The following is a 55,967-nucleotide window of genomic DNA, read 5'->3' on the forward strand; positions in this document are numbered from 1 at the left end:
CCCGGTGGCTTTTGTCGAGGCGCAGTTCGGTTTCGCCGAGGTAGAGGGTTGTGCCGGTGGTGTCGCGGCGGATCAGGCGGTTCCCGCCGGCGTCGTTGAGGAACGTCGTTTCCGTGTTGTCGGCCTCGGTGATTTTGGAGAGGTCGTTCTCGGGCCCCCAGTCAAGGGTTTGAGTCTTGGTCCCGGTGGTGCGGGTTTTGGTGTTGCCTGCTTCGTCGTAGGTGTAGCCGGTGGTGGGCGAGGAAGCACTCGGCGGGGTGGTGGAGGTGGATGACAGCAAGTGGGGGCGGGCGGTGGTGCCCTGCTTCAGGTCGTACGTGTACGAGCTAGTGGCCGCTCCGCCGACCGCGAGGTGATTGGTCGCGGTCTTGCGGTTGCCCGCGCTGTCGTAGGTGAAGGACTGCCAGTAGGGCGCGATCCCGCCGACGTTGCCGGCGTTGGGTGCAGCGGCGCAGTCGGAGGCGGCGGTCCAGGCGCGGCTCAGGCGTCGTGGCCGTCGTAGCTGAAGCACTGCCTGTCGCCGGGAGTGGTCGCGCGGTCCTCGATCTCAACGGGGTTGCCCGCGAGGTCGTAGCGGTAGCGGGTGTCCGCGTCACTGGCGGCGTTTGTCTCGGAGAGGACGGCCTGGCGAGACAGCCGCTTGGTGCCATCCTCGTACGACCTGTTGATCTCGGTCCACTTACCGGTCGATGAGACACCGAGCGTGGTGCGGATATGTTCTCCGGCGGGCAGGTATGCGGTGCTCCGTACGATGCCCGTCAGCCCTTGCAAAGTTTCGGGCATGCGCTGGGCGTTGTAGCCGTAGGTGAGGACCTCCTGGGCAAGTCCTCCCATCGCGGGGATGGTGCGTTTCTGTCTCGCAGGCCGGGGCGTGTTGCTGGTCGAGACACTCCGCGAGGCCGGCTTCGAACACCGCGATATCAATCGAAGAGTGGACCGGCACGGAGTGGCAGTCGGCGTTGTCGAGAACCTGGCCGCTGCCCAGGCCCTTCTGTACCCGCCACCGCCCGAGCGGGCGAAGCATGCCGAGTGGGGCAGTCCTGCGATGGGCAAGGGCCGAGGCCAACACCGAAAGCCGACCTGGCGAAGGAGCGGGACCAGCAGGCGGCCCGGCGCCCGACGGTGGTCACGGCGCATCAGGGTCGCTCGGCGAAGACCCCGCTGCGGAGGCAGGCAGGCAGGCAGGCAGCAGCCGGGCGTAAGCGGTCGTGATCGCCAACTGGGCCAGCCGGGCGGTACCTTCGGCAGCTCGGTGTCGAGTACGGATAAGGGGAGGGGCAGCATGTCGAGGGGCAAGCAGATGTTGCGCGAGCTCGGCCACGCGGTACGAGAGGGGGCCAGGGAGGGGGCAGAGGAGAGCGCACGCGCCTATTACTTCAGTGTGTACGATCGCGGCTTCAACGAGGCGGCCCAGACCTGCCTGGGTGTCCTATCCGATGCCACGGAAGAGTTGTTGGCGAGGATGAAGTCCGGAAACCTGTCCAAGCAAGAACAGACGCTGTACGCGCGGCTGACTGAACTGACGGCTGAAATGGACGAACGTCTCCGGAACGCCTGCCAAGAAGAGCCGACAGGAGACGCTCTGCCGCAGCCGTCCGGCGCCCGACCCAGCCAGCCAACAGAACTGTCCTGAGGCTCACTTCTGAGGTTCGGCCCCGTACGTCACGACGTCCGGTACACCGAGAGCATGCCGGTGATGCAGCCCTTGTTCCATGCGTCGCGCTCGTCCCCGTCCAGGCCGTCAGGGAGCGCGTCTGCGCACTCCCGCTGTCCCACGGAGACGGGGTACCGGGTGTCGGTGCTGTCGGGGCGGGGGAGGCGGGCCATAGCCGCGCACGCCCGGCGCGGCTCCTGCTACTGGCATCGGCGCCGCTGGCCTTGTCTTCCGCTGGGTCGAACGGCCCCTGTAACGGCGGCCCTCCCAGCACTTCCGGGCCGGGGCATCGTGGCACGAGTGTGGGCTCCGCCGATAGATTGCGGTACCCCTTCCGCCGGGAGGGCAGCGCTGGGGAACTGCTCATCAGTGCGGATGGCTACGAGGCGATCCGGGGGTGTGAGGGAATTGCACACGCCCCCGGACGGTTTGAATTCCCCAGTCGGACTTCTGGATCTCGTATCCGTACTCCTTGTCGGTGCTGGTCGAGAAGTACAGTTTTGGGGGATCGCCGCTGTCGGCTACACCGAGCGAACCTGCTTCGCCCCCTTCCGCGAAGGAATCTGTCGAGTCATAGATGAGCTCGACGATTGATCCCTTTTCCTTCACTGACCACGTGCCCTGGCCGGAGACCGTTTCGCCCTTGGGCGGCGGGTCAATGAAGCTGAACACGACAGCATCGCGCGGAATACCTGACAGTTCGAAGCGGCCGTCGTCCCCGAACTCGACTCGTCCACCATCTGCTCCCGTCCAGACGCCGGGTATCTGTGCTGATTCGACTCGTTCGGACTCGCTAACGCATCCGGTGGTGGCGAATATGAAGGCCGCTGCCAGAACGAATGGCACGGCACTTCTTGCGCTCACGAATTTCACTCAGCCCGTCCTACTTGTAGATGGTTTCGGTCCATCGGATGTCGACTCGGTACCCGGCAGTGAGTCCGAAAAAATGCTCCGGCACGTCATTGAATACTTCCTGCCACTTGCCGTGCCCCGGCGCGAAGGATTCATTGTTTATGTCCGTCCGAGCGTGATATTTGACCGTCAGTGTGTTTCCCTTGCTCTTGGTGATCTCGTATCTCACGTCGTACGACCCCAGAACACCCTGGGCTTCGCGGTCGTCCTTTCCGATGACAAGTCCACCGAGGTCGGAGAGGTACACATTGGCCATCTGCGCCAAGTTGAGATCTTCGCCGTCGCGGTTCTTTGTGACGTTTTACCGTTTCGTCTCCTTTCTTTTTTCTGTTGACTCTGAACTGGGCGGCCACTGATCCCCTGACGTCCTCCATGCCGGAACTCTTGATCAGTGCCTTGGTTATCTCGTCGTCGCCGTCGTAGGACCTGTCAGGGACGGTGGTGTTGCCCTCGGAACTGCCCCACAGCCAGCGGAACGCCAGGGTCCAGGGGCCGTCGCCGCCGTGTTTGTTGTTCGCGAGCTTTCCGGACTTCGTGGAGATGTTTTTGTACATTTCATCCAGCATTGTCAGGAGCGGATACTGCTCGCCGGCGAACAGGGGCGGGATGGGGTCGGGTCCCAGGAGGAGTGGGCGCGGCTGCAGAACGGGAGAGCCCAAGGAGGACGTGACGCCCAGCGGGTTGTTCCCTGCGGAGCCAGTGGCGCCGCCGATCGAAAGCGGAGGTGCGACAGTGGATTCCGACTCGATGACGTCGGGAGAGCAGTCCGCCTTCTGGCAGGTGAACGAGGCCATGCCGGACGGGTCGGACAGGGTGGCTGGGTTATTCTCCGCGTAGCTGTAGCCGTTGAGCGATTGGTGCTTCGCCGGCTCCAGAAGTGGATCGACGCTGATGAACCGGCCGAGTGTCGAATCGTATTCACGAGCGTCGACGTGCGTCAGTCCAGTGGCTTTGTCGTGCGTCTTGCCCAGGAAGCCTCGATCGTTGCCCCATTCGCCGATGGTGCCTGCGCGTTCACCTCCGAACACGGTCATATATCGCTTGGTGACTGCCTGGGTGTCGGATGCGATGGCGAGGCTGGAGGTGCCGTGATGGTCTCCCGCCAGGTACTGGAGCTTGTTGGTGCCCGACTGGTTGGAGCGAACGGCTACGGTCAAGTCCTTTGTGCCGTAGAAGCGTTGAGCCCAGAACTTTCCGTCGGCTTTGAGGTGCAGTTCCGTTCCTCCGGCGTAGAGGACCCGTTCGCCGTTCCTCTCGTTACGGATGAGCAGGCTGCCGTCCGCGTCGTACAGATAGTCTGTCCCCTTGGCTCCTTCGGTGATTTTGCCTAGTTTTCCTTCCGTGTTCCAGTCCAGGGTCTGGGCTCCGGCGCCGCCTGGGCGCTTGACCGTGTTACCTGCCTCGTCGGCGGCGTAGGCGCGGTCCGGCGTGACGCAGTCGTTGTCGTCGCTGGTCCCGGTCAGCACGTGCGGCTGGGCGGACATATAGCAGTAGGTGGTTGTCGCGTCGCTGCCGGATTTGTGCTGGGTCTCCGTCTTCCGCTGGCCAGCGGTGTCGTAGGTGTAACCAGTCCAATAGGGCGCGGGTCCGGAGAGGCTGTTTGCGCTGCGTTCGTCGGCGCACTTCTGGGAGTTGGGAGTCCATGCTTCGGTGAGACGGCGGAAGCCGTCGTATGTGAAGCACTGTGTCTCGGCCTTGCCGCTGCCGCCGAGCAGGGTCGGGTCGGCGATGGCTGTGACGTTGCTGGCCTGGTCGAACGTGTAGTTGAGATCCTGCAGCATGTACGGGTGCGTTTGGTCGGTGACGTGGCTACGGGTCAGGCGACCGGTGCCTTCCTCATAGGTATGGGTGAGGAATGCCTTCTTATCTGCCTCGGTATTGGCACGGCCGAGGACCAATTGCTGTGGTTGTCCGAGAGCCGAGTAGTCGGTGGTCAGGAGGTACCCGGTGCTGCCCATGATCGATTTGACCTGGCCGAGCGAGGTGTAGCCGTAGTCGACGGTCTCGGACTCCAGGCCACCAAGGGCGGGTTCGGTGGAGTTGAGTTTGGTGCCGTCGCTGTTGAATGCTGTTGCGAATTCGATCGTGGCAGGGGCGCCGGCTTTCACGAGCGGGTCGTTGGCGGGCAGTGTGAGCCGTGTGCCTGTTGCTCGGTCGAGGCTGTCGAAGGCTGTGGCCTCACGTGTGTACGCCTGTCCCGACTTGCCGCCGACGTAGCGGGTGGATGCTTGCGGTTTCCCCTTGACCAAGCCGTCGTACGTGTGGGCAGTGAGCTGGTTGGCGTCGGTTTTGCTGCCTGCCCAGGTGCCGGTGATGCGGCCGATCTCGTCGTATGAGGTAAGTACCGATTCGCCACGGGAATCGGTGACCTTGACCACCTGGTCGAGTGTGTTGTAGACGGTCGTGGCTTCGCCCTTGTCAGGGTCCGTCGCCGGGGTTCTACGACCGAACAGATCGTACTCGTAGGTCCACTTGGCGCCGTCCGGGCCGGTGAGCGAGGCCTCTTTGCCGTCCAGGGTGTAGCTGGTCCGGGCGGAGCATCGCGTATCCCCGCCGACCTGATCGCCATCAACCTCGCCCGCGGCGGAACCGACTTCGCCACGCTGACTCTTCAACTGCGTGAGAAGTGGCTCGCCCACCCAACGGGGTGTCGCGATTCCACTGCGCCATCGGTCGAGGACTGCGTCCATCCGTCCGGGACACCCTCGCCCCACTGGTACCTGACTGCGACCTGGGGCTACGGCCGCCCGGTGAACCCTCGCAGCGCAGTCCGTCGCCTTGCCGACGGACTCGCGGAGCAGCCCCCGGTCCTCAATCTCGCCTTGCTCTCGCCTGCGTCCCGCAAGGTCGTTGTCGCTGCTGTCATCGACGGGGAGACGGCGTTCGGGAACATCCGCGCGGTGCAGGTCACGGCAGCGCCCGGCAGCAGCGCTGCCCTCGCAGGTACTTGCTGGGCCTTTACTGGACGGTTGCTCACATCGGCTCCAGCGCTGCGCCCGCTGACATCCCTCTCAAGCGAGACCCCCATCACCCGCTCCGCAACGGGCATGTCCCGGCCTGGTCCGACCGCGAGCGCGACCCGGTGGCGACGATTCCTCGTCGACAGCCCATCAGACATTCGTCCGGGCGAGCGTCATTTGAGCGTCGAGATGCTGAGCGCTCCGGCGTCGCTGCCACCGAGCCTCCACCTCAGTCGCCGAAAACCGCAGCTCAGCCGGGACAGGGTTACCTCCACCGATTTCCACTGTTGTTTGTCTGCAAACAGGTGGAATGAGCTACCAACACCGAGAAACCAGAGGTCAGGCGCCCTTCCCCACCGGCTCCAGAATCGCCACGCACTCCACATGATGCGTCATCGGGAAGATGTACAACTTGCCCCCTCAGGGGGAACAAGCAGGTCAGAAGGCATCTTCAGAGCTTTCCAGCGAGGACTGAGGGCTCCGATGCGTCAAACGTGCGTCATAGCCCGAAGCGTGCGGCCAGTGGGCGGGCGGCCCCCAAGGCGCCGGTGGGAAGGCCAGACCCGTATCCACCCTGCCGCCCTGAACGCGAGCTGCCCCCATCGCTCAGCAAGCACCAAGCCAGGGGGGCAGAAGTCAGGAATCGAAGGCTGGGAGAGCCGGGCCGAAAAGGGGCAGGAGCCGGTCCACTCTCTCCGCATCTTCACTCCGGTGTTGTCTCAGCGCCGCGTTCCCGCATGCCGTCGGTGAGCATGATCAGCCGGTCGCCCTTGCCTGGATCCAGGCGCTGGACGGTGTAGGTGTGCGGCCGGGCCTGTTCCTCCAGGTCCGCGCCCTCCCTTCGTGCGCGGCGCGGAGCCCCCACCCAGAAGGGTGGCCAGCAGTGCGGCCGCCACGTCGTGGCACATGGCATCGGTGACCGACAACCGCACGACGTCGCGGTCGATGACGTAGTCGAAGGTGTCACCGCCGACATGGGCCACCGGTTCGAGGGCACCTGCGACGGCGAACTGGGCCGCTTCGACGGCCAGTGACGCCGAGAGCAGCCGGTGCTGGATCTCCGCCGCCAGGCTCAGCGGAGAGGCACGCCGGCCCCACTGGTACAGGTCGGCGAAGGGCCTGTTCGCGATGACGATGCTCCAGCAGCCCGATTGCGTCACCCCGATTGGTCACGGGGGCGACAACGCGGGTCCGCACACCGCCGGTGTCGCGTTCCACGTACGGTCGTTGCGTCCGGATCACCTGGTCGTACGGGGTGCCGGAAAGCGCGATGCGCTGAGCGGGCGTGTCGATATCGACACCGCCGACTCCCAGGCGTACTACCGAACTGGCAGTGCTGATACGTCCCGGCTTTGTCAGGGCCGGTACAGCGACGTCAGGCTGGTCACCTGGCCCGCGCCGTCGAAGACCAGGTCGTACCCGATACCGCTGTAGAGCATGGGGTCCAACTGGTTGATCAGGGTGACGAGCTGGACCGGGGAGTACGGGAGCAGCTCGGCGCGGCTGGTGCCGGCGGCTTCGCCGCGAACCGGGGCCGCCAGCAGTACCTGGCCGTTCTTGGCCATGGGCACCGTGGTGAAGGAACCCGTGCTCGGCATGATCTCCCAGGTGTCGAACTGGGTGTTGATCTTCTTCTGGGCGGGCCGCACGGACAGCCAGGTGCGTCCGTTGCTGATCCAGGCCCTGTTGATGGTCACGAACTGCTCGGTGCCGGCGAAGGGGACCGTGCCGGCCGTCGCCACGGTGCCCTTGGAGTCTGTCGGAGTGGCCGTCTTGCGGGCCGGCGCGGAAGACGGGGCGGGATCGGCGGACTTCCTGTCGGCGTCTGTCCGGGTGCCCGTCTTGTCGGCCCGCGCGGAAGGAGATGCCTTCTTGCCGCTCGTGGCGGGATCCGCGGACTTCTTGCCCCCATCGGGCAGGGCGTCGTCCGTCATTTCGGCCGCCGCGGAAGATGAGGCCGGCTTGGCGACGGCGGATTCCATGTGATCCGCGGGCTTCTGGCCGCACCCGGTCAGGGCGAGGGAACTGAGGGCGACAGCAGTGAGCCAGCCCTTGGGGGCGTTACGACGGGAGAGATTCATTGTCAAATGCTCCTATTGACCAGGGTATTGGGTTACACACTCTCTACGCCCCACACCGCCCCCCGGGTTGCACCCGGATCAGACTATTTCTCTTCGAACTTCACGACCGTGCCACCCTCGAAATGACAAAGATCCCGACCGATCAATAGATCGGCGGGAATCTCGTCAACCGCTCCCGAGCGAGCGTAATGGACCTCGTCGATGGCCGGGAATCCGTTCTGCGAGGTCAGAAGCTCACTCGCCGGTCAGCCAGTAGGCTTCCCGAAGCGACTGAATCCCGCCTTCACCGTCATAATCGATGGCGAACACCCACTGCGGCCCAGCACGCAGCCGTTCGACCAGTTCACTTACCCGCATGTCCCCCGCCTTGCCTCCGGCCACAAGCTTGACCTCGACCGGAGTTTCCGGTTTCAGCGTCACACTGTGCACTACTCCGGTGCGAATGACCGCACCCTTTCCGTCACGAACCTGCGCCACGGTAACCTGAACCGTATTACCCTCCAGCACCACCGCGTCGTACACGAAACCGAGTTCGCTGGCGTATTCCTCCCCCGGTGCCGGCGTCGGGGTCACGAACAGAGAGGCGCTCGGTGCTGCGGTCGGCAGCGCCGCGGACGGTGCCGCCTCCGGTCCGAGCCGGACCACCGACATGACCCCCACGGTCAGCGCCGCCGCCATCACCACGCCGCCCGACGTCAGAGCCACTTGCCTGCGGCGCCGATGCCGGTCCCCGCGCGCCCGGATCTGCTCGGCGGCCAGCGGTACGACGAACCGCTGCCCCGAGGCGGCAAGATCGGCGAGCCGATCCTCCAGGCCGGTTTCATCAGCCATGCTCCACCTCCGGTGCGGTCCCCGGCAGATCCCGGCGTACCCGGCTCACGGCTTGTACAGCGACTCCAGCTTGGTGACCTGGCCCTCTCCGTCGAAGCTCAGGTCGAACCCGGCACCTTCGCGGGTCCTTGGGTCCAGCTGCGTCAGCAGGGTGACGAACTCGGCCTGCGAGGTCGACACGGGCTCACCGCGCCCAATCCCCGAGGCCTCGTCGCCGCGAACCGGGACGGTCAGCAGCACCCGGGTGTCCTCCGCCATGGGCACCGTGGCGAAGACCCCCGTTCCGGGGACGATCTCCCAGGTGTCGAACTGGGTGTTCACCTTCTTCTCGGCGGGCCGCACCGACAGCTTGGTCAGTCCGCCCTCGGTCCAGGCCTTGTCGATCGTCACGAACTGCTTGGTACCGGCGAAGGGGCTCTTGTCGGCCGGCGCCAGCGTGTCCTCGACGGGCGTCTCGTCGGCCGCCGCTGGCTCCGCGCCTCTGTCGGCCGGTGCGATGGCCGTCTCCTCGACGGCGGAGGGAGCTGCGGGGTCCTCGGTCTTCTCGCCGCAGCCGGTCAGGACAAGGGCGCCGAAGGCGACAACGGTGAGCAGGCACAAGGTGGCCCGGCGGCGTGAGGCGTGCATGGTCAACGTTCTCCTGGAAACCGGTGCGGTCGGGTTACACGGTCTCTACGCCCCACACCGCCCGTCGGGTTGCATCCGGCCAGAACAATTCTTCAACCGGCGCTGAATGCCGCCCGACCGGGCCCGGACCTCACTCCACGGTCAGCCAGTACGCTTCCCGCAGCGACTGAATCCGGCCCTCACCGTCGTAGTCGAGGGCGAACACCCACCGCGGTCCGGCCCGCAGCTGGTCCACGACATCTTCCAGCCGCATGTCTCCAGGCTTCCCACCGGCCAGGTGCTCCACCTCGACCGGGGTCACCGCCGCCAGGGTCACCTTGTGCACCACGCCGGTGGGTACGGCCGTCCCCTTCTCGTCACGAAGCTGCTGGACGGTGACCCGAACCCTGTCCCCGTCCAGCACCACCGCGTCGTACACGTAGCCGAACTCGCTGGCGTACTCCTCACCGGGTGCCGGCGTCGGGGCCACGAACTGGGGAGCGTTCGCCGACGGCTTCGGCTTTGCAGCGGTCGGCGCCGACTCCGGCCCGGACCGGACCATCGACAGACCCCCCACGACCACAACAGCGGCCAGCAGCACACCGCCCGACGCCTTAGCCACCCGCTTACGCCGCCAACGCAGATCCCCGCGCGCCCGGATCTGCTCGGCGGCCAGCGGCACGGCAAACCGCCGGCCCTCGCTGGCAAGGTCGGCGAACCGCTCTTCCAAGCCGATCTCGTCAAGCACGCTCCACCTCCGAAACCCGGACCGCCCGCGGATCCAGCTGAGTATCGGCCAGAATCTTCGCCAGCGCAGCCCGTCCCCGGCTCAGCTGCGCCTTGACCGTACCTACGGGAGAGTTGGTCTCTTCGGCGACTTGTTTCACTTCCAGATCACACAGGTGATGGAGCACGATGACCCGCCGCTGCGCCGCGGGGATCTGCTTCAACGCCTCGACCAGCAGCACGTGGTGATCGTCTGGCGGCGGCACGTTCGGGGGCGGCCCCTGCCGCTTCGCGAAGGTGAGGGAGGTACGCACCCGCCGCCACCGGCTGACCGCCAGCCGGTAGGCCACGGTACGCACCCACGCCTCGGGCGCACCGTCCTTGTCCAGCACGGCCCGGCGCTCCCAGGCCCGCACGAAGGCTTCCTGGACCACGTCTTGCGCCTCGGCACGATCACCGATCATGGCGTACAGCTGACCGATGAGCCGACCCACGCTCGCGGCGTAAAGGGCGTCAAACGCCTGCTCGTCCATCCCCACCTGGTCTTTGGAGGCCGTACGCATGTTCAATCGTGCGAACACTGCCACCCGGCACTCATGTGACGCAAGGAGCGGGTGTGAAGGCTACGCAGATCAGACGTGACTTGGAAACCGTCCTTACCGAACTTGATCGCTGACTTTGCGCTGGTCAGGCACGGTGTCGGGCGTTCCGCGGGAGGATTGGCGCGTCATGTTCGCCCCGGTCGTGGAGGTGCTGGGTGCCGTCGGTGATGGAGTTGCTGGAGGAGCGGGAGCTGGGTGCCCGGCGGCTGGTGGAGTCGCTGCGGGAGGAAGCGGATCGGGTGCTGGCCGCGCTGGGGGACGCGGAGCTGGCGTGGGAACGCTTCATGATCACGCGGGAGACGCTGGACGAGACTCTCCCCACCCGGTGAGCCGGAGGCGCCGGAGTCTTCCGACGCGGGGAGCGCGGCGCCGTGGCCGGTGGCCGGCCCGGTGGTGGCTGGATCGGTGGTCCCGGTGCGGCGTGGGGAACTGGGGGTCCCGTCACGGTCGGTGGACTGCGAGCAGATCATGTCGGTCCTGTCCGACCGTGAACGCACGGGCGGGGACGAGGCGTTGGCGTGCAAGGAGATCGCTGGTGTGTTTGACGGCCCGCAGCACCAGGTTCAGCACGGTGGCCGCCCATGTGACCAGCGGCCCGGTTTAACCGCCGTCGGGCCAGATCTGCTTCAAGCGGGAGAAGCGGGCCCGCAGCTCGGGCAACAGGATCCGGACGGCATCCCTCTCACCCGTGCTCGCCGGGCTGACCAGCACGTCCGGGACCAGGCCGATAGAGTCGGTGACCAGGTGCCGTGACGCCCGTTGATCAGTTTCCCGCCGTCGAATCCCCTGCTCGCGGCCGGCACGTTCGCGGCCGCTTCCACCGACCGCGCGTCGATGATCGCCGCGCTCGGCCCGGCGTTCCGTCCGGCGTGAGCCCGGGTCCTGTCGCGCAGCCGGTCGTGGAACTCCTTGACCAACTGATTCTCGCGCCGGCGAGAGAAGAACGCGTACACCCGCTTCCAGCAAGGGAAGTCCACCGGCATCGAGCGCCACTTGATGCCACCGTCGACCAGGTCGCAAATCGCGTCGATCGTCACGTGCGTCGAATATGCGTCAAGATATCGCCTGTAACGCCCACACCGCGCATACGGCACACCACCTAAAACCGCAGGTCAGGCGTCCTTCTTCACCGGCTCCAGGATCACCACGCACTCCACGTGGTGCGTCATCGGGAACAAGTCGAACGCCCGCAGCGTCCGCGGCTTGTAGCCCGCCGTGCGGAAGTACGCCAGGTCGCGGGCCAGTGCCGCCGGGTCGCAGGCCACGTACGCGATGCGGCGGGCGCCCAGGGTCGCGAGGTGGGTGACGACCTGTTTGCCCGCGCCCGCGCGAGGGGGGTCCAGGACGATCAGGTCCGTCTCGGTGATCTGGGTGCGGGGCAGGACCGTGTCGACCTTGCCGTGTTCGATGCGGACCCGGGGGAGGTCCTGGAGGTTGTACTGGGCGTCCTCCGCCGCGCGTCGGCCCGATTCGATGCCCAGCACCGCGCCCGTCTCGCCGACCCGCTGGGCGATCGCACCCGCGAAGAGGCCCACCCCGCAGTAGAGGTCCAGGGCCGTCTCGCCCTTGCGGGGCATCAGGCCCTGCATCACGGCCTCCACCAGGACCTCGGGGGCCTTCGGGTGGACCTGCCAGAAGCCGCCCATGCCGATGCGCCAGGTGCGGTCGTCGGCGCGTTCGCGGACGAAGGCGCGGCCGTGGACCCGGTGCACTCCCCCGTCGTGCTCCTCCACGCGCAGGACGGACACCGGCTTGTCCAGCTCGACCAGCGGGAGCCGGCCGCCCTTGACGGGCGCGAGGATCACCTGGCGGTCGCCGGAGCCGGACGCCGCGATCGCCTCGACCGAGGCCATCTGCGGCCATTCGCGCTTCTCGACGCCCAGTTCGCTGACGCCCTCGGAGGCGATCATGCAGTGGTCGACGGGCTGTACCTCGTGCGAGCGGTGCTTGCGCAGTCCGGCCCGGCCGTCGGCGTCGACGGCGTACTGCACGCGCGTACGCCACTGGGGCACCTCACCGGCGGGCAGCTTGTCGCCGGGTGCCGGCATGACCGTGCCGTCCCAGCCCGCCTCCTCCGGGGTGAGCCCGGCCAGCCGCTGGAGCTGCTCGGCGATGACCTCGCCCTTGAGGCGCCGCTGCGCGCCCGGCTTGGCGTGCTGCCAGTCGCAGCCGCCGCACATGCCGGGGCCCGCGTACGGGCACGGGGCCTGGACGCGGTCCTTGGAGGCGTCCAGGATCTCCACCGCGTCGGCGCGCAGATAGCGCGAGCTCTCGTCGCCGTCCGTCACGCGGGCGACGACCTTCTCGCCGGGCAGCGTGTGCCGTACGAAGAGCACCCGGCCGTCGTCGGTGCGGGCGACGCAGTGGCCGCCGTGCGCGACGGGGCCGACCTCGACCTCGTACTCCTCCCCGACCAGCGAAGCCTGTTCCGGAGTGTGCTCAGAAGGCTGCGGTTTTGTCTGCATGACGGGGTGGGCTCCAAAGCAAGGGGATACACGGACGGCAGCCAGCCAGTCTAGGGCTTCTCGGTCGGCTCCTTCTTCGTCCGGGTGTCCACCGGCCCCCGCCGCACCGCGCCCGGCGCGTTCCACTCCGCGCGCCGCCGCGCCCTCTTCTTGGCGACCTCGGAGGATTCCAGCTGGTACGGCACCGAGGTCACCATCACGCCCGGTGTGAAGAGCAGCCGCCCCTTGAGCCGCAGCGCGCTCTGGTTGTGCAGCACCTGCTCGAACCAGCGGCCGACCACGTACTCGGGGATGAAGATGCTGATCACGTCCCGCGGATTCTCGGTGCGCAGGCCCCGTACGTACTCGATGACGGGCCGGGTGATCTCCCGGTACGGGGAGTCGAGGATCTTCAGCGGCACGTTGATGCCGCGCCGCTCCCACTCCTCCCTGAGCTGCTTCGTCTCGACGGGGTCGACATTGATGCTGAGCGCCTCCAGGCGGTCCGACCGCGTCAGTTTGGCGAACGCGAGGGCGCGCAGCGTCGGCTTGTGGAGCTTGGAGACCAGCACGATGGTGTGCACGCGGGAGGGCCGTACGCCGTCGTCGCCGGGGCTCTCCGCCGCCGCGATCTCCCGCGCCACATGGTCGTAGTGCCTGCGGATCGCGGTCATCGTCCCGTAGAAGATCACCATGCCGAGCAGCGCGACCCACGCCCCGTGCGTGAACTTGGTGGCCAGGACGATGATCAGGACGAGCCCGGTGAAGAAGGCGCCGAAAGCGTTGATCGCTCGGGAGCGGATCATGTGGCGGCGCTTGGCCTTGTCGCGCTCCGTGCGCAGATGGCGGTTCCAGTGCCGGACCATACCCGTCTGGCTCAGGGTGAAGGAGACGAAGACGCCGACGATGTAGAGCTGGATCAGCTTGGTCGAGTCCGCCCCGTACATCCAGACCAGCAGGATGGCGGCGCCGGCCAGCAGCACGATGCCGTTGGAGAAGGCGAGGCGGTCGCCGCGGGTGTGGAGCTGGCGCGGCAGGTAGCGGTCCTGCGCGAGGATCGAGCCGAGGAGCGGGAAGCCGTTGTACGCGGTGTTGGCGGCCAGGAAGAGCACGAGCGCGGTGGCCGCCGCGAGCAGCACGAAGAAGAAGGTGTCCGGGCCGAAGACGGCGGCGGCGACCTGGGAGATGACCGGATTCTGGACGTAGCCGTCGCCGACCGGCACTCCGCCGCGGAGCAGGTCCCTCCCCGGGAACTCGGCCATCTTCACATCGGTGGCCATGGCCAGGACGATGATGCCGCAGAACATGGTGACGGCCAGCGTGCCCATCAGCGCGAGGGTCGTCGCGGCGTTCTTGCTCTTGGGCTTACGGAAGGCGGGGACGCCGTTGCTGATGGCCTCGACGCCGGTGAGGGCCGCACAGCCGGAGGAGAACGCGCGCAGCAGCAGGAAGACCAGCGCGAACCCGGCGAGTCCGCTCTCCTCCGCCTTGATCTCGAAGTGGGCCGTGGGCGCTTCCATGGTGTCGTTGAGCACGAGGCCGCGGTAGGCGCCCCACACGATCATGATGAAGACGCCGGTGACGAAGACATACGTGGGAATGGCGAAGAGCTTGCCCGATTCCCTGACGCCGCGCAGATTCATCAGCGTCAGGAGGACGATTATCCCCACCGCGCACGTGACCTTGTTCTCGATGACGAAGGGGATCGCCGAGCCGAGATTCTCCACGCCGGAGGAGATGGAGACGGCCACGGTCAGTACGTAGTCGACGAGCAGCGCGCTCGCGACCGTCAGACCGGCCTTGGGGCCGAGGTTGGTGTTGGCGACCTCGTAGTCGCCGCCGCCGCTCGGGTAGGCGTGCACGTTCTGCCGGTAGGAGGCGACGACGGTGAACATCAGGACCACGACGGCCAATGCGATCCACGGGCTGAAGTGGTACGCCGACGCGCCCGCGATGGAGAGCACCAGGAGGACTTCCCCCGGCGCGTAGGCCACCGAGGAAAGCGGGTCGGAGGCGAAGACAGGTAGCGCGATGCGTTTGGGGAGGAGCGTTTCTCCCAACCTGTCGCTACGCAGCGCCCTTCCGATCAGGATCCGTTTGGGCACGTCGGTCAGTTTCGGCACGTTGAGGATCGTAAGCCGTCCGACGTGGGGCGTAGCAAGCACCACCCCACCTCGGCCGGGCAGGGCCCCGGCGCGCCTCGCCGGGTCACGGTCGGCGAGGCCGGGGCTCCGTTACGACGTCAGACGCGTTCCGGAGCGCGCCCCTCCGCGGGCCCTTGAGTCGGCCCCTCCGCAGGCCCTTCCGCAGGCCCGTCCGCCGACGCCCCCGGAGAGCCGCCCCGGCCACCAGAACCGGCGCCCCAGGTCCAGCGCGAGCGCGGGCACCAGCACCGTACGGACCAGGAAGGTGTCCAGCAGGACGCCGATCCCGACGATCACGGCCAGCTGCGCCACCGTCACCAGCGGCAGCACCTCGAAGACGGCGAAGGTCGCCGCGAGCACGACGCCCGCCGACGTGATGACGCCACCGGTGCCGGTCAGGCCCTCCAGGACCCCGCGCGTGGCCGGCGCGCAGCGCCTCCTCACGGACCCGGTGCATGAGGAAGATGTTGTAGTCGATCCCGAGGGCGACCAGGACCACCACCAGCACCACCGGGATGACGGTCCGCAGATCGCGGTCGGCGGCCCGCTGGGTGTCCAGCGTGCGCGGTGGCGCCGCCGACCAGCGCGCCGGCCCGGTCGATGGTCTGTACGGCGTCCCGGAGCCGGTCGACGGTGTCCTTGGCCGCCGCGCTGTCCGGGGCGTCGGTGAGCACCACCGAGAGCGCCGCGAGCCGCCCGTCGGGCGTACGGCCGCCGTCCTCCACCCGCGCGACGCCCTTCACGCCCCGTACGGCCGGGAGCGGGAACTCCCGGCCGTACGACTTCGGTTGGCCCCGCGCGGGGCTACTCGATCTCGCGCATCATCTTCTCCATGGACGCGATCGAGCCCCGGGCCTGCGTCAGCTCGTCGAGCGTGCGGCGGTGCAGCTCGACGTTGTCCTCCAACAACTGCGCGTACTTCACGGCGAGTTGCTTGTACTGCTCCTCGCGCGCCGCGAGCATCCGCGCGCGCCAGGTCGCCGCGATCTGCCACACGACCACGATGAGGAACAGGAACACACCGCCGGCGCCGACGGCCCCGGCCAGGTCCGTCCAGCCCGAATCATTCATTTCGCGGACTCCTTCACGGTCGTTCTCTCTTCCTCGGGAAGCGTCAGCGCCGCCGTCGCGACGGTCTGGGGCGTCAGGGCGAAACAGAAGGGCGTCAGCTCGAAGTACTTCATCGACTTGCCGCTCTCGGACAGCTCCAGCGTCCCGACGACAAGCCCGGCCGCCTCCAGCCGCTGGAGATGCATATGCAGCAGCGGGCGGCCGATGCCGAGTTCGCGGGCGAGCCTGCTGACGTAGTTACGGCCCTCCAGGAGCGCGCCGACGATCCGCATACGGTGCGGATTACCCAGCGCGGCGAGCACTTTCAGCAACTCGTCGCCGGTCGGGACCTCTTGCATCGCAGCGCCCTTCCTCAGCACCTGTCAGAGAAGGCTGACAGTAGCCGTCGGACCTGTCAAAGAAACCTGACACATATCAGGGTGGGCTGAGGGGAACTCAGGGTCGTCTCAGGGTGTCCCCCTACGCCTCCCCGGCACGGGTGACGGCAGGTCGGGCCAGGACGCATAAGCTCATCCACGGGCGGCGCCCCGTACGGTTGTCCCGTCCGTGGCCCGGCGCACGGAGAAGGAAGAGTGAACCAGGTGTTTACGCAGGTCAGCTCGGCGAACAGGACTGCGGGGTAAAGAGGACGTGCACATCGTCATCATGGGCTGCGGCCGAGTGGGAGCCGCACTCGCCACCAGCCTGGAGAGGCAGGGGCACACGGTCGCCGTCATCGACCAGGACCCCACGGCGTTCCGCCGGCTCGGCTCCGGCTTCGGCGGGCGGCGCGTCAACGGAGTCGGCTTCGACCAGGACACCCTGCGCGACGCGGGCATCGAGGACGCGGGCGCGTTCGCCGCGGTCAGCAGCGGCGACAACTCGAACATCATCGCCGCCCGGGTGGCCCGCGAGATGTTCGGCATCGAGAACGTGGCCGCGCGCATCTACGACCCCCGGCGCGCCGAGGTCTACCAACGGCTCGGCATCCCCACGGTGGCGACCGTCCGCTGGACCGCCGACCAGATGCTCCGGCGGCTGCTGCCGTCCGGCGCGGAGCCACTGTGGCGCGACCCGAGCGGCGGCGTCCAGCTGGCCGAGGTCCACGCGTCGGCCGCCTGGATCGGCCACAAGATCAGCACTCTCCAGGAGGAGACGGGCGTCCGCGTCGCGTTCCTCACCCGGCTCGGCGAGGCCATACTGCCCACGTCGCAGACGGTGCTCCAGGAGGGCGATCTCGTCCACGTGATGATGCGTACGGACGACATCCAGAAGGTCGAGGCGGCTTTCGCCGAGGGTCCTGAGGAGGGCGGTCACTGATGCGCGTCGCGATTGCCGGAGCCGGCGCGGTGGGTCGTTCCATCGCGGGCGAACTGCTGGAGAACGGCCACGAGGTCCTGCTGATCGACAAGGCGCCCACCGCCATCTCGGTCGAGCGGGTGCCGATGGCGGAGTGGCTGCTGGCCGACGCGTGCGAGATCACCTCGCTGGACGAGGCGGCGCTCCAGCGCTGCAACGTCGTGATCGCGGCGACCGGCGACGACAAGGTGAACCTGGTCGTCTCGCTGCTGGCCAAGACGGAGTACGGCGTACCGAGGGTGGTCGCCCGGGTCAACAACCCGAAGAACGAGTGGCTGTTCAACGAGTCGTGGGGTGTCGATGTCGCGGTCTCGACGCCGCGTCTGATGTCGGCGCTGGTGGAGGAGGCGGTGAGCGTCGGCGACCTCGTACGGCTGCTGCGCTTCAGCCACGGCGACGCGAACCTGGTGGAGCTGACGCTGCCGCCGGAGTCGGCGGTGACGGGGACGCAGGTGGGGGACGTGACCTGGCCGGAGGACACGTCGCTGGTGACGATCATCCGGGGCTCACGGGTGCTGACGCCGCACGCGGAGGAGACGCTGGAGGCGGGGGACGAGCTGCTGTTCGTGGCGGCGCAGGCACGCGAGGAACAACTGGAGGACTTGCTGTCGGTGCGTCGCGAGGACGCGTAGCTCTTTGCGGGGTCGCCTCCGGCGCGGTTCGGGTTGCGGTCCGTTGCCGGGGGCGGGGTGCGGGGCCTCCGGAGGGATATGTCCGGACGGCGTGATTTACGGCGCGTGCCACGCTCGTTGGACCCGAGGAGACGTTCTTGTTCACGCACCACAAATCAGCCTGAGTGTCCGAACACACCCCTCCTGCGACCCCGCCCCCCTCACGCCGTCCGGGCATGACCCCGGAGCGGCACCCGGACACCGGCCGCAACCCAGCTACCGCTGCTGCTCCCGAGAGGCTTCCTCCGCCTCCATCTCAGCGAAGACGTCAATCGGTGCCGGGGCCTTCGCCAGGAATACCCATGTCAGATAGACCGCCAGCAGGAACGGCGGGATCTTCAGGGACACCAGTACCCAGCCCAGCTGCGTCGTGTCCGCCCACCAGTACAGCGGGAAGAGGATCGCGCACTTCGCGAGGAGGATGAACCCCCACGCGTAACTCGCCTTCGTGTACGCCGACTTGCGCCCCGGGTTCCGCGTACGCCAGGACAGGTTCTCCTTGAAGACCGGCCCCAGGATCAGCCCGATCAGCGGCACACCCGCGACGCTGGTACCGATGTACGCGACGGCCAGCCCCAGCGTGTACAGCATGCCGGGCAGATAGAAGTCCTTCGCGTTGCCGGTCATCATCGCGAAGACCACGCCGAAGGCGACCCCGAAGACGCCGCTGAAGGCGTGCTTCACGGTGTCGCGGCGGATCAGCCGGACCGCGACCAGGAGCAGCGAGACCGCGAGCGCGGCGATGGCCGAGACGTGCAGGTCCTTGTTGATCGTGAAGATCGTGACGAAGAGCAGTCCGGGGACGACCGTCTCCACCATTCCGCGTACGCCGCCGAACGCCTCGAAGAGCGCGGCCTCGGTCACCGCCCTGGCCTCTGCGTCGGTCTGCGGGTCTGCGCCTTCGGGCGCACGGGAAGACACGTTGGGGTCTGTCGTCGCGGGCTTGTCGATTGACGTCACCGGCTACTCCTGTCCGAGCGGTCGGAGTTCGTATTTGGGGTTGAACAGCACCCTACGGCCGTGGCTCATGGAGATCCGGCCTGATGCGATGAGCTTGCGGCCCGGTTCTATGCCCGCGATGGAGCGCCGTCCCAGCCACACCACGTCCAGCGGCGCGGTGCCGTCGAACAGCTCCGCCTCCAGCGCGGGCACGCCGGCCCGCGGACGCAGGGTGACCGTCCGCAACGTACCAGTCACCTTGACGATCTGGCGGTCGCCACAGTCACTGATCCGTGTGCAGCCCGAGGCCTGCGCGTCCTCCCGCAGCTCCTCGGACTCCAGATCCTCCTGGGAGCTGGAGAGCCGGTCGAGCATCCGGCGGAAGCGGCCGGTCGGCTTCTCAGCACTCATGGCTGAAGCGTACCGGGGTCCGCGGTCCCCGGATCATCGGTCGAACCGGTAGCCCATGCCGGGCTCGGTGACGAAGTGCCTGGGGTGCGAGGGGTCCGCCTCCAGCTTGCGGCGGAGCTGGGCCATGTAGACGCGCAGATAGTTGGTCTCCGTGCCGTAGGAGGGCCCCCAGACCTCCTGGAGGAGCTGTTTCTGGCTGACGAGGCGGCCGGTGTTGCGTACGAGGACCTCCAGCAGGTGCCACTCGGTCGGGGTGAGCCGTACGTCGCGGCCCTCCCTGTTCACCTTCTTGGCCACGAGGTCGACGGTGAAGCCCTCCGTCTCGACCATCGCGACGCTGTCGTCGTCGCCGGAGCCGACGGGCTCGGCGCGGCGGACGGCGGCGCGCAGCCGGGCGAGGAGTTCGTCCATGCCGAAGGGCTTGGTGACGTAGTCGTCGGCGCCGGCGTCCAGCGCCTCGACCTTCTCGTCGGAGGTCTGGCGCGCGGAGAGCACCAGGATCGGTACGCGGGTCCAGCCGCGCAGGCCCCTGATGACCTCGACGCCGTCCATGTCGGGCAGTCCGAGGTCGAGCACGACGACGTCGGGGTGGCGGGCGGCGGCGAGTTCCAGGGCGCTCGCGCCGTCGGCGGCGGCGTCGACCTCGTACTTGCGGGCCTTCAGGTTGATCACGAGCGCGCGCACGATCTGCGGCTCGTCGTCGACCACGAGCACCCTCACGGGCCCTCGGGAGTCTCCCGTGGCGGGAGCCATGGTGGCCTGCCTTTCTGCTGTGCCGCCGGTCATGAGACGACGTGGGCGGGTAGTTCGGGGCCGGTGGGCGCTAGGCCCGGTACGGCCGTGAGATCGAGGACCATGGTGAGTCCGCCGCCGGGGGTGTCCTCGGCGGTGAGGGTGCCGTCCATGGCGTCCACGAAGCCGCGGGCGACAGCGAGACCGAGGCCGACGCCCGCTCCGCGCGGGGCGTCCCCGTGCCGCTGGAAGGGCTCGAAGATGCGTTCCTTGGCCTCGTCGGGGACGCCGGGGCCGCGGTCCACGACGCGCACCTGTACGCGGGCGCCGAGCGAGCTGGCCGCGACGGTGACGCGGGTGCCGTCGGGGCTGTACTTGACGGCGTTCTCGACGATGTTGGCCACCGCGCGCTCCAGCAGGCCGGGGTCGACGGCGACCATCGGCAGGGACTCCGGGATGTCCAGGACGACGCTGCCCTCGGGTACGCCGCCGAGGGCCATGGGGACGACCTCGTCGAGGTCGATCACGCGGATGAGCGGGGTGACGGTGCCGGTCTGGAGCCGCGACATGTCGAGGAGGTTGCCCACGAGGTGGTCGAGGCGGTCCGCGCCGTTCTCGATGCCTTCGAGGAGTTCGGCGTGGTCCTCGTCGGACCATTCGACGTCGTCGGAGCGGAGCGAGGTGACGGCGGCCTTGATGGCGGCGAGCGGGGTGCGCAGGTCGTGGCTGACGGCGGCGAGCAGGGCCGTGCGTATCCGGTTGCCCTCGGCGAGCCTGCGGGCGTCCTCGGCCTCGCCGACGAGCCGCTGGCGGTCGAGGACGACGGCGGCCTGGGCGGCGAAGGCGGAGAGCACCCGGCGGTCCTCGGCGGGCAGGACCCGGCCGGAGAGCGCCAGCGCCATGTGGTCGCCGACGGGCATGTCGACGTCCGCCTCGTCGGGGCGGTCGACGGGCCGGGGCCCGACGCTGCCCGCGCAGGTCCACGGGTCGACGTCGCTGGTGCGTTCCAGCAGTGCCACGGACTCCATGGAGAACGTCTCGCGTACGCGTTCCAGCAGGGCGTCCAGGGTGGTCTCCCCGCGCAGCACGCTGCCGGCCAGGAAGGACAGGATCTCGGACTCGGCCCGGAGTCTGGCCGCCTGATGGGTGCGGCGGGCCGCGAGGTCGACCACGGAGGCCACGGAGACGGCCACCGCGAAGAAGATCACGATGGCGACGATGTTCCTGGGGTCCTGGACGGTGAGGGTGTGGGTCGGCGGGGTGAAGTAGAAGTTCAGCAGGAGCGAGCCCACGGCGGCCGACGCGAGGGCCGGGCGCAGTCCGCCCAGGAGCGCGGCGAGGACGGTCAGGAAGAGGAAGAGCAGGACGTCGTTGGCCAGGCCCAGGGTGTCGTCCAGGGCGGTGAGCAGCAGCGTCAGCAGGACGGGGGCGACGACGCCGGCCAGCCAGCCGGAGATTATCCGGGAGCGGCCGAGGCGCGCGCCGTGCGCGACGGGCAGTCCGCGGCCCTTGGCGACCTCTTCGTGGGTGACGATGTGGACGTCGAGGTCGGGGCCGGACTCACGGGCGACGGTCGCGCCGACGCCGGGCCCGAAGATGTACTGCCAGGCCTTGCGCCGGCTGGAGCCGAGCACGATCTGGGAGGCGTTGACGCCGCGTGCGAACTCCAGCAGCGCCGAGGGCACGTCGTCCCCGATGACGTGGTGGAAGGTGCCGCCGAGGTCTTCGACGAGCTTGCGCTGGACGGCCAGTTCCTTGGGCGATGCGGAGGTGAGGCCGTCGCTGCGCGCGATGTAGACGGCGAGGATCTCGCCGCCGGAGCCCTTGGCGGCCATGCGGGCGGCGCGGCGGATGAGGGTACGGCCCTCGGGGCCGCCGGTGAGGCCGACGGCGATGCGCTCACGGGCCTGCCAGGTGGTGCGGATGTTGTGCTCGCCGCGGTACTGCTGGAGGTACTCGTCGACCCGGTCGGCGGTCCACAGCAGGGCGAGCTCACGCAGGGCGGTGAGGTTGCCGGGGCGGAAGTAGTGCGAGAGCGCGGCGTTGACCTTGTCGGGCTGGTAGATGTTGCCGTGCGCCATCCGGCGGCGCAGCGCCTGGGGCGACATGTCGACCAGCTCGATCTGATCCGCCCGTCTGACCATCTCGTCGGGGACGGTCTCCCGCTGCCGTACGCCGGTTATCGACTCGACGACATCGCCGAGTGACTCCAGGTGCTGGATGTTGACGGTCGAGACGACGTCGATGCCGGCCTGGAGCAGTTCCTCGACGTCCTGCCAGCGTTTGGGGTTGCGGGAGCCCGGCACATTGGTGTGGGCCAGTTCGTCCACCAGAGCGACGGCGGGGTGGCGCTCGATGACCGCGTCGACGTCCATCTCGGTGAAGACGGTGCCGCGGTGCGGCAGCTCCCGGCGGTGGACCTGTTCGAGCCCCTGGAGCATGACCTCGGTGCGTGGCCGGTTGTGGTGCTCGACGAACGCCACGACGCAATCGGTGCCGCGCTCGACGCGCCGGTGCGCCTCGGAGAGCATCGCGTACGTCTTGCCGACGCCCGGTGCCGCGCCCAGATAGATCCTCAGCTTGCCGCGTCCCATGGCCCCATTGTCTTCTCACCGGGCCGCTGCGTCCCCTCGCGGCTCTTGTCCGAAACTACAGCCAAGGATGCCGCCAAAACGGACATAAGCCAGCGCCTGGGTCCGTCTTGACACGATTCTGACGGGCCTGGGGGCCTAGTCCGTCGGCTCGTGTTCCACAAGGTGGCCGTCGGCCAGTTCGACCACCCGGTCGGCGAGGCCGAGGAGTTGGGCGTCGTGGGTGGCCACGAGCGCGGTGACGCCCTCGCTGCGTACGACGGCGCGCAGCAGTTCCATCACCGCGAGGCCGGTCTCCGCGTCGAGCTGTCCGGTGGGCTCGTCGGCGATCAGCAGGGCCGGCCGGTTCGCGAGTGCGCGCGCGATGGCGACGCGCTGCTGCTGGCCGCCGGAGAGCTCGCCGGGCCGTTGCGCGGCGTGGTCGCCGAGGCCGACGAGGGTGAGCAGCAGCGCCACCCGATCCTCGCGCTCGCGCGGGTCTGCCCTGCGCAGCCGCAGGGGTACGCCGACGTTCTCGGCGGCCGTGAGGACGGGGAGCAGTCCGAAGGACTGGAAGATGAAGCCGATGCGGTCGCGGCGCAGGGCGAGCAGACCGCTCTCGCCGAGCGTGGCGAGGTCGGTGCCGTCGACGACGATCCGGCCCTCGTCCGGGGAGTCGAGGCCCCCGACGAGGTTGAGCAGGGTGGTCTTGCCCGAGCCCGAGCGGCCCTTGAGCGCGATCAGCTCCCCGCGCGGCACGGTGAGGGAAACCCCGCGCAGCGCGTGGACGGCCGCGGCGCCGGTGCCGTACGAACGGTGCAGGCCGGTCACCCGCACCATGGGCTCCGCCGTCCCGGCGGTGCCGACGGCCGCGGCGGTGCCGACGTTCTCGGTCATGAGTCTTCCCCCGTACGGTTCCGGTCCCCCGGGCGTCAGTATGTGCACGCCGCACACGGCCGGGCAACGGTCCTGGCCCCCGGACACCGGTGAACAGCGATGGGCCGCGCTCCCGTCAGGGGAGTACGGCCCACGGCACATGTCGGGGCGTCTCCGGGCGTCCCCGGAGAGGGTGACCCTCGGGTCAGCCCCTCGGGTCAGCGCACCTCGGTGATCTCGGGGCCCCGCTGAAGCTGCCCCATGCCACCGGCGAAGCGGGAACCTTCCTGTTCCTCGGCCTGCTGGACGCCCTCGGCCACCATCTGCGCGTCGTCCGGCAGCTTCAGGACGATCGGGTCACGGGGCGCCATCGGGCCCTCGCCACGGACGACGACGGTGTCCCGGAAGATCTGCTCCAGCAGCCCGGCGGCGTCGGGCTGCACCGCGCCCTGTCCGGAGATCACTCCGCGCAGGAACCAGCGCGGCCCGTCGACCCCGATGAAGCGCACGAGCTGTACGCCACCGGTGCCGTCAGGGAGCTGCACGGGCACCTGGGCCCGCAGCTCCCAGCCGAGCGGGCCCTCGACCTCGTCGATGATGCCGCCCTGCTGCGTGATGCCCGAGGCGATCTCCTCGCGCACCTCGCTCCAGATGCCCTCCTTCTTGGGAGCGGCGAAGGCCTGGAGCTGGACGGCGCTGTCGCGTACGACGACGGTCGCCGCGACGATCGCGTCGCCCGCCACCTCTACACGAAGCTCCATTCCGTCGACCCCGGGCACGAAGATGCCGCCCAGGTCGACCCGGCCCTCGTCGGGCTTGGAGACCTCGGAGATGTCCCACGGCCCGTCGGGCCTGGGGGCCGGGGGAAGATTCACCCGGCGGGGCTTCTCGGCCCCTGCCTCCGTGTCATCGGCGTCGATGTCGTCGACGACCTGCTCGGCCTCGCCCGCCGTGTCATCGGCGGTACCGCTCTTCTTGCGACGTCCGAACACGTCACTGTCCTTCCCGGTCGGATACGACCGATGCGTATCGATTCCCGCCCTGTGAACCGCCCACCGCGGCATGACCTCCGGTGGACCCGAAGCCCCCCTCGGCCCGTGCCGAGCCGGGAAGCTCCGCCACCTCGTGGAAGCGCACCTTCTCGACCTGCTGGACGACCAGTTGAGCAATCCGGTCGAACCGCTCGAACCGCACCGTCCCGCGCGGATCGAGATTGACCACGATCACCTTGATCTCCCCACGGTACCCGGCATCCACCGTCCCCGGGGCATTCACCAAGGCCACTCCGCAGCGGGCGGCCAGCCCGGATCGCGGGTGCACGAAGGCGGCGTACCCGTCGGGCAGCGCGAGGGAAACCCCGGTGGGCAGCACAGCGCGTTCGCCCGGAGCGAGATCGGCGGGCTCGGTGGTCACCAGATCGACGCCGGCGTCGCCCGGGTGCGCGTACGAGGGGAGCGGCACCTCCGGGTCGGTCCGGCGGATCAGCACGTCGACGGGGTTGCGGCTCATGGGTTCACCTCGAAGGCGCGGGCGCGCCTGACCTGGTCGGGATCGGCTATCGCCGCCCGGATCTCCTCCGGGCGGCCGTTGTCGATGAAGTGGTCGACCTTGACCTCGACGAAGAGGGCGTCGGCGCGCAGCGCGACGGGTCCCCCGGGGCCGCCGAGCCGGCCGGTGGCGGAGCAGAAGATCTTCCGGCCGCTGACGGCGGTGACCTCGGCCGCGAGGAAGAGCACCGTGCCGACGGGTACGGGGCGGACGAAGTCCGTCTCCAGCTTGCCGGTGACGGCGACCACGCGCAGCAGCCAGTGCAGTGCGCCGAGCGACTCGTCGAGCGCGGTGGCGAGCACCCCGCCGTGCGCGAGGCCGGGGGCGCCCTGGTGGGCGGGCCGTACGGTGAACTCGGCCGTGATCGTGACGCCCTCGCCGGCCCTGGCCCGCAGACGCAGACCGTGGGGCTGCTCGTCGCCGCAGCCGAAGCAGTGCGCGTAGTGCGAACCGAGGAGCTCCCCCGGGGCCGGGGCGTCCGGGTGCCGTACCGGCGCCGTCGCGCCGGCCGGAGGCGTCAGGGCCGGGGACCGGGCGGCGGAGCGGGGGCGGTTTCCCCCGGAGGGCACAGTACTCACAGCCGCAGACCTTACCCGCGCGGCTACCCGCCGGTCGCACCGTGCCAAGCTTGGCTCCATGGAGCATTCAGCCGCGCCTTACGACGAACGTCTCACCGCACCCGGTTCCTGGTGGGTGATCACCGCGCTCGTCGCTCTGTCGGGCGGTCTCATCGTGCTGCCGCTGGGCACGGTGCCGATGCTGGGGGCGGTGGTCGTGGCGGGGCTGCTGGCGGCTCTGGCGGTCAGTTCGTACGGCTCCGCGCGCGTGCGTGTGGTGGCCGGCTCGCTGGTCGTGGGCGATGCCCGGATCCCGGTGGCGGCCCTCGGCGAGGCGGAGGTGCTGGCCGGTGAGGAGGCGCGCGCCTGGCGCATGCACAAGGCCGATCCGCGCGCCTTCATGCTGCTGCGCAGCTACATCCCGACGGCGCTGCGGGTGGAGGTCACGGACCCGGCCGACCCGACACCGTACGTCTATGTGTCGACCCGGAGGCCGAGGGCGCTGGCGGCGGCGCTGGACGCCGTACGCAAGGGTGAGGGCGAATCGCGGGACACGGCCCACACGTCTTAGGAGAGACCTAGGGCCTGATCCAAACGACAGGACCTAGCGGCCGAGCTCCCTGGGGAGCTCGGGAGGCAGCACCTTGGGCTGCTCAAGAGGCGGCAGCGCGGGCAGGGCGTCCCAGGAGACCTGGCGGGCGCGCAGGTCCTTGCGGATGCGCTCGGCGACCTTCTGGGTGTCACGCCGGTTCATCATCGCGCCGACGGCCGCTCCGATCATGAACGGCACCAGGTTCGGCAGGCTGCGGATCGTGCGCTTCATGATCTGCTGGCGCAGTTCGCGCCGCATCCGGCCGGAGAGTGCCGAGTTGAGCGTCGCGGGTTTCGTTATGTCGACGCCGCGCTCCTCGGTCCACGCGGTCAGATACGCGGTGCTGCGCTGCTTGAGGTTGCCGGGCGGACGCAGGCCGTAGACCTCGTGCAGCTCGGCGATGAGTTTGAGTTCGATCGCGGCGACGGCCGTGATCTCCGCGGCCAGTTCGGCCGGCATCGCGGGCGGTACGGGCATCATCGCGGCCGCGCCGATCCCGGCGCCGACCGTGGAGCTGCTGTTCGCCGCGCCCGCGACGAGTTTGTCGGCGAGCTCTTCGGGCCCGAGGCCCGGGAACTGCCTGCGGAGCGTGGCCAGATCACGGACGGGAACGCGCGGGGCGTTGTCGATGATCCGGTCGGCGAGATGCGCGAGCCCGGCCCTGGCGCTCGCGCCGCCTTTCTGGATGCCCCGTCTTACCTTGCCCAGGCGGCGGACCCCGGTCACGGGCCCTTCGTGGTCGCCCCGGGCGGCTGCGAGCGAGGCCTGGAGGCCTCGCCCGTCGTCGCCGGATACGCCGGGCTGGGGCAGGAGAGCGGAGTGCTCGGCAGGGGGCCTGGTGCCTTCTGCCGGGCCCGAGCCGCTCCGGTACGCCTCCGGTGCGTCCGCGCGCCGGAAACGCCGTTTCCTGGACGGTGTGTCACCTGCCACGACCGACCGCTCCTCAGTCGCAGTCGCGGCAGATCGGCTGACCGTTCTTCTCCCGGGACAGCTGGCTGCGGTGGTGGACGAGGAAGCAGCTCATGCAGGTGAACTCGTCGGCCTGCCTGGGCAGTACACGAACCGACAGCTCCTCGTTGGAGAGGTCGGCCCCGGGCAGTTCCAGTCCCTCGGCCTGCTCGAACTCGTCCACGTCGACCGCGGACGTCGACTTGTCGTTCCGACGGGCCTTCAGTTCCTCAAGGCTGTCGGAATCGACGTCGTCATCGGTCTTGCGTGGGGTGTCGTAATCCGTTGCCATGTCGCTTCTCCCCCTCTGGGTTTCATCGGTGTCTCAGCGCACGTAACGCATGAGAGGCCGGACTTGTGCCCGACCTGAGGCGGAGATTTTGCCTCACATCAAGGTCTGTTACTCAATCGACACCCAACCGGACTCTTCCCGAGTGATCGGCGTTGGGTGCGAACCGGACCGTACACGGTCCGAATGTCGTACTTCACGGGCGCCACCCCGTGTACTTCCCGTGATCCCGACCCCTGGAAACCCGGATTTTCCCGGCTTTCCGTCAGGGGCTTGATCACAGAGAGTGCGAGGCTTGAATTCGCCCCTGTGATCGATCACACACGGCCCAACCGGGAACGCTTCCCGAAAATTCCGCGCAAAGCGAACTTCGCTCCGATCAGGAGCGAAAGTTCAGACCGGCAGAGTGACACGCATCACGAGCCCGCCTCCCTCGCGGGGCTCCGCGATGATACGGCCCCCGTGGGCCCGCGCGACCGAGCGGGCGATCGACAGGCCGAGACCCACGCCCTTGTCGCTGCCCGTCCGCTCCGTACGGAGGCGCCGGAACGGCTCGAAGATGTTGTCGATCTCGTACGCGGGAACGACCGGTCCCGTGTTCGACACCAGCAGCACCGCCTGACCGTGCTCCACCGTCGTCGTGACCTCCACCCAGCCCGCCTCCCTCACGTTGTAGCGAACGGCGTTCTGTACGAGGTTGAGCGCGATCCGCTCCAGCAGGACGCCGTTGCCCTGGACGACCGCCGGTGACCGCTCGCCGCGGATCTCGACGCCCTTCGCCTCGGCCTCGGCGCGCGTCTGGTCGACCGCGCGGGTGGCGACCTCGGCGAGATCGACGGGCTTGCGCTCGATGAGCTGGTTGTCGCTGCGGGCGAGCAGCAGCAGGCCCTCCACCAGCTGCTCGCTGCGTTCGTTGGTGGCCAGCAGCGTCCTGCCGAGCTGCTGGAGCTCCACGGGCGCCGCCGGGTCGGAGAGCTGGACCTCCAGCAGCGTGCGGTTGATCGCCAGGGGCGTACGCAGCTCGTGGGAGGCGTTCGCGACGAAGCGCTGCTGCGCGGTGAAGGCCCGCTCCAGGCGCTCCAGCATCTCGTCGAAGGTGTCGGCCAGCTCCTTCAGCTCATCGTCCGGGCCGTCGAGCTCGATCCTGCGGGCCAGGTCGCTGCCGACCACGCGGCGGGCGGTGCGGGTGATCCGGCCAAGAGGCGACAGGACCCGGCCGGCCATCGCGTAACCGAACGCGAAGGCGATGATGGAGAGCCCCGTCAGGGCGAACAGCGAGCGGGTGAGCAGGTCGTCGAGAGCCTGCTGGCGCTGCGCTGCCATGCACGCCTTGAGTGAGTTGTTCAGCTGGTCGTTGTCGACCGCCTGGTTGAGACTGGGGCAGGTGGGGCTCGTCAGCTGGACATTGACGCCGGTCACCTTCAGGGTCAGCTCGCTGCCCTCGTTGATGGCCTGCGCCGCCAGCAGATAGATGATCGAGAGCAGCAGGATCCCGGCGATCAGGAACATCCCGCCGTACAGCAGCGTCAGACGTATCCGGATCGTCGGACGGACCCAGGGCAGCTGGTCCTGCCGCCTCGGGTCCCAGGTCGGCTTCGGGGGCACCGTGGGCGGCGCCGGGGTGGTTGCCACGGGCATCAGATCCGGTAACCGGAGCCGGGCACGGTGACGATCACGGGCGGCTCGCCGAGCTTGCGGCGCAGCGTCATGACCGTGACGCGCACGACATTGGTGAACGGGTCGGTGTTCTCGTCCCAGGCCTTCTCCAGCAGCTGCTCGGCGGAGACCACGGCGCCCTCGCTGCGCATCAGCACTTCGAGGACGGCGAACTCCTTCGGCGCGAGCTGGATCTCCTTGCCGTCCCGGAAGACCTCGCGGCGGTTCGGGTCGAGCTTGATCCCCGACCGCTCCAGGACGGGCGGCAGCGGGACGGTCGTACGGCGGCCGAGCGCCCGTACGCGGGCCGTCAGCTCGGTGAAGGCGAAGGGCTTGGGAAGGTAGTCGTCGGCGCCCAGCTCAAGGCCCTCGACCCGGTCGCTGACGTCGCCGGACGCCGTGAGCATGAGCACCCGCGTGGGCATGCCCAGCTCGACGATCTTGCGGCAGACGTCGTCGCCGTGGATCAGGGGGAGGTCGCGGTCGAGCACGACGACGTCGTAGTCGTTGACACCGATCCGCTCCAGGGCCGCGGCGCCGTCGTACACGACGTCGACGGCCATGGCCTCCCGGCGCAGCCCGGTGGCCACCGCATCGGCGAGCAGCTGCTCGTCCTCGACGACGAGTACGCGCACGTCGCTGTCCTTCCTCAAGGGCCCACCGCCGGAGAACCGGGGAACCGGGCAGGTCGTAGCACTGGCTGTGCGGGCCCATCCTGCCCGCTACGTGCATAAACCGGCGGTAAGACAATGCCGACCGCCCGGCATACGGAAGGAATACGCAAGATTCTTGAATGTGGGGAGGTTTCTGGTGGAGTCGCCCTGGGGATGACGAGTGCACACCCGAGATCACGCCCTTCACGTGGCATGCCACTACCCGCTCTGTCCCCCAGAGGGAGTGGTGCGTGATCGACCGCCGTCGGCACTTCCAGGTGCCACTTGACCACGACGCCGGCACACCCCCGTGCCATCGACCCACGCCGAGGGGGCGCAATGGACGCATTCACCGCAGGTCTTCTGCAGCGCATAAGGGCCACCGAATCCGATCTCACACGGGCTCGTGAGACGGGCGACGACTTCCTCGCGGAGGTCGAGCAGGAAGAGCTTGAGGACCTGCACCGCCTCGCCGCGGAGCACGGCGTTCAGTTCGGCGCCGCGAACGTGTGACCCGTACGGGAAGGACCCCGGCGCCATGGGACGGTGCCGGGGTCCTTTCCTGTCCGGGGCCGGCGGGACGGTCTGCCGGGGCCGCGGCGGGCGGTCAGTCGTGCCAGGCGCCGTACTCCTCCAGCAGCGCCTGGAGCGGTTCGAAGACGCCGGGGACGGCCGCCACCGTGAGGTCGCCGTCGGCCGGGGCGCCGGGACGGCCGCCGGTGAGCGCGCCCGCCTCGCGTGCGACGAGGTCGCCGGCCGCGAGGTCCCAGGGGTGCAGCCCGCGCTCGTAGTAGCCGTCGAGCCGGCCGGCGGCGACGTCGCAGAGGTCGACGGCCGCGGAGCCGCCGCGCCGGATGTCGCGCAGCTGGGGGATCAGCCGGGTCGCGACGGCCGCCTGGTGGGTGCGGACGGCGGTGACGTAGTTGAAGCCCGTCGAGACCAGCGCCTGGTCGAGCGGCGGTGCCGGACGGCAGGCCACCGGACGGTCGTTGAGGAACGCGCCGCCGCCGAGCACGGCCCGGAAGGTCTCGCGGCGCATCGGGGCCTCGACGACGCCGACGAGGGTCTCGCCGTCGCGTTCGGCGGCGATGGAGACGGCCCAGGTCGGCAGTCCGTACAGGTAGTTGACCGTGCCGTCGAGGGGGTCGATCACCCAGCGGATGCCGCTGCTGCCGGGCGAACTCGCGCCCTCCTCACCGAGGAACCCGTCGTCGGGCCGCCTCTCGGCCAGGAAGCCGGTGATCAGCTTCTCGGCGGCGATGTCCATCTCGGTGACCACGTCGATCGGGCTGGACTTCGTCGCGGCCACGCCCAGGTCGGCGGGGCGGCCGTCGCGCAGGAGCGCCCCGGCCCGGCGAGCGGCCTCCAGGGCGAGGGAGAGCAGTTCTTGGCTGAGGGGGTCGGTCACGGGCAGGTCACTCCTCGGGAGGGCACCGGGCGATGCGACGGGCGTCGGGTGGGAGGGCGTCAGGCGTACGGGCTGTCGGCGCCCGCGGCGGCCGGGCGGGGCGTCCTCGCGGGACAGCAGCCGACCGGGCACACGTCGTGGCTCGGACCGAGCGCCCCGAGCGCGCACCGCTCCGCCGCGAGCCCCCGCTCGGTCGCCGCGCGCTCCAGGAGCAGATCGCGTACGGCGCCGACGAACCGCTCGTCGGCCCCCACCGTGGCCGAACGCCGGACGGGCAGGCCCAGTTCGGCCGCCTTGGCCGTGGCCTCGGTGTCGAGGTCGTACAGCACCTCCATGTGGTCCGAGACGAACCCGATGGGCACCATGACGACCGCCGTGGCCCCCTCGGCGTGCACGGCCTCCAGGTGGTCGCAGATGTCGGGCTCCAGCCACGGGATGTGCGGCGCCCCGCTGCGCGACTGGTAGACGAGCTGCCAGGGGTGCTCGACGCCGGTCTCCTCGCGCACCGTGTCGGCGATCAGCCGCGCCACGTCGAGATGCTGGGCGACGTACGCGCCGCCGTCGCCGTGGTCGTCGAGGGGGCCCGAGGTGTCGGCGGCGGCCACCGGGACGGAGTGGGTCGTGAAGGCGATACGCGCCCCCGCGCGGACGTCCTCGGGCAGGTCGGCGAGGGACGCGAGCACGCTCTCTGCCATGGGCCGTACGAAGCCGGGGTGGTTGAAGTAGTGCCGCAGCTTGTCGACGCGGGGCGGCTCCAGGCCCTCATCGACGAGCGTCGCGAGCGCGTCGGCGAGGTTCTCGCGGTACTGGCGGCAGCCGGAGTACGAGGCGTAGGCGCTGGTGGCGAGGACGGCGACACGGCGTCTGCCGTCCCTGGTCATCTCCCGCAGGGTGTCCGTCAGATAGGGCGCCCAGTTGCGGTTGCCCCAGTAGACGGGCAGGTCCAGACCGTGCTCGGCGAAGTCCTTGCGCAGAGCCTGGAGCAGGGCGCGGTTGTGTCCCTTGATCGGGCTGACGCCGCCGAACAGGAAGTAGTGCCGACCGACTTCTTTGAGCCGTTCCTTCGGGATGCCCCGGCCCCGCGTCACGTTCTCCAGGAACGGGACCACGTCGTCCGGACCCTCCGGGCCGCCGAAGGACAGCAGGAGAAGGGCGTCGTAGGGGGAAGTCGCACGCTGTTCGGGCATGCCTCGATCCTGCCATCCGCCACTGACGGCCCGTGAACCGCGGCACGCTCACGGGCCGCCGGACCGTAAGCTGTCTGCGCCTGTTCATTCCTTACCGCCAGTGCCCCGCGGCCGTACCGCCGTCACTCGCGACAGCGCCCACCGGAGCGACACGTGGCCAGGGCCTGTCTCTTGGATCAGGCCGGATCAGGGAGCGGGGTCTGGTGCCGTGGATCGCAAGGCGGAGGAGAGAGGCATGGCGGAGCCATGACGACTGACGACAACGCGGCGAGGCGCGGCACCAGGGACCGCGAGCCCGGCAAGATCCAAGAGACAGGCCCTAGTCCTTATCGCGCGATATTCGCCGCGCCCGGAACCCGGAGCTTCAGCGCCGCCGGTCTGGTCGGCCGGATGCCTCTGTCCATGATGGGCATCGGCATCGTGACGATGATCTCCCAGCTCACCGGGCGTTACGGGCTGGCGGGTGCGCTCGCGGCGACGCTGGCGATGTCCGCCGCCGGGATCGGTCCGCAGATCTCCCGGCTCGTGGACAGGCACGGCCAGCGGCGGGTGCTGCGTCCCGCCGCGCTGACCGCCGTGACGGCCGTCACCGGACTGCTCGTGTGCGCCCAGCGGTCGGCCCCGGAGTGGACGCTCTTCGTCTTCGCGGCGGGCGCGGGCTGTGTGCCGAGCGTGGGGTCGATGGTCCGGGCGCGGTGGGCGGAGCTCTACCGGGGGTCACCGCGCGAGCTGCACGCCGCGTACTCCTGGGAGTCGATCGTCGACGAGCTGTGCTTCATCTTCGGTCCGATCATCGCGATCGGTCTGTCCACGGCCTGGTTCCCCCAGGCGGGGCCGATGCTGGCCGCGCTCTTCCTGGTGGCCGGTGTCTTCTGGCTGACGGCGCAGCGGGCCACCGAGCCCGTGCCGCACCCGCGTGAGCACCACACCGGGGGCACCGCGCTGCGCTCCCCCGGTCTGCGGGTCCTGGTGGTGACGTTCGTGGCGACGGGCGCGATCTTCGGCGCCGTCGACGTGGTGACCGTCGCGTTCGCGGAGGAGCGGGGCGCCAAGACGGCGGCGAGCCTGGTGCTCGCGGTGTACGCGCTCGGTTCCTGCCTCGCCGGCGTCGTCTTCGGGCTGCTGGCTCCGCGCGGCAGCGCGTCCAAGAGGTGGCTGGTGGGAGTCTGTGCGATGGCCGTGAGTATGATCCCCCTCCAACTGGCCGGGAATCTGCCGATCCTGGCCGTGGCACTCTTCGTCGCCGGCCTCTCGGTCGCACCCACGATGGTGACGACCATGGCCCTCGTCGAAACGCACGTACCTCGTACCAAGCTCACCGAGGGCATGACCTGGGTCAGTACCGGTCTCGCCGTCGGGGTGGCGCTCGGTTCCTCCGCCGGGGGATGGGTCGTCGACGCCTCCGGGGCGCGGACGGGGTTCGCTGTGCCCGTCGTGGCGGGAGTGGCCGCGGCCCTGGTCGCGCTGATGGGCCACCGCCGGCTGCGGGAGCGGCCAACGGATCGGGAGGGGCACGGGGCTGATGACCAACACCGGTACGGGCGGGGCGACGACGAGGTTCCCGGCGCACACCTGGCGTAACTGGGCGGGGAACGTGAGCGCGCGTCCCTCCCGCGTGTTCTCCCCCGCCTCTGTGGAAGAGCTGGCCGACGCGGTCCGTACGGCCGCCGCGGACGGGCTCCGGGTCAAGGCGGTCGGCACGGGCCATTCGTTCTCCTCGGCGGCGGCCACCGACGGTCTGCAGGTACGGCCCGAACTGCTCACCGGCATACGTGAGATCGACCGGGGGGCCGGCACCGTCACCGTGGCGGCGGGCACCCCGCTGAGGCGGCTGAACGAGGCCCTGGCCAGGGAGGGCCTGTCGCTCACGAACATGGGCGACATCATGGATCAGACCGTCGCCGGCGCGACGTCCACGGGCACGCACGGCACCGGGCGCGACTCGGCCTCGATCGCCGCGCAGATCCGGGCCCTGGAACTCGTCACGGCCGACGGCTCGGTCCTCACCTGCTCCCCGGTGGAGAATTCGGAGATCTTCGCCGCCGCCCGGGTCGGACTGGGCGCGCTCGGGATCGTCACGGCGATCACCTTCGGCGTGGAGCCGGTCTTCCTGCTGACCGCGCGGGAGGAGCCGATGTCCTTCGACCGGGTGACGGCGGACTTCGACGGGCTCGTCGCCGAGAACGAGCACTTCGAGTTCTACTGGTTCCCGCACACCGGCAACTGCAACACCAAGCGCAACAACCGCAGCGCGGGCCCGGCGGCCCCGGCCGGCGCGGTCAGCGGCTGGATCGAGGACGAACTCCTCTCCAACGGGCTGTTCCAGGTGGCCTGTTCGGTCGGGCGCGCGGTGCCCGGGGTCATCCCCTCGATCGCCAGAATCTCCAGCCGCGCCCTCTCGGCCCGTACGTACACGGACATTCCTTACAAGGTCTTCACGACCCCGCGCCGGGTGCGCTTCGTGGAGATGGAGTACGCCCTGCCGCGCGAGGTGGCGGTGGACGCGCTGCGCGAGGTCAAGGCCATGATCGAGCGTTCGCCACTTCGGGTGAGTTTCCCGGTCGAGGTGCGGACCGCGCCCGCCGACGACATCCCGCTGTCGACCGCGTCCGGCCGGGAGACGGCATACATCGCGGTGCATCTGTACCGGGGCACGCCCTACCGCTCGTACTTCACTGCGGTGGAGCGGATCATGACCGCGCACGGCGGCCGGCCGCACTGGGGCAAGGTGCACACGCGGGACGCGGCGTATCTGGCCGGGGTCTATCCGCGCTTCGAGGAGTTCACGGCCGTACGCGACCGGCTGGACCCGGAGCGGCTGTTCGGCAATCCGTATCTGCGGCGGGTCATCGGCGGGTAGCGCCGTCCGGTCTCAGCCGGACGGAACCGGCGCCGGCGCGGTGGCGGGCGGGGGCGGGACGGGGTCGCCCCCGGGGTCGCCGGATCCGGTGTCCGGCTGGGAGGTTCCGGGCGACGGGGTGGTCGAAGGGCCGCCGGGCTCCTGGGTGTTGGGGGTGTTTTGGCTCTGCTCGTCGCCTGGTGCGGAGGGGGTCGGGGCCGGGGGCGGGGTGCCGCCGGGGTCGGTGCCCGGGGCCGTGTCCGGGTCCGTACCGTCGTCGGAGGGGGCCGTTCCGCCGTCCTTCGGCTCGGCCGGCCCGTCGGGTGAGGAGTCCCGGCCGGTGTCCCCGCCGCGTACGACGGAGCTGAAGGTCGTTCCCTTGCCGCCGCTCAGGTCCTGGCCGGCGGCCAACTCGTAGCCGGTGATGGCGACCATCGCGACGGCGAAGACGACGACGGCCGCGACGGCGGGCCGCTTCCAGCCCCGTACGCGCGTGCCGTACGTGGTGGCTCCCCCGTACGTGGTGGCTCCCCCGAACTCGCCCCGCGCGGGCGGCGACTCGGTGTCGTACACCTGGCGCGCCTTCGGCTTCACCTGGACCGAGACCTCGCGTATCTGGTCACCGGTGCGCCGGAACAGATGCTGGAAGAGCGGGCCGCCGCTGGTCGCGATCACGCTGACCACACCGGCGCCGATGATCGTGCCGTACACCCCGAGCTTCGAGGCGAACACGGCCGCCGCGACGGCGGCGAGCGCACTGCCCGCGACCTGCGGCACGCTCAGTTCGAGCCGTGGCGACGCGGTCCCCTCGCCGGTCCGGGTGCCCGGCTTCTGACTCTCATCCATCTCCGACCTCTGCTCGACCATCTGTGCCACCGTGCACCAAGAAGGAGCTTTTGAGCGAATCCGATGGTTCCGCTTGAGGAAATTATGTGAATTGGGACACCCGTACGGGATACGGACACCCCCTCAACTCCCATATCTCCGGAGAACTTCGGTGGCGTGGCAGTCCACCCCGATGGTCCGAATGGAGTACTGTGACGAGCCCTGGGGCCGGACTCCCTCACAGGCGTCCGGGTCTACGGGAGGGGGCCGAAGTGGCACTCGATCCGGCGGCGCGATGGCACCACACGGGCGCCTGCTACACAGCGTGACCAGGTCTGTCACTCTGCGTCGCAAATAGGCAACCGTGTCATGACGGCGTTCCAGGGCCCATGCCCGACACGCCGAACAACTCGGCAAGGTTGTGGCAGGCTGCACCCGGGCAAGTCACACTCGACCAGCGGAAGCAGCGACGCACGTGACGTCGGCAGGCACCACCCGGGAGGTCCCCATGCCCGAACTGCGTGTCGTGGCCGTCTCCAACGACGGCACACGACTGGTGCTCAAGGCTGCCGACAGCACGGAGTACACGCTCCCCATCGACGAGCGGCTGCGCGCGGCTGTACGGAACGACCGCGCCCGCCTCGGCCAGATCGAGATCGAGGTGGAGAGCCACCTCAGGCCCCGTGACATCCAGGCGCGTATACGGTCCGGAGCCTCCGCCGAGGAGGTCGCCCAGATGGCCGGGATCCCGGTCGACCGGGTCCGGCGCTTCGAAGGCCCCGTGCTGGCCGAGCGCGCCTTCATGGCCGAGCGCGCCCGGAAGACGGCGGTACGCCGCCCCGGCGAGAACGCCGGTCCCCAGCTGGGCGAGGCGGTGCACGAGCGGCTGCTCATGCGCGGCGCCGAGAAGGAGACCGCGCAGTGGGACTCGTGGCGCCGCGACGACGGCACCTGGGAAGTCCTGCTGGTCTACCGGGTCGCGGGCGAGACGCACACGGCGAGCTGGACGTACGACCCGCCCCGGCGGCTCGTCCAGGCCGTCGACGACGAGGCGCGCTCGCTGATCGGGGAGACGGACGACTCGCTCGCCGTCGCCACGAAGGAGCCGAGCTTTCCGTTCGTACCGCGCATCGCGCGGCTGCCGAGGGATCGCGAACGGCCCCTCGACCGCGCGCTGGAACGGCAGACGGAGCGGCCGACTGCGGACCCGGACGAGGACACCAGCGAGCGCGACACCCTGACCAGCCTGCTGGAGGCGGTGCCGAGCTTCCGTGGCGACATGGTGGTCCCGGAGCGGCCCTCCCAGCCGGAGCCGCCGGCGATCGAGCCCGGTCAGGCGCCCGATGAGGAGGAGCCGGTGGCGCCGGCCGCCTCGGCGGGCGCGGGATCGGCGTACGCGGATGTGCTGATGCCGCGTTCGGTGGCGGGGCACCGCGACCGGCTGACCGGCACGACCGACCGTCAGGCGGAGGCCGACGGCGTACGGCCCAACCGCCGTGCCGCCGTGCCGAGCTGGGACGAGATCGTGTTCGGCACCCGCCGCAAGAAGCAGGACTGAGCGGGGCAGATCGGCTGTGGGCCGAGGTCGTACGCGAAACGGGCGTACGGCCCCGGTCACTGACGTCAGCCGGCCCCCGTCACTGAGGGTCGGGGCCTGTCGCCACCGGTCGCTCGGTGTCCGCCGTCCACTCCGACCAGGATCCGGCGTACAGCGCCGCCGGGATGCCGGCGATCTCCAGGGCCACCAACTCGTGCGCCGCCGATACCCCGGAGCCGCAGTAGACCCCGACCTCGGGGCCGGTGCCGTCGCCCTTCACGCCCAGCGCCCTGAACCGGGCGGCGAGTTCGTCGGCGGGGAGGAAGCGGCCGTCCGGGCCGACGTTCCCGGCGGTCGGCGCCGAGACGGCGCCCGGAATGTGCCCGCCGACGCGGTCCAGCGGTTCGACGTCGCCCCGGTAGCGCTCGGCGGCCCGCGCGTCCAGCAGCAGACCGTCGCGGGCCAGCGCGGCGGCGCCGTCCGCGTCGAGCAGCGGGAGCGAATCGGGTACGGGGCTGAAGTCGCCCTCGCCGGGCGTCGGGATCTCGGCCGTCAACGGGCCGTCCCAGCCCGCGAGTCCGCCGTCCAGCACGCGTACGTCCTGGTGACCGGTCCAGCGCAGCATCCACCAGGCGCGGGCCGCGGCCCACCCCTGGCCTCCGTCGTAGACGACGACCGGTGTGCCGGCCGAGACGCCCGCGCGGCGCATCACCGCGCCGAACGCCGCCACGTCGGGCAGCGGATGGCGGCCCCCGGCGCCGGGCGGGCCGGACAACTCCGCTTCGAGGTCCACGAATACGGCGCCCGGCAGATGGCCGGCGTCGTACTCCGGGCGGCCGGGAGGGGCGCCGGGCGCGTAGCGGACGTCGAGCAGGACGGGCGGCCTGGGTCCGGCGATCTCGTCGGCGAGTCCGGACGCGGAGATGATGACTGTCATGCGTGCCATCCTCGCCTATCGGCAAGGGCGTTCGGCCTCGACCCGGTCGGTGAGGGCACGACAACGTCGCGTCAATACCAAAACGGTCATCCTCATGCTGGATCGCGCCAAAAGCGGCGCGGCCGGGGCGCGGCTCCCGGCGAGAAATGGAACGATCTGTTCGGGCCCCCCACCGCGCAGTCCGGGGCGTGCGCCCCCTCCCCCGCCTGCCCGTCCCGATCGGGGCGGTCCGCGAATGATTCGAGAAGAGAGCGACGATGACCGAGGAAACGATCCGGCACACGCCCGGCACGCCTTGCTGGGTGAGTCTGATGGTGCACGGCCTCGGTACGACGCAGGACTTCTACGGGGAGTTGTTCGGCTGGAAGTTCGTCCAGGCGCCGGGGTCCGAGCAGTTGGGCCCGTACGTGCGGGGCGTTCTCGACGGCAAGGTGGTCGCCGGCATCGGTCAACTGGCGCCGGAGAGGCGGCTGCCGCTCTCGTGGACGCCGTATCTCGCGACGGACGACGCCGACGCGACGGCCGAGGCGATCAGGTGCTGCGGCGGCACCGTCGGGGTGGGGCCGCTGGAGGCGGGCGGGGACGGGCGCCTCGCCCTCGTGTCGGATCCGGCCGGCGCGGTCTTCGGCATCTGGCAGGCACAGGCGCACACGGGTACCGCCGTGGCGGGGGCGCACGGGACGCCGGTCCGCAACGAGCTGCTGATCCGCGAGACCTCGTGGGTGAGCGCGTTCTACCGGTCGGTCTTCGGCTACGACGTGGAGAGGGCCGGCGGGAACGGGGACGACACGCTGACCCTGCGCCTCGACGGGCACGCGGTGGCGGCGCTGCACGGGGTGGGCGAGGGCCGCCGCCCGGTACGCGGCGCGCACTGGATGACGTACTTCGAGGTGGACGACACGGACGCCGCCGCGCTGCTGGTCTCCGAGTTGGGCGGCCATGTGATCGACCCGCCGTGGGACACACCGGCGGGGCGGGTCGCGACGGTGGCGGATCCGGAGGGCGCGGTCTTCAGCGTGGTGCGGTCGGCGGCGCGCTGAGTCAGGGGTGCGGGGGCTGGGGCTAGGGGCTAGGGGCGTACGGCGCTGGGGAGTTCCACGCTCCGCATCGCCTTGCTGAACTCCCGCGACGTGGACCGGCCGGCGAACAGGCTGCCCACCTCGGTGCGCATGGGATCGCGCCAGGCCGGGTGCACGGCTCGCTCCCAGCTGAGGGTGTACGCGGGGGCTTTCCGTACCAGGTCGTACTGGAACCGGGCGAAGTCGGGGTACGGCGCGTGGCCGAGCGACTTCGCCGCCGCGGACGTGGCGGGGACCTCGCCCGCCCGCAGCAGGGCCTTGCTGTGTGCCGTACCGGTGAACTCCTTGAGCAGGGCGACCGCGGCGAGCCGGTTCTCGGTGCGCTCGCTCATCGTCAGATAGCCGGCCGGGGTGCCCAGCAGGCTCTTCGGCTTCCCCTTGCCGTCATCGACCACCGGGAACGGCACCCACCCCAGATTCCTGTCGGTGAACGCGGGGAACCTCCGGGCGAGTTCCGCGTGCTGCCCGGACTCCGCCAGGAGCAGGCCGGCCCGGCCCCTGGCCAGAAGGGCGGCGGCCTCGCCGCCGGTGCCCGCCGCGCCGCCGTCGGCGCCGAACGCGCCGCTGTCGAGCAGGGAGATGATCTCCTCTGCCGCGCGCAGCACGGCGCGGTCCGTCCACGCGCCGCTGTCCCCGGACCGGATCCGGTCGGCGACCTCAGGGCCGCCGATGCGCTCCACGAGGTACTCCAGCCACCTCGCTGCGGCGGCGGGATCGGCCCCGGCCAGCGCGACGGGTATGACGTCCGCGGTACGCAGCCGGGCTGCGGCCTTCTTCAGATCCGCCCAGGTGGCGGGCGGCCTGAGGCCGAGATCCGCGAACAGGGCACGGTGGTAGAACAGCACGACGGGCCGGGTGCCGCGGACGGGGATGCCGAAGGGGCGCTGATTGACGGCACAGCCGTTCAGAGCGCCGGGCAGCAGCCTCTCACCGAACTCGGGATAGTCCTCGGTGAGGTTGTAGAGGTCGACCAGCCGGTGTTCCTCGGCGGAGACCCTGATGGCTCCGGCGCTCCAGGTGAAGAGAAGGTCCGGGCCACGGCCGCCGTCCAGTGCCGTCTCCAGCGCACGGGCGTACGACGCCGAGGGGACGGCACGGAGTTCGGCCGTAGTCTCCGCTCCGGCCTCGCCGGGCGACTCGTTGAAGCGGCGGACCGTCGCCGCGTGGATCCCGGCGATGCCGTCCTCGGGTACGAGGGCGACGAGCGGCGCGCCGGCGGCGGTGTCACTGTCGGCATCCGAGTCGCACCCGGCCGCGCCGGCGGCAAGCACGGTGGAGGCTCCGGCGCCGAGGAAGCTCCGTCTGCTCATGGACACGAGGGAGTGGTCCCTTTCGTCAACTGCGGTGCGATGGCTGCGATGGCCGCGGTGTTCGGGGCGGGAGCCGGAGCGGCCCGGCGCATGGTGGGCGCCGGGCCACTGCGGCCACTGCGGCTCCTGACGGCGCTACTTCGAAGACACGGCCTAGCAGCCGTGCCACTGCCGCGAGCCGGTCATGCCCACATGAGTGTGGTCGTTGTGACCCGGGAAGCCCTGACCGAGGATCTCCCTGAAGCCGGAACTCTTGGCCCCGTTGTGGAGCTGGCAGCGCCGGGCCTGGGTCCCCGGCATGTCCGCGGCGTCCCCGTAGGTGTGCCGACTGCCGTTGACCCCGCCCACGGCCGCGTTGCAACTGTTCGAACGGAAACCGCTGGAAATCTGGATCGCGCCGCCGGCCTTCGCGCGCAGCGCCTCCAGCTTCCACATGCTCTTGCGCGCGTTGGCCTTGGCGGCGGTCGCCGACACCGCGCCGCCCGACCAGTCGGAGTTGCACTTGTTCCACTCGGCGTACGAGAAATGGATGGGCGTACAGTCCGAGTCCTGCAACGAGTAGATCTTGTCGACCGTCTGGCTGCCGGCGATTCCGTCGGCCTGAAGGCCGTACTGCTTCTGGAACTTACGGACCGCCTCCTTGGTGCGCCCGCCGTAGATCCCGTCGGTGGAAAGCACTTCGCCGCTGTCCACGAACCCGGCGACACGGATCTGCAGCCGCTCCACCGAGGTGCCCTGGCTGCCCTGCTCCAACGGCAGGCCCGTGATCGGCTGACCGCAGTTGGACGCGGCGTGCGCGGTACCGGCGGTGACCGTCACACCGAAAACCGCGCCTGTCGAGATCATGACAAGGGAGAGTAACGCGTGCTGAGCTTTTCTGAGCATGGCAACTCCTGTGTGCGGTGGGCGTTCTCCGGGAGTACGACGGGCACAGTAGCCCGGCCCGATCGCGGAGTGTGCCGGTCGTTCGAACCACACGGAACGGCCCCCTCGGCGGTCCGGCCGCCCCGGGCCGGCGGGTCCGAGAAGGTCAGCGGCCGGGTGCGGATGCGGCGTCGGAGCGTACGGCCGGGCCGTCGGCGATCTCGACGGGCAGTACGTCGGGGGACAGCGCGGCGGCCCTCGCCGTGGCCGCCGTCATGCGGCGGCGGTGGTGGCGCCGGCACAGGACCTCGTAGCCGATCTCGTCCTCGGACTGACGCACATCGCCGACCACCACCTGCGCACCCTCGACCACCATCACCCCGCCGACCGTACGGGCGTTGTGCGTGGCCCGCGCCCCGCACCAGCACAACGCCTCGACCTGGAGGACCTCGACGCGGTCGGCGAGCTCCACCAGCCGCCGCGAGCCGGGGAAGAGCCTGGTGCGGAAGTCGGTGGTGATGCCGAAGGCGAAGACGTCCAGGTCGAGATCGTCCACGAGCCGGGCGAGCTGGTCGATCTGCTCGGGCGCGAGGAACTGCGCCTCGTCGGCGATGACGTAGTCGCAACGGCCGCCCTGCGAAAGGCGGTCGACGATGTACGCGTAGAAGTCGAAGCCCTCGGCCGCCTCGACGGCGTCGGTCACCAGGCCGAGGCGGGAGGAGAGTTTGCCCTCCCCCGCGCGGTCGTCGCGGGTGAAGATCATGCCGAGGAGGCCGCGGGCCGAGCGGTTGTGCTCGATCTGAAGAGCCAGAGTGCTCTTTCCGCAGTCCATCGTTCCGGAGAAGAACACCAGCTCGGGCATGAGGAAGTGACGGCCTTTCGGGTCTTTCGGGTAACGGGCGGCGCTACGAGCGTACTTCGAACAGGGGTACCAACTGCTCGACGGGGGTCATGGAGCCGTGCATCCCGACCATCGCGGACTCGCGCGGTTCCTGGACGGACGCGGTGATCACCACGTCGTCGTGAGCGGCGGCCACGACGTCGCCGATCCTCGCGCGCACCCGCTCCTCGACCGTCCCTGGCGGGCCGAACCAGCCGGCGGCTATGGCCTCGGCGCGGCTCGCGACCCAGAACCGGTCCCCCAGCACCTCGCGCCAGACGGTGAGGACGTCGGTCTCGGCGCCCGGGACCGCGTAGACGTGGCGGGCACGGCCCTCGCCGCCGAGGAGGGCGACGCCGGCGCGCAGCTCCCAGTCCTCGTCGAAGTCGATGCGCGACTGTTCGTCGAAGGGGATGTCGATCATGCCGTGGTCGGCGGTGATGTAGAGGGCGGCCCGTGGCGGCAGTTGCTCGGCGAGGCGCTGGGCGAGCCGGTCCACGTACATCACCTGGCCGCGCCAGGCGTCGGAGTCCATGCCGAACTTGTGGCCCTTGCCGTCGACCTCGCTGTAGTACGTGTAGACCAGCGACCGGTCCCCCGCGGCCAGTTGGGCGGCTGCCAGGTCCATCCGTTCCTCGCCCGAGAGCCGGCCGTGGAAGGTGCCGCCGCTCAGGGCGATCTCGGTGAGCGGGGTGCGTTCGAAGGTCGGGGACGACACCTGCGCCGTGTGCACCCCGGCGGCGTGGGCGAGCTGGAAGAGCGTGGGATAGGGCTGCCAGACGTGCGGGTCGGTCCACGGGCGCCAGCGCAGCTGGTTCATCAGGGCGCCGGTGGCGGGGTCGCGCACGGTGTAGCCGGGCAGTCCGTGGGCGCCCGGCGGCAGGCCCGTACCGACGGAGGCGAGGGACGTCGCGGTGGTGGCGGGGAAACCGACGGTGACCGGCCGGCCGGTGCCGCCGCGTGAGGTGCCCAGCAGCGACGTCAGATACGGCGCCTCGTCCGGGTGGTCCTTGATCTGCTGCCAGCCGAGGCCGTCGATCAGGAAGACGCAGTTGCGGTCGGCCGGGGTGAGTTCGGGGATGACGGCGGCCGGGGCGCCGGCGGCGGTACCCGGTACGGGAACGCCCTGGCCCGCGAGGAGGGTGGGCAGCAGGTCGGCGAGGGAGCCGCCACCGTACTCGGGGACGGGCGCGGTGTGCAGGGCGAGCGGCTCGGGGTCCTGCCAGGCGGGCGGCGGGGCGGCCATCAACGGCCGGTCGAGGAGGTGGCCGCGGTGGCTTCGGAGAGCGACTGGGCGAAGACGAGTGTCTGCCGTACGGTGTCGGGTCCGTCACCGGCCTCGCTGACGCGCAGGCTCAGGTCGTCGGCGGTGGAGTTGCCGGTGTAGCCGTGGTCGGCCTCGCAGTTGGGGTCGCCGCAGGCGGCGGGCTCCAGGTCGATGCGGGCGACGGCGCCCCAGCCGATGGTGAGGACGACCTCGCGGGGCAAGGTGCCGGGGGTGTACGACTCGGGGTTCGCGACGACGCGGCTGACCACCACGGACGAGATCCGGTCGAGCTTGACCGACTCGGTGGAGGTGGTGGCGTACGGCGTCGGTGAACTGGTGTCGGCTGCCTGCTCGTCGGTGTGGCTGACGATGAAGCGGTGGGCGGTCAGGACGAGGACGGTGACATGCCGGCGGACCTCGTTGGAGTCGAACGTCGTCTCCTGGTGGACAAGAAATGAGGCGATGGGTTCGCCTCCGACAGCGGCCTCCACCGCTTCGGCCACGAGAGCCGGGTAGTAGCCGCTGCGCTCGATCGCCGTGCGCAGCCCCTGGGTCGTCGTACCGGTCTTCGCCATGTGCCCCATCCTACGGGGGCGCGATGCGTGGCCAGCACCGTGCGGACCTGCTCAGTAGCTGGGCAGGCGGCGGGGGCCGAGGTCGTCGCGGGACGGGGGCGGGGCGAGGCGGACGCTCGCGCCGAGCACGGTGAGGCCGTGCGACGCGACCACCACCGGTTCGAGCGCGACGGAGACGATCTCCGGGTGGTCGTCGACGAGCCGGGACACCCGGAGCAGCAGCTCTTCGAGGGCGGCGGTGTCGACGGGCGCGGAGCCCCGCCAGCCGAAGAGGAGCGGCGCCGTGCGGATGGACCGGAGCAGTTCGGCGGCCTCCCGGTCGGTGACGGGCACGAGCCGGTGCGCCAGATCGCCGAGCAGCTCGGAGGCCACTCCCGCCAGCCCGAACGAGAGCACCGCGCCGGCGGCCGGGTCGATGACCGCGCTCACGACGGTGTCCACACCGCGCGGTGCCATCGACTGGACGACGGGCCGCAGCTCGGCGGGCTCCCCGAGCAGTTCGGTGAGTCCGCCGTACGCCGCCCGCAGCCGCGCCTCGTCGGCGAGGTCGAGCCGTACGCCACCGAGGTCGGCCCGGTGGCGCAGATGCGGCGCGGTGGTCTTGAGCGCGACGGGGTAGCCGAGCCGGGCCGCTGCCTCGACGGCGTCGTCGGGGGTGGGCGCGGGCAGGGTGGGCCGTACGGCGATCCCGTACCGCCCGAGCAGTTCGCGGGTGTCGTCGTCGCCGAGGCACGTACCGAGCGGGTCGGTGGACGACGCGTCGCCGAGCAGCCGGTCGATGAGCGCGGCGGCCCCGCTCTCGTCGATGTCGTCGTACTCGGGCACCTTGCCGGGTTCGGCGGCCTTCCTTCGCCACTGCCCGTAGGTGAAGGCCTGGCTGAGCGCGCGTACGGCGCGCTCGGCGGCCGGGTAGGCGGGGATCCGGCCGGGGGCGGTGTCATCGCCCGGGGCGGTCTCCCGCTCGGGGTCGTCGTCGGGGGCCGGCGGGCGCGGCCGGGTGACGGTGCCGGGCACCGGAACGGGCCGCGCGGCGGGGCGGGCGGACGCGTCGTCCGCGGGCGCGGGCTCGGGGCCCGGTGCGGACTCCGGTGCGGGCTGAGGCTCCGGTACGGGCTCGGGCTCCGGCTGAGACCCGCCGCCCGGCCCTGGCATCGGTCCCGGGCGGGGGGCCGTCGTGGTGGCCGCCGAGAGCGCCTTCGCCAGGCCGCCGATCTCCACATGGACCACGGCCACCGGCTTCGCCGGGGACGCCGACGCCGCCTCGCGCAGCGCCGCCGCCAGGACCTCGCCGTCGCCCGACTCCATCGCACCGCCCTCCCCGACCCAGGGGATCGCCGTGACGACGACCGCGTCGCAGCCCGGGTCCGCGAGCGCCGAGGCAAGCGCCGTACGGAAGTCCTCCGGGCGCGCCGACGTCGTGAGGTCGAGCGGGGGCAGCGGGCGCAGGCCCTCCGTCAGGCAGGCGTCGTACGTGAGGAGCCCCAGCGACTCGGAGTTGCCGAGGATCGCCACGCGCGGTCCCCGCGGCAGGGGCTGGGCCGCGAGCAGGACGCCGGCGTCCACCAGCTCCGTCACGGTGTCCACGCGGATCACCCCCGCCTGGCTGAGCAGCGCCGAGACCGTGGCGTCCGGGATCGTGCCGACCGGCACCGCGTGCCCCGGCGGCGCGCTGCCGCTGTGCCGCGCGCCCTTGGCGACGACGACGGGCTTCGCCGCCCCCGTACGCCTGGCCAGCCGTGTGAACTTCCGTGGGTTGCCGATGGATTCGAGATACAGCAGGACGACGTCGGTGTCGGGGTCGTCGTGCCAGTACTGGAGGAAGTCGTTGCCCGAGACGTCCGCGCGGTTGCCCGCCGAGATGAAGGTGGACAGGCCGGCGCCGCGCCGGACCAGCCCGGCGAGCAGGGCGATGCCGATCGCGCCCGACTGGGTGAAGAGGCCGATCCGCCCCCGGTCGGGCGACTCCGGCGCGAGCGAGGCGTTGAGGCGGACGGGCGGCGAGGTGTTGATGACCCCGAACGCGTTGGGCCCGATGACCCGCATCCCGTACGAACGCGCCTGCCGCACCAGTTCGCGCTGCCGCTCCAGTCCTTCGGGCCCGCTCTCGCCGTAACCGGCGGACAGGACGACCAGGCCCTGGACGCCGTGTTCGCCGCAGTCGGCGACGACGTCGGGCACCCGTTCGGCGGGGACGGCGACGACCGCGAGGTCGACGGGCTCCTCGATCTCCGCCAGGGAGCAGACGGCCGGGACGCCGTCGATCTCGGTGAGTTCCGGCGGCAGAGCCACGTTCACCGCGTACAAGCGCCCGGTGAAACCCCCGTCCAGAAGATTGCGCAGCACGGCTCGCCCGACGCCGCCCGCGGCGCGCCCGGCGCCGACGACGGCCACCGACGAGGGGCCGAGGAGCCGTTGCACGGAGCGGGCCTCGGCGCGCTGCTCACGGCCGCGCTGGACGGCGAGGGACTCGGCGGTCGGTTCGAGGTCGAGGACGAGACGGACCGCGCCGTCCTCGAAGCTGCGTTTCTGGGTGAACCCGGCGTCCCGGAACACCTTGATCATCTTGCTGTTGGCGGGCAGCACCTCCGCCGCGAAGCGCCGGATACCGCGCTCGCGAGCCACCGCGGCGATGTGTTCGAGGAGCGCGGAGGCGATGCCGCGCCCCTGGTGCGCGTCCTGGACGAGGAAGGCGACCTCCGCCTCGTCGGCGGGGGCCGACGCGGCCCTGCCGTCGCCGTCGATGCGGTCGTAGCGGACGGTCGCGACGAACTCGCCGTGGACGGTCACCGCGAGGCCCACCCGGTCCACGTAGTCGTGGTGGGTGAACCGGTAGACGTCCTTGTCGGAGAGCCGGGGGTAGGGCGCGAAGAAGCGGTAGTACTTCGACTCGTCGGAGACCTGCTCGTAGAAGTTGACCAGCCGCTCGGCGTCGTGGGTGGTGATGGGGCGGACGCGGGCCGTGCCCCCGTCGCGCAGCACCACGTCTGCTTCCCAGTGAGCGGGGTACGCGTGCTGCGACGGCGGCGTCATGACACGAGCCTACGGCGCGCACATGGGTAGCGGCGGTTACCCGGCCGGGGCAGGCTGGGGGTGCCGCACCGGGCCGTTCCGGGGCACATGAGACACTGGTCTAGACAACAACTGTGACTTGAAGGGCAACACCATGGCTGAGCGCCGCGTCAATGTCGGCTGGGCCGAGGGCCTGCACGCCCGTCCCGCCTCCATCTTCGTCCGGGCCGCCACGGCTTCCGGCGTTCCGCTGACCATCGCCAAGTCCGACGGCAGCCCGGTCAACGCGGCGTCGATGCTCGCCGTGCTGGGGCTGGGCGCGCAGGGCGGCGACGAGATCGTCCTGTTCTCCGACGCGGACGGCGCGGAGATCGCGCTGGACCGGCTGGCGAAGCTGGTCGCCGAGGGTCTGGACGAGCTGCCCGAGACCGTCTGAAGCGCGAGCGCACGTGCCTGACACGTATGGCGAAGGCCCCGGCGTCCTGCCGGGGCCTTCGTCGCGTGGTGGCTAGGGCGTGTTTTAGAAGTAGCGTCGTCCGCCCACTGGGCGGGGCCCACGGCGTCTGGTGCGTGCGATCGCAAGGCGGAGGATCAGCCCCGTAGATGGACCGGACGTACTTGGATGACTCCGACAACGCGGCGAGCGCGCGTGCCAGGCGTCGTGGGCCAGACGGGACTTCTCAAACACGCCCTAGACGTTCACGCCGTGGGACCGCAGATACGCGACCGGGTCGATGTCGGAGCCGTACTCCGCGGTCGTCCGCGCCTCGAAGTGCAGGTGCGGGCCGGTGGAGTTGCCGGTCGAGCCGGAGAGGGCGATCTGCTGCCCCGGGGCGACGCTCTGGCCGATGGAGACGCCGATGGACGAGAGGTGTCCGTACTGGGTGTACGTGCCGTCGTTCATACGGATGACGATGTTGTTCCCGTACGCGCCGCCCCAGCCGGCCTCGACGACGGTGCCCGCGCCGACGGCCACGACCGAAGTACCGGACGCGGCGCGGAAGTCGACGCCGGAGTGGCTGCCGGAGGACCAGAGCGCGCCGCCGGTCCTGTAGCCGGTGGTGAGCGAGGAGCCCGCGACCGGGAGCCGGTAGGAGTTGAGGCGCTTGCGCTCGGCGGCCCGTGCCGCGCGCTCCTTGGCGGCGCGGAGTTCCTTGGCGCGGGCCTCCGCCTTGCGCTTCGCCTCGGCCTTGGCGCGCGCGGCGGCCTGGGCCTCCGCCTTCGCTTCCGCGGCCTCCTCGGCTGCCGCCCGCTGCGCGTCGGCCTGGGCGTCGATCTTCGCGGCGAGCGAGTCGTCGATGACGATGGCACGGGGCGGGGCCTCGGGGACGGCCTCCTGGGCGAGGGTCGCCTCCGCGTCGGCGGCGAGCGCCGGGGACGCGAGGGTGCCGATGACACCGGCCGCGGTGAGGGAAGCGACGCCGGCGAAGTTCGCGCTTCGGCGCGTCATTCGGTTCCGGGCACGGTGCTTCCCGGTGGCACGGGTGAACGCCATTGAGGTGGCTGGTCCTTTCCTTCCTTCTCGCCTACCGGGTTAGCTGACGGGTTCGGAGCAGGAAGGTCTCCTACGGGGTCCTCCGCGGTTGGTGCGAAGGATCCCGATTCACCCCAGGGACATCGATTGGGTCCCCGGCTCCCCAGGCTCGCGCCTGACGGGGACTCGGCGATGGCTGTCCGGTGCCGCGGACGCGGCGGGCTCTGACGAACAGCCGGACCGACGCTAGGCGTTCATCTTTCAATCACCAAACGGACAGCCCATTTTGTAGCGCACGCCACAGGGCATTCGGGCAACCCACCCATGAATGCGGACATAAGAGGGAACCCCGGCGACAGGTTCGTCACCGGGGTTCCCTTTGTCCTGATTCCCGTACGGGATCGTGCCGTCAGCCGGTGACGACCTTCACCTCGCCGATGTCCAGCGCCTCGACCGGCTCCCGGATGACCGAGGCGTCCCCGACGAGCACCGTGACCAGCCGGTCGCCCGGGAAGGCGCTGACGACGGCGGCCGTCGCCTCGACCGTGCCGGTCTCGGCCAGGCGCGCGTACAGCCGTGCCTGGAAGTCGTCCGGCAGGTGCTGTTCGACCTGGTCGGCGAGCGTGTCCGCGACGGACGCGGCCGTCTCGTACTTCAGCGGCGCGACCCCGACCAGATTCTGTACGGCCGTCTCACGCTCGGCGTCCGTCAGGCCTTCGGCCGCGAGGGTACGCAGGACCTTCCACAGGTCGTCCAGCGCGGGCCCGGTCGACTCGGTGTCCACGGAGCCGCTGATGGCGAGCATGGAGACGCCCGTGCCCTCCGGGTCGGAGCGCAGCACCTGCGCGAAGGCCCGCACGCCGTACGTGTAGCCCTTCTCCTCGCGCAGCACCCGGTCGAGCCGGGAGGTGAGCGTGCCGCCCAGGCAGTACGTGCCGAGCACCTGGGCCGGCCAGACGCGGTCGTGCCGGTCGGGGCCGACGCGGCCGATCAGGAGCTGGGTCTGTACGGCTCCGGGCCGGTCCACGATCACGACACGGCCGGTGTCGTCGGCCGTCACCGGCGGCACGGGGCGCGGCTCGGTGGTGTCGCCCGTCCAGTCGCCGAGGGTCTCGGCGAGCAGGGCGTCGAGGTCGACACCGGTGAGGTCGCCGACGATCACCGCGGTGGCGGTGGCGGGGCGGACATGCGCCTCGTAGAAGGCCCGGACGCCCTTGGCGTCGATGCGTCCGACGGTCTCCTCGGTGCCCTGGCGGGGGCGGGACATGCGCGAGGTCTCCGGGAACAGCTCTCTGGAGAGCTGCTTCGCCGCGCGGCGGGCCGGGTTGGCCTGCTCGTGCGGGATCTCGTCCAGCCTGTTCGTGACGAGCCGGCCGACCTCGCTCTCCGAGAACAGCGGCGCGCGCAGGGCGTCGGCGAGCAGGCCGAGCGCCTTGGGCAGCCGGGAGACCGGGACCTCCAGGGAGACCCGTACACCGGGGTGGTCGGCGTGCGCGTCGAGCGTGGCGCCGCAGCGCTCCAGCTCGGCGGCGAACTCCTCGGCGGTGTGCTTGTCGGTGCCCTCGGACAGGGCGCGGGCCATGATCGTGGCCACGCCGTCCAGGCCGTCGGGCTCGGCCTCCAGCGGGGCGGCGAGGGAGATCTCGACGGCCACGACCTGCTGGCCGGGGCGGTGACAGCGCAGCACCGTCAGGCCGTTGGGCAGCGCACCCCGCTCGGGGGCGGGGAACGCCCAGGGCCTGGCCTCTCCCGCGGTCGGCTGCGGGTGGAACTCCATGGTCACGGCAGCGTCGGTCACTGGTCCGCCCCCTCGTGCTCGTCGGTGGTCTCGTCGGCGGCGGCGTCCTCGTCGTCGGAGGTGACCGGCTCGTAGACCAGCACCGCCCTGTTGTCCGGGCGCAGCCGGGCCTCGGCCACCGCGCGCACCTCGTCGGCCGTGACCTCCAGCACCCGCTGGACGGCGGTCAGTGCCAGCTGCGGGTCGCCGAACAGCACCGCGAACCTGCACAGTTCGTCCGCGCGGCCCGCGACCGTACCGAGCCGGTCGAGCCATTCGCGCTCCAACTGGGCCTGGGCGCGCTCCATTTCCTCGTCCGTGGGGCCATCGGCAGCGAACCGGGCCAGCTCCTCGTCGACCGCGGCCTCGATCTGCGGCACCTCGACGCCACCGGACGTCTTCACGTCCAGCCAGCCCAGCGAGGGCGCGCCGGCCAGGCGCAGCAGTCCGAATCCGGCCGACACGGCCGTACGGTCGCGGCGCACCAGGCGGTTGTGGAGACGGGAGGACTCGCCGCCGCCGAGGACGGTGAGCGCCAGATCGGCGGCGTCGGACTCGCGGGTGCCGTCCTGCGGCAGCCGGTAGGCGGCCATCAGCGCGCGCGCCGGGACCTCCTCGCGGATCTCCTCGCGCAGCTGCTCGCCGATGATGTCGGGCAGCGAGCCGTCGCGCGGCGCCTGCTTGCCGTCGTGCCCCGGGATCGAGCCGAAGTACTTCTGGACCCAGGCGAGGGTCTGCTCGGGATCGATGTCGCCGACGACCGAGAGCACCGCGTTGTTCGGCGCGTAGTACGTACGGAAGAACTGCCGCGCGTCGTCGAGGGTCGCCGCGTCCAGGTCGGCCATCGAGCCGATCGGCGTGTGGTGGTACGGGTGGCCCTCGGGGTAGGAAAGCGCTGTCAGGCGCTCGAAGGCGGTGCCGTAGGGCACGTTGTCATAACGCTGTCGGCGTTCGTTCTTCACCACGTCGCGCTGGTTCTCCATCCCCTCGTCGTCCAGGGCGGAGAGCAGCGAGCCCATGCGGTCGGCCTCCAGCCAGAGGGCGAGCTCCAGCTGGTGGGTGGGCATGGTCTCGAAGTAGTTGGTGCGCTCGAAGCTGGTGGTGCCGTTGAGGGAGCCGCCGGCGCCCTGCACCAGCTCGAAGTGACCGTTGCCCTTGACCTGCTTCGAGCCCTGGAACATCAGGTGCTCGAAGAGGTGGGCGAGGCCCGTACGGCCCTTGACCTCGTGGCGTGAGCCGACGTCGTACCAGAGGCAGACCGCGGCGACCGGGGTCAGGTGGTCCTCGGAGAGCACCACGCGCAGTCCGTTGGCGAGCCGGTGCTCGGTCGCTGTCAGGCCGCCGGAACCGGCCTGCGCTGTGGCCGTGTGACCCATGGGCATGTACGTCCCTTCGATCGCGATACGGAGAAGTCCTGCCACTGTATGCAAGCGTGCCGACGCATGGCGAAGTTCCCGTGCCGGGCGAAGCGGCGTCCACTCGCCAAGCGCTTGCGAAACGGTGCCCCGGACGGTTCAACGACGGGTCGAGGTCCGCGTTGTCAGTCCGGCGGGCCACAATGGTGCGGTCAAGTTCCCGAAGTTGCCCGCCCAGACCCGCACAGACCTGTGAAGGAGCCGCAGCAGCGATGGCCCGCCGCAGCACGAAGACCCCGCCGCCCGAGGACTTCGAGGAGAAGATCCTCGACATCGACGTGGTCGATGAAATGCAGGGCTCCTTCCTTGAGTACGCGTATTCGGTGATCTACTCCCGGGCCCTGCCCGACGCCCGGGACGGCATGAAACCGGTGCACCGCCGCATCGTGTACCAGATGAACGAGATGGGCCTGCGGCCCGACCGCGGCTATGTGAAGTGCGCCCGGGTCGTCGGCGAGGTGATGGGTAAATTGCACCCGCACGGGGACGCGTCGATCTACGACGCCCTCGTCCGGATGGCGCAGCCGTTCTCCATGCGGCTGCCGCTGGTCGACGGCCACGGGAACTTCGGGTCCCTCGGCAACGACGACCCGCCGGCCGCCATGCGGTACACGGAGTGCCGGATGGCTGACGCCACGTCACTGATGACGGAGTCGATCGACGAGGACACCGTCGATTTCCAGTCGAATTACGACGGGCAGGAGCAGGAACCGGTCACGCTGCCGGCCGCGTATCCGAATCTTCTGGTCAATGGCGCCTCCGGGATCGCCGTGGGCATGGCGACGAACATGGCGCCGCACAATCTGGGCGAGGTCATCGCCGCCGCCCGGCATCTGATCAAGCACCCGGGCGCCGACCTGGAAACGCTGATGCGGTACGTGCCGGGGCCCGACCTGCCCACCGGTGGCCGGATCGTGGGTCTCCAGGGCATCAAGGACGCGTACGAGAACGGGCGCGGGACGTTCAAGATCCGCGCCACGGTCACCGTGGAGGACGTCACCGCGCGCCGCAAGGGCCTCGTCGTCACCGAACTGCCGTTCACCGTGGGCCCGGAGAAGGTGATCGCCAAGATCAAGGACCTGGTCTCGGCGAAGAGGCTGATGGGCATCGCCGACGTCAAGGACCTCACGGACCGGGCGCACGGGCTGCGCCTGGTCATCGAGATCAAGAACGGGTTCATCCCCGAGGCCGTGCTGGAGCAGCTCTACAAGCTGACGCCGATGGAGGAGACCTTCGGCATCAACAATGTGGCGCTGGTGGACGGCCAGCCGCTGACGCTGGGGCTCAAGGAGCTGCTGGAGGTCTATCTCGACCACCGGTTCAACGTCGTACGCAGGCGCAGCGAGTTCCGCAGGACCAAGCGGCGCGACCGGCTGCATCTGGTGGAGGGGCTGCTCGTCGCGCTCCTCGACATCGACGAGGTCATCCGCCTCATCCGCTCCAGCGACAACTCGGCGCAGGCCAAGGAGCGGCTGATCGAGCGCTTCTCGCTGAGCGACGTGCAGACGCAGTACATCCTGGACACGCCGCTGCGCCGGCTCACCCGCTTCGACCGGATCGAGCTGGAGAGCGAGCGCGACCGGCTCAACGGCGAGATCGACGAGCTGACCGGGATCCTGGAGTCGGACAGCGAGCTGCGCAAGCTCGTCTCCGCCGAACTGGCCACGGTGGCGAAGAAGTTCGGCACGGACAGGCGCACGGTGCTGCTGGAGTCGGGCAGCTCGCCGGTCGCCGCCGTGCCGCTGGAGGTGGCCGACGACCCGTGCCGGGTGCTGATGTCGTCCACGGGGCTGCTGGCGCGTACGGCCAACGGCGGGCCGCTGGGCCCCGGCGACGGCAAGCGGGTCAAGCACGACGTGATCATCTCGGCCGTGCCCGCGACGGCACGCGGCGAGGTCGGGGCGGTCACATCGACGGGGCGGCTGCTGCGGATCTCCGTCATCGACCTGCCGCAGCTCCCGGACACCGCGTCGGCGCCGAACCTGGCGGGCGGGGCGCCGCTCGCGGAGTTCCTGACGCTGGAGCCGGACGAGGAGCTGGTCGCTCTGACGACGCTGGACGAGTCCTCGCCCGGTCTCGCGCTGGGCACGCTCCAGGGTGTCGTCAAGCGCGTCGTCCCCGACTACCCGTCCAACAAGGACGAGTTGGAGGTCATCAGCCTCAAGGAGGGTGACCGGGTGGTGGGCGCGGCCGAGCTGCGTACGGGCGAGGAGGATCTGGTCTTCATCACCTCCGACGCCCAACTGCTGCGCTACCAGGCCTCGCAGGTCAGGCCGCAGGGCCGGCCGGCCGGAGGCATGGCGGGCATCAAGCTGGCGGACGGCGCCTCGGTGATCTCGTTCACGGCGGTGGACCCGGCGGGCGACGGGGTCGTCTACACGGTCGCGGGTTCGCAGGGCACGCTGGACGATTCGGAGACGACGGCGAAGCTCACGCCGTTCGACCAGTACCCGCGCAAGGGGCGGGCCACCGGCGGGGTGCGCTGCCAGCGGTTCCTCAAGGGTGAGGACGTGCTGGTCTTCGCCTGGGCGGGCGCGGCGCCGGCGCGGGCGGCGCTGAAGAACGGTTCACCGGCCACGCTGCCGGAGGTGGATCCGCGCAGGGACGGTTCGGGGACGCCGCCGCCGTCGGTCATCGCCTCCCTGGCGGGTCCGGCGAGCTGACGCGGAGACGCTCAGACGCTGAGACGCGGGCGCTCAGACCGGGTCGGCGGCCTCTTCGGCCGCCGGCTCGGACCGTACGTAACGCAGGACGCCCCACATCGCCGTCTCGTCGGCGCCCTTCGCCGCGTCCTCGCCGGTGAGGGCGCAGAGCGTCAGCTCCTTGCCGAGCGCGTCGCGGTCGATGCCGGTGCCGATGAGGACGAGCTGGGTACGGCGCTCGGCACCCCGTGGCCAGGGCTCCGGGTAGAAGCGCAGGAAACGGCCGACGGCGTGTACGGCGTACCGGTTGTCCGGGTCGGCCGCGCCGAAGTCCACAAAGCCCTTGACGCGGTAGAGCCCCTCCGGCCGTGAGTCGAGGAAGGCCATGAGCCGGCGCGGATCCATGGCGGCCGGTTCGTCGTACGACAGGCTCTCGTACGCGGCGTGCGGATGGTGCGCGTGCGCCTCCCCCTCGTCGGCGTGCAGGTCCTCGAAGGAGAGCTGCCGGACCTTCTCCTCCTCGGCCGGGCGCGTGGCCGGGTCGAAGAGCAGCCCCGGATCGATCCTCCCGTACGACGCGGAGACCACCGCGGCCCCCGGCCCGAGTTCCCCGATCACCCCGCGGACGCGCTCGTGTTCGACGGGTGTCACGCGGTCGGTCTTGTTGAGGACGACCAGGTCGGCGATGGCCAGATGCCGGTCGGCCTCGGGGTGGCGCCGGCGCGTGCTGTCGAACTCGGCCGCGTCCACGACCTCGACGAGCCCGCCGTACACCGTGCGCGGATTGTCGCCGGCGAGGATCATCCGGACGAGTTCCTGCGGCTCCGCGAGGCCGCTCGCCTCGATGACGATGATGTCGATCCGGGCGGCGGGGCGGCTGAGCCGTTCCAGATAGCCGTCCAGTTCGCTCGCGTCGACGGCGCAGCACAGACAGCCGTTGCCCAGGGAGACCGTGGAGCCCACCTGGCCCGCGACGGTCATGGCGTCGATCTCGACGGCTCCGAAGTCGTTGACGACGACGGCGATACGGTTGCCGGCCCGGCGCCGCAGGAGGTGGTTGAGCAGGGTCGTCTTGCCCGAGCCGAGGAAGCCCGCGAGGACGACCACCGGAATCTGTCTGCCGGCCGTGCT

The 55,967-nt window shown here is 70.2% G+C and carries 52 protein-coding genes, 3 pseudogenes and 1 riboswitch (1 of these 56 running past the window's edge); of the genes and pseudogenes, 13 read left to right on the forward strand and 42 right to left on the reverse strand.

Translation table 11 applies throughout. The annotated features are described in order from the left end of the window. Nucleotides 1-480: 480 nt before the first annotated feature. Nucleotides 481-834: a hypothetical protein gene (locus OIE74_RS08825; protein WP_329380443.1), complete on the reverse strand. Its 354-nt coding sequence runs from the start codon at nucleotides 832-834 to the stop codon at nucleotides 481-483. Between the two features lie 7 nt (nucleotides 835-841). On the opposite strand from OIE74_RS08825, the pseudogene OIE74_RS08830 reads away from it, so the two are divergent. After that, nucleotides 842-1,018, forward strand: a pseudogene (locus OIE74_RS08830) (hypothetical protein); the annotation flags it as partial. 264 nt (nucleotides 1,019-1,282) lie between these two features. Further along, nucleotides 1,283-1,633: a hypothetical protein gene (locus OIE74_RS08835; RefSeq protein WP_329392589.1), complete on the forward strand. Its 351-nt coding sequence runs from the start codon at nucleotides 1,283-1,285 to the stop codon at nucleotides 1,631-1,633. Between the two features lie 29 nt (nucleotides 1,634-1,662). On the opposite strand, the gene OIE74_RS08840 is transcribed toward OIE74_RS08835, so the two are convergent. From OIE74_RS08840 to OIE74_RS08880, 9 genes and pseudogenes are all read right to left on the reverse strand, one after another. Beyond that, nucleotides 1,663-1,827 carry a hypothetical protein gene (locus OIE74_RS08840; RefSeq protein ID WP_329380446.1) on the reverse strand — a complete coding sequence of 55 codons (165 nt, stop codon included), beginning with the start codon at nucleotides 1,825-1,827 and terminating at the stop codon, nucleotides 1,663-1,665. Between the two features lie 193 nt (nucleotides 1,828-2,020). Beyond that, nucleotides 2,021-2,527 (reverse strand): hypothetical protein, encoded by a 507-nt coding sequence (locus OIE74_RS08845; protein WP_329380449.1) that lies wholly within the window; start codon nucleotides 2,525-2,527, stop codon nucleotides 2,021-2,023. Between the two features lie 131 nt (nucleotides 2,528-2,658). Then, a complete protein-coding gene (locus tag OIE74_RS08850) occupies nucleotides 2,659-5,205 on the reverse strand; it encodes an RHS repeat domain-containing protein (RefSeq protein ID WP_329380453.1) in 2,547 nt (848 codons plus the stop codon). 1,042 nt (nucleotides 5,206-6,247) lie between these two features. Further along, nucleotides 6,248-6,861, reverse strand: a pseudogene (locus tag OIE74_RS08855) (serine/threonine-protein phosphatase); the annotation flags it as partial. 20 nt (nucleotides 6,862-6,881) lie between these two features. Continuing rightward, nucleotides 6,882-7,607 (reverse strand): hypothetical protein, encoded by a 726-nt coding sequence (locus OIE74_RS08860; RefSeq protein ID WP_329392590.1) that lies wholly within the window; start codon nucleotides 7,605-7,607, stop codon nucleotides 6,882-6,884. 234 nt (nucleotides 7,608-7,841) lie between these two features. Beyond that, on the reverse strand, nucleotides 7,842-8,438 hold the full coding sequence (locus OIE74_RS08865) for a hypothetical protein (RefSeq protein ID WP_329380455.1): 597 nt from the start codon (nucleotides 8,436-8,438) through the stop codon (nucleotides 7,842-7,844). A 45-nt stretch (nucleotides 8,439-8,483) separates the two neighbouring features. After that, the gene (locus OIE74_RS08870; RefSeq protein ID WP_329380458.1) at nucleotides 8,484-9,065 is read right to left on the reverse strand and encodes a hypothetical protein; all 582 of its coding nucleotides are present in this window, start codon (nucleotides 9,063-9,065) and stop codon (nucleotides 8,484-8,486) included. Nucleotides 9,066-9,195: 130 nt separating this feature from the next. After that, complete coding sequence (locus OIE74_RS08875; RefSeq protein ID WP_329380461.1) at nucleotides 9,196-9,792, reverse strand: hypothetical protein; 597 nt, start codon at nucleotides 9,790-9,792, stop codon at nucleotides 9,196-9,198. Continuing rightward, nucleotides 9,785-10,303: an RNA polymerase sigma factor gene (locus tag OIE74_RS08880; protein ID WP_329392213.1), complete on the reverse strand. Its 519-nt coding sequence runs from the start codon at nucleotides 10,301-10,303 to the stop codon at nucleotides 9,785-9,787. The genes OIE74_RS08875 and OIE74_RS08880 overlap by 8 nt, the downstream gene beginning before the upstream one ends. Nucleotides 10,304-10,527: 224 nt before the next feature. Here OIE74_RS08880 and OIE74_RS08885 point away from each other — a divergent pair, with 224 nt between their 5' ends. Continuing rightward, a complete protein-coding gene (locus OIE74_RS08885; RefSeq protein WP_329380464.1) occupies nucleotides 10,528-10,701 on the forward strand; it encodes a hypothetical protein in 174 nt (57 codons plus the stop codon). A gap of 297 nt (nucleotides 10,702-10,998) precedes the next feature. Here OIE74_RS08885 and OIE74_RS08890 read toward each other — a convergent pair whose 3' ends face one another. From OIE74_RS08890 to OIE74_RS08915, 6 genes and pseudogenes are all read right to left on the reverse strand, one after another. Beyond that, complete coding sequence (locus OIE74_RS08890) at nucleotides 10,999-11,409, reverse strand: hypothetical protein (RefSeq protein WP_329380467.1); 411 nt, start codon at nucleotides 11,407-11,409, stop codon at nucleotides 10,999-11,001. Nucleotides 11,410-11,484: 75 nt separating this feature from the next. After that, a complete protein-coding gene (locus OIE74_RS08895) occupies nucleotides 11,485-12,837 on the reverse strand; it encodes a class I SAM-dependent RNA methyltransferase (protein WP_329380469.1) in 1,353 nt (450 codons plus the stop codon). 50 nt (nucleotides 12,838-12,887) lie between these two features. Beyond that, entirely contained in the window at nucleotides 12,888-14,939 is a 2,052-nt protein-coding gene (locus OIE74_RS08900) for an APC family permease (protein WP_329380472.1), read from the reverse strand. A gap of 111 nt (nucleotides 14,940-15,050) precedes the next feature. After that, nucleotides 15,051-15,709: pseudogene (locus OIE74_RS08905) on the reverse strand (MMPL family transporter); the annotation flags it as partial. Between the two features lie 55 nt (nucleotides 15,710-15,764). Next, nucleotides 15,765-16,031, reverse strand: coding sequence for a hypothetical protein (locus OIE74_RS08910; protein WP_329380475.1), 267 nt, complete (start codon nucleotides 16,029-16,031; stop codon nucleotides 15,765-15,767). After that, on the reverse strand, nucleotides 16,028-16,369 hold the full coding sequence (locus tag OIE74_RS08915) for an ArsR/SmtB family transcription factor (protein WP_329380478.1): 342 nt from the start codon (nucleotides 16,367-16,369) through the stop codon (nucleotides 16,028-16,030). Before OIE74_RS08915 ends, OIE74_RS08910 begins: the two co-directional genes overlap by 4 nt. A gap of 292 nt (nucleotides 16,370-16,661) precedes the next feature. On the opposite strand from OIE74_RS08915, the gene OIE74_RS08920 reads away from it, so the two are divergent. Further along, nucleotides 16,662-17,330 (forward strand): potassium channel family protein, encoded by a 669-nt coding sequence (locus tag OIE74_RS08920; protein ID WP_329380480.1) that lies wholly within the window; start codon nucleotides 16,662-16,664, stop codon nucleotides 17,328-17,330. Further along, nucleotides 17,330-18,001: a potassium channel family protein gene (locus OIE74_RS08925; protein ID WP_023538137.1), complete on the forward strand. Its 672-nt coding sequence runs from the start codon at nucleotides 17,330-17,332 to the stop codon at nucleotides 17,999-18,001. The genes OIE74_RS08920 and OIE74_RS08925 overlap by 1 nt, the downstream gene beginning before the upstream one ends. 255 nt (nucleotides 18,002-18,256) lie before the next feature. On the opposite strand, the gene OIE74_RS08930 is transcribed toward OIE74_RS08925, so the two are convergent. The 8 genes from OIE74_RS08930 to OIE74_RS08965 all read right to left on the reverse strand — a co-directional run bounded on the left by OIE74_RS08930 (nucleotide 18,257) and on the right by OIE74_RS08965 (nucleotide 25,694). Beyond that, complete coding sequence (locus OIE74_RS08930; protein ID WP_329380484.1) at nucleotides 18,257-19,000, reverse strand: DUF3159 domain-containing protein; 744 nt, start codon at nucleotides 18,998-19,000, stop codon at nucleotides 18,257-18,259. A gap of 3 nt (nucleotides 19,001-19,003) precedes the next feature. Further along, entirely contained in the window at nucleotides 19,004-19,390 is a 387-nt protein-coding gene (locus OIE74_RS08935; protein ID WP_189109070.1) for an OB-fold nucleic acid binding domain-containing protein, read from the reverse strand. A gap of 33 nt (nucleotides 19,391-19,423) precedes the next feature. Continuing rightward, complete coding sequence (locus OIE74_RS08940) at nucleotides 19,424-20,143, reverse strand: response regulator (RefSeq protein ID WP_329380490.1); 720 nt, start codon at nucleotides 20,141-20,143, stop codon at nucleotides 19,424-19,426. Nucleotides 20,144-20,172: 29 nt separating this feature from the next. Beyond that, a complete protein-coding gene (locus OIE74_RS08945; RefSeq protein ID WP_329380492.1) occupies nucleotides 20,173-22,716 on the reverse strand; it encodes a sensor histidine kinase KdpD in 2,544 nt (847 codons plus the stop codon). A 135-nt stretch (nucleotides 22,717-22,851) separates the two neighbouring features. Then, nucleotides 22,852-23,589 carry an ABC transporter ATP-binding protein gene (locus OIE74_RS08950; RefSeq protein WP_329380495.1) on the reverse strand — a complete coding sequence of 246 codons (738 nt, stop codon included), beginning with the start codon at nucleotides 23,587-23,589 and terminating at the stop codon, nucleotides 22,852-22,854. 197 nt (nucleotides 23,590-23,786) lie between these two features. Beyond that, complete coding sequence (locus OIE74_RS08955; protein ID WP_329380497.1) at nucleotides 23,787-24,560, reverse strand: DUF3710 domain-containing protein; 774 nt, start codon at nucleotides 24,558-24,560, stop codon at nucleotides 23,787-23,789. Between the two features lies 1 nt (nucleotide 24,561). Next, the gene (gene dut / locus OIE74_RS08960; RefSeq protein WP_329380500.1) at nucleotides 24,562-25,077 is read right to left on the reverse strand and encodes a dUTP diphosphatase; all 516 of its coding nucleotides are present in this window, start codon (nucleotides 25,075-25,077) and stop codon (nucleotides 24,562-24,564) included. Further along, nucleotides 25,074-25,694: a PaaI family thioesterase gene (locus OIE74_RS08965; protein ID WP_329380502.1), complete on the reverse strand. Its 621-nt coding sequence runs from the start codon at nucleotides 25,692-25,694 to the stop codon at nucleotides 25,074-25,076. Before OIE74_RS08965 ends, dut begins: the two co-directional genes overlap by 4 nt. 58 nt (nucleotides 25,695-25,752) lie before the next feature. Here OIE74_RS08965 and OIE74_RS08970 point away from each other — a divergent pair, with 58 nt between their 5' ends. Continuing rightward, on the forward strand, nucleotides 25,753-26,244 hold the full coding sequence (locus OIE74_RS08970; protein ID WP_329380505.1) for a DUF3093 domain-containing protein: 492 nt from the start codon (nucleotides 25,753-25,755) through the stop codon (nucleotides 26,242-26,244). Between the two features lie 33 nt (nucleotides 26,245-26,277). Here OIE74_RS08970 and OIE74_RS08975 read toward each other — a convergent pair whose 3' ends face one another. The 4 genes from OIE74_RS08975 to OIE74_RS08990 form a co-directional block, all read right to left on the reverse strand. After that, on the reverse strand, nucleotides 26,278-27,195 hold the full coding sequence (locus OIE74_RS08975; RefSeq protein WP_329380508.1) for a hypothetical protein: 918 nt from the start codon (nucleotides 27,193-27,195) through the stop codon (nucleotides 26,278-26,280). 13 nt (nucleotides 27,196-27,208) lie between these two features. Next, entirely contained in the window at nucleotides 27,209-27,505 is a 297-nt protein-coding gene (locus tag OIE74_RS08980) for a DUF4193 domain-containing protein (RefSeq protein ID WP_023538148.1), read from the reverse strand. Nucleotides 27,506-27,895: 390 nt separating this feature from the next. Next, on the reverse strand, nucleotides 27,896-29,134 hold the full coding sequence (locus tag OIE74_RS08985; protein ID WP_329380511.1) for a sensor histidine kinase: 1,239 nt from the start codon (nucleotides 29,132-29,134) through the stop codon (nucleotides 27,896-27,898). Between the two features lie 5 nt (nucleotides 29,135-29,139). Next, nucleotides 29,140-29,793: a response regulator transcription factor gene (locus OIE74_RS08990; protein ID WP_023538150.1), complete on the reverse strand. Its 654-nt coding sequence runs from the start codon at nucleotides 29,791-29,793 to the stop codon at nucleotides 29,140-29,142. 357 nt (nucleotides 29,794-30,150) lie between these two features. On the opposite strand from OIE74_RS08990, the gene OIE74_RS08995 reads away from it, so the two are divergent. Beyond that, nucleotides 30,151-30,324, forward strand: coding sequence for a hypothetical protein (locus OIE74_RS08995; protein ID WP_187280419.1), 174 nt, complete (start codon nucleotides 30,151-30,153; stop codon nucleotides 30,322-30,324). 94 nt (nucleotides 30,325-30,418) lie between these two features. Here the strand turns inward: OIE74_RS08995 and OIE74_RS09000 are convergent, their stop codons facing one another. Then, on the reverse strand, nucleotides 30,419-31,219 hold the full coding sequence (locus OIE74_RS09000) for an inositol monophosphatase family protein (RefSeq protein WP_329380515.1): 801 nt from the start codon (nucleotides 31,217-31,219) through the stop codon (nucleotides 30,419-30,421). 59 nt (nucleotides 31,220-31,278) lie between these two features. After that, nucleotides 31,279-32,406 (reverse strand): ferrochelatase, encoded by a 1,128-nt coding sequence (locus tag OIE74_RS09005; RefSeq protein ID WP_329380519.1) that lies wholly within the window; start codon nucleotides 32,404-32,406, stop codon nucleotides 31,279-31,281. A 246-nt stretch (nucleotides 32,407-32,652) separates the two neighbouring features. Between OIE74_RS09005 and OIE74_RS09010 the strand changes: the two genes are divergently transcribed. Continuing rightward, nucleotides 32,653-33,987 carry an MFS transporter gene (locus OIE74_RS09010; RefSeq protein ID WP_329380522.1) on the forward strand — a complete coding sequence of 445 codons (1,335 nt, stop codon included), beginning with the start codon at nucleotides 32,653-32,655 and terminating at the stop codon, nucleotides 33,985-33,987. Continuing rightward, nucleotides 33,929-35,266: a D-arabinono-1,4-lactone oxidase gene (locus tag OIE74_RS09015; protein ID WP_329380524.1), complete on the forward strand. Its 1,338-nt coding sequence runs from the start codon at nucleotides 33,929-33,931 to the stop codon at nucleotides 35,264-35,266. Before OIE74_RS09010 ends, OIE74_RS09015 begins: the two co-directional genes overlap by 59 nt. Nucleotides 35,267-35,278: 12 nt before the next feature. On the opposite strand, the gene OIE74_RS09020 is transcribed toward OIE74_RS09015, so the two are convergent. Beyond that, entirely contained in the window at nucleotides 35,279-36,112 is an 834-nt protein-coding gene (locus OIE74_RS09020) for a hypothetical protein (RefSeq protein ID WP_329380526.1), read from the reverse strand. Nucleotides 36,113-36,578: 466 nt separating this feature from the next. Here OIE74_RS09020 and sepH point away from each other — a divergent pair, with 466 nt between their 5' ends. Further along, nucleotides 36,579-37,628 (forward strand): septation protein SepH, encoded by a 1,050-nt coding sequence (gene sepH / locus OIE74_RS09025; RefSeq protein ID WP_329380528.1) that lies wholly within the window; start codon nucleotides 36,579-36,581, stop codon nucleotides 37,626-37,628. A gap of 79 nt (nucleotides 37,629-37,707) precedes the next feature. Here sepH and OIE74_RS09030 read toward each other — a convergent pair whose 3' ends face one another. Further along, nucleotides 37,708-38,544, reverse strand: coding sequence for a sulfurtransferase (locus tag OIE74_RS09030; RefSeq protein ID WP_329380530.1), 837 nt, complete (start codon nucleotides 38,542-38,544; stop codon nucleotides 37,708-37,710). A gap of 257 nt (nucleotides 38,545-38,801) precedes the next feature. Between OIE74_RS09030 and OIE74_RS09035 the strand changes: the two genes are divergently transcribed. Next, nucleotides 38,802-39,584: a VOC family protein gene (locus OIE74_RS09035; protein ID WP_329380533.1), complete on the forward strand. Its 783-nt coding sequence runs from the start codon at nucleotides 38,802-38,804 to the stop codon at nucleotides 39,582-39,584. A 29-nt stretch (nucleotides 39,585-39,613) separates the two neighbouring features. On the opposite strand, the gene OIE74_RS09040 is transcribed toward OIE74_RS09035, so the two are convergent. The 6 genes from OIE74_RS09040 to OIE74_RS09065 form a co-directional block, all read right to left on the reverse strand. Then, nucleotides 39,614-40,933 (reverse strand): ABC transporter substrate-binding protein, encoded by a 1,320-nt coding sequence (locus OIE74_RS09040; RefSeq protein ID WP_329380536.1) that lies wholly within the window; start codon nucleotides 40,931-40,933, stop codon nucleotides 39,614-39,616. A gap of 153 nt (nucleotides 40,934-41,086) precedes the next feature. Beyond that, nucleotides 41,087-41,818, reverse strand: coding sequence for a D-Ala-D-Ala carboxypeptidase family metallohydrolase (locus OIE74_RS09045; RefSeq protein WP_329380538.1), 732 nt, complete (start codon nucleotides 41,816-41,818; stop codon nucleotides 41,087-41,089). Between the two features lie 145 nt (nucleotides 41,819-41,963). Next, nucleotides 41,964-42,659 carry a thymidine kinase gene (locus tag OIE74_RS09050; protein ID WP_329380540.1) on the reverse strand — a complete coding sequence of 232 codons (696 nt, stop codon included), beginning with the start codon at nucleotides 42,657-42,659 and terminating at the stop codon, nucleotides 41,964-41,966. Between the two features lie 43 nt (nucleotides 42,660-42,702). After that, nucleotides 42,703-43,923: an alkaline phosphatase family protein gene (locus tag OIE74_RS09055; protein WP_329380544.1), complete on the reverse strand. Its 1,221-nt coding sequence runs from the start codon at nucleotides 43,921-43,923 to the stop codon at nucleotides 42,703-42,705. Beyond that, nucleotides 43,923-44,519 carry a DUF5998 family protein gene (locus OIE74_RS09060; protein ID WP_329380547.1) on the reverse strand — a complete coding sequence of 199 codons (597 nt, stop codon included), beginning with the start codon at nucleotides 44,517-44,519 and terminating at the stop codon, nucleotides 43,923-43,925. Before OIE74_RS09060 ends, OIE74_RS09055 begins: the two co-directional genes overlap by 1 nt. A gap of 51 nt (nucleotides 44,520-44,570) precedes the next feature. Then, on the reverse strand, nucleotides 44,571-47,549 hold the full coding sequence (locus OIE74_RS09065) for a bifunctional acetate--CoA ligase family protein/GNAT family N-acetyltransferase (protein ID WP_329380550.1): 2,979 nt from the start codon (nucleotides 47,547-47,549) through the stop codon (nucleotides 44,571-44,573). Between the two features lie 133 nt (nucleotides 47,550-47,682). Here OIE74_RS09065 and OIE74_RS09070 point away from each other — a divergent pair, with 133 nt between their 5' ends. After that, nucleotides 47,683-47,964 carry an HPr family phosphocarrier protein gene (locus OIE74_RS09070; protein WP_329380553.1) on the forward strand — a complete coding sequence of 94 codons (282 nt, stop codon included), beginning with the start codon at nucleotides 47,683-47,685 and terminating at the stop codon, nucleotides 47,962-47,964. A gap of 255 nt (nucleotides 47,965-48,219) precedes the next feature. Here OIE74_RS09070 and OIE74_RS09075 read toward each other — a convergent pair whose 3' ends face one another. From OIE74_RS09075 to OIE74_RS09085, 3 genes are all read right to left on the reverse strand, one after another. Beyond that, nucleotides 48,220-49,023 carry a M23 family metallopeptidase gene (locus OIE74_RS09075; RefSeq protein WP_329380556.1) on the reverse strand — a complete coding sequence of 268 codons (804 nt, stop codon included), beginning with the start codon at nucleotides 49,021-49,023 and terminating at the stop codon, nucleotides 48,220-48,222. Nucleotides 49,024-49,036: 13 nt separating this feature from the next. Next, nucleotides 49,037-49,204: riboswitch (cyclic di-AMP (ydaO/yuaA leader) on the reverse strand. A gap of 207 nt (nucleotides 49,205-49,411) precedes the next feature. Further along, nucleotides 49,412-50,779 carry a M16 family metallopeptidase gene (locus OIE74_RS09080; RefSeq protein WP_329392214.1) on the reverse strand — a complete coding sequence of 456 codons (1,368 nt, stop codon included), beginning with the start codon at nucleotides 50,777-50,779 and terminating at the stop codon, nucleotides 49,412-49,414. 17 nt (nucleotides 50,780-50,796) lie between these two features. After that, nucleotides 50,797-52,161 (reverse strand): M16 family metallopeptidase, encoded by a 1,365-nt coding sequence (locus tag OIE74_RS09085; protein WP_329392215.1) that lies wholly within the window; start codon nucleotides 52,159-52,161, stop codon nucleotides 50,797-50,799. A 245-nt stretch (nucleotides 52,162-52,406) separates the two neighbouring features. On the opposite strand from OIE74_RS09085, the gene OIE74_RS09090 reads away from it, so the two are divergent. Next, entirely contained in the window at nucleotides 52,407-54,857 is a 2,451-nt protein-coding gene (locus OIE74_RS09090) for a DNA gyrase/topoisomerase IV subunit A (RefSeq protein ID WP_329380559.1), read from the forward strand. A 33-nt stretch (nucleotides 54,858-54,890) separates the two neighbouring features. Here OIE74_RS09090 and OIE74_RS09095 read toward each other — a convergent pair whose 3' ends face one another. Further along, nucleotides 54,891-55,967: the 3' portion of a CobW family GTP-binding protein gene (locus tag OIE74_RS09095; RefSeq protein WP_329380562.1), read on the reverse strand. The gene runs 9 nt beyond the window's last position; the window shows 1,077 of its 1,086 coding nt (coding positions 10-1,086); its start codon lies beyond the right edge, outside the window — the gene reads right to left on this strand; its stop codon occupies nucleotides 54,891-54,893.

It is taken from the genome of Streptomyces sp. NBC_01716, from assembly GCF_036248275.1.
Lineage (GTDB): Bacteria > Actinomycetota > Actinomycetes > Streptomycetales > Streptomycetaceae > Streptomyces.

Coding starts and splice junctions, on each gene's coding strand:
- OIE74_RS08925 (WP_023538137.1), top strand. CDS start 17,330: ATGCGCGTCGCGATTGCCGGAGCCGGCGCGGTGGGTCGTTCCATCGCG.
- OIE74_RS09075 (WP_329380556.1), bottom strand. CDS start 49,023: ATGGCGTTCACCCGTGCCACCGGGAAGCACCGTGCCCGGAACCGAATG.
- OIE74_RS09055 (WP_329380544.1), bottom strand. CDS start 43,923: ATGGCCGCCCCGCCGCCCGCCTGGCAGGACCCCGAGCCGCTCGCCCTG.
- OIE74_RS08910 (WP_329380475.1), bottom strand. CDS start 16,031: ATGAATGATTCGGGCTGGACGGACCTGGCCGGGGCCGTCGGCGCCGGC.
- OIE74_RS09040 (WP_329380536.1), bottom strand. CDS start 40,933: ATGAGCAGACGGAGCTTCCTCGGCGCCGGAGCCTCCACCGTGCTTGCC.
- OIE74_RS08945 (WP_329380492.1), bottom strand. CDS start 22,716: ATGGGACGCGGCAAGCTGAGGATCTATCTGGGCGCGGCACCGGGCGTC.
- OIE74_RS09035 (WP_329380533.1), top strand. CDS start 38,802: ATGACCGAGGAAACGATCCGGCACACGCCCGGCACGCCTTGCTGGGTG.
- OIE74_RS09090 (WP_329380559.1), top strand. CDS start 52,407: ATGGCCCGCCGCAGCACGAAGACCCCGCCGCCCGAGGACTTCGAGGAG.
- OIE74_RS08840 (WP_329380446.1), bottom strand. CDS start 1,827: ATGGCCCGCCTCCCCCGCCCCGACAGCACCGACACCCGGTACCCCGTC.
- OIE74_RS09065 (WP_329380550.1), bottom strand. CDS start 47,549: ATGACGCCGCCGTCGCAGCACGCGTACCCCGCTCACTGGGAAGCAGAC.
- OIE74_RS08935 (WP_189109070.1), bottom strand. CDS start 19,390: ATGAGTGCTGAGAAGCCGACCGGCCGCTTCCGCCGGATGCTCGACCGG.
- OIE74_RS08860 (WP_329392590.1), bottom strand. CDS start 7,607: ATGAATCTCTCCCGTCGTAACGCCCCCAAGGGCTGGCTCACTGCTGTC.
- OIE74_RS09005 (WP_329380519.1), bottom strand. CDS start 32,406: ATGCCCGAACAGCGTGCGACTTCCCCCTACGACGCCCTTCTCCTGCTG.
- OIE74_RS09020 (WP_329380526.1), bottom strand. CDS start 36,112: ATGGTCGAGCAGAGGTCGGAGATGGATGAGAGTCAGAAGCCGGGCACC.
- OIE74_RS08865 (WP_329380455.1), bottom strand. CDS start 8,438: ATGGCTGATGAAACCGGCCTGGAGGATCGGCTCGCCGATCTTGCCGCC.
- dut (WP_329380500.1), bottom strand. CDS start 25,077: ATGAGCCGCAACCCCGTCGACGTGCTGATCCGCCGGACCGACCCGGAG.
- OIE74_RS09050 (WP_329380540.1), bottom strand. CDS start 42,659: ATGCCCGAGCTGGTGTTCTTCTCCGGAACGATGGACTGCGGAAAGAGC.
- OIE74_RS09030 (WP_329380530.1), bottom strand. CDS start 38,544: ATGACAGTCATCATCTCCGCGTCCGGACTCGCCGACGAGATCGCCGGA.
- OIE74_RS08970 (WP_329380505.1), top strand. CDS start 25,753: ATGGAGCATTCAGCCGCGCCTTACGACGAACGTCTCACCGCACCCGGT.
- OIE74_RS08825 (WP_329380443.1), bottom strand. CDS start 834: ATGGGAGGACTTGCCCAGGAGGTCCTCACCTACGGCTACAACGCCCAG.
- OIE74_RS08980 (WP_023538148.1), bottom strand. CDS start 27,505: ATGGCAACGGATTACGACACCCCACGCAAGACCGATGACGACGTCGAT.
- OIE74_RS08895 (WP_329380469.1), bottom strand. CDS start 12,837: ATGCAGACAAAACCGCAGCCTTCTGAGCACACTCCGGAACAGGCTTCG.
- OIE74_RS08950 (WP_329380495.1), bottom strand. CDS start 23,589: ATGACCGAGAACGTCGGCACCGCCGCGGCCGTCGGCACCGCCGGGACG.
- OIE74_RS08940 (WP_329380490.1), bottom strand. CDS start 20,143: ATGGCTCCCGCCACGGGAGACTCCCGAGGGCCCGTGAGGGTGCTCGTG.
- OIE74_RS08870 (WP_329380458.1), bottom strand. CDS start 9,065: ATGCACGCCTCACGCCGCCGGGCCACCTTGTGCCTGCTCACCGTTGTC.
- sepH (WP_329380528.1), top strand. CDS start 36,579: ATGCCCGAACTGCGTGTCGTGGCCGTCTCCAACGACGGCACACGACTG.
- OIE74_RS09015 (WP_329380524.1), top strand. CDS start 33,929: ATGACCAACACCGGTACGGGCGGGGCGACGACGAGGTTCCCGGCGCAC.
- OIE74_RS08995 (WP_187280419.1), top strand. CDS start 30,151: ATGGACGCATTCACCGCAGGTCTTCTGCAGCGCATAAGGGCCACCGAA.
- OIE74_RS09045 (WP_329380538.1), bottom strand. CDS start 41,818: ATGCTCAGAAAAGCTCAGCACGCGTTACTCTCCCTTGTCATGATCTCG.
- OIE74_RS09080 (WP_329392214.1), bottom strand. CDS start 50,779: ATGGAGTTCCACCCGCAGCCGACCGCGGGAGAGGCCAGGCCCTGGGCG.
- OIE74_RS08880 (WP_329392213.1), bottom strand. CDS start 10,303: ATGGACGAGCAGGCGTTTGACGCCCTTTACGCCGCGAGCGTGGGTCGG.
- OIE74_RS09010 (WP_329380522.1), top strand. CDS start 32,653: ATGACGACTGACGACAACGCGGCGAGGCGCGGCACCAGGGACCGCGAG.
- OIE74_RS08835 (WP_329392589.1), top strand. CDS start 1,283: ATGTCGAGGGGCAAGCAGATGTTGCGCGAGCTCGGCCACGCGGTACGA.
- OIE74_RS09085 (WP_329392215.1), bottom strand. CDS start 52,161: ATGCCCATGGGTCACACGGCCACAGCGCAGGCCGGTTCCGGCGGCCTG.
- OIE74_RS08915 (WP_329380478.1), bottom strand. CDS start 16,369: ATGCAAGAGGTCCCGACCGGCGACGAGTTGCTGAAAGTGCTCGCCGCG.
- OIE74_RS09070 (WP_329380553.1), top strand. CDS start 47,683: ATGGCTGAGCGCCGCGTCAATGTCGGCTGGGCCGAGGGCCTGCACGCC.
- OIE74_RS09060 (WP_329380547.1), bottom strand. CDS start 44,519: ATGGCGAAGACCGGTACGACGACCCAGGGGCTGCGCACGGCGATCGAG.